General features: G+C 43.5%; 68 protein-coding genes (1 of these 68 only partly in view). 46 read left to right on the top strand and 22 right to left on the bottom strand.

The annotated features are described in order from the left end of the window. From BEP19_RS15460 to BEP19_RS15450, 3 genes are all read left to right on the top strand, one after another. Positions 1-34 carry the final stretch of a YutD family protein gene (locus BEP19_RS15460; protein ID WP_120190839.1) on the top strand. Its footprint begins 278 nt before the window's first position, so only the last 34 of its 312 coding nucleotides appear in the window; its start codon lies beyond the left edge, outside the window; it ends in the stop codon at positions 32-34. 237 nt (positions 35-271) lie between these two features. After that, positions 272-709 carry a DUF86 domain-containing protein gene (locus BEP19_RS15455; protein WP_120190838.1) on the top strand — a complete coding sequence of 146 codons (438 nt, stop codon included), beginning with the start codon at positions 272-274 and terminating at the stop codon, positions 707-709. Positions 710-871: 162 nt separating this feature from the next. Then, positions 872-1,516 carry a helix-turn-helix transcriptional regulator gene (locus tag BEP19_RS15450; RefSeq protein ID WP_120190837.1) on the top strand — a complete coding sequence of 215 codons (645 nt, stop codon included), beginning with the start codon at positions 872-874 and terminating at the stop codon, positions 1,514-1,516. A 116-nt stretch (positions 1,517-1,632) separates the two neighbouring features. Here the strand turns inward: BEP19_RS15450 and BEP19_RS15445 are convergent, their stop codons facing one another. Further along, complete coding sequence (locus BEP19_RS15445; protein WP_211329365.1) at positions 1,633-2,142, bottom strand: phosphatidylglycerophosphatase A family protein; 510 nt, start codon at positions 2,140-2,142, stop codon at positions 1,633-1,635. 48 nt (positions 2,143-2,190) lie between these two features. On the opposite strand from BEP19_RS15445, the gene BEP19_RS15440 reads away from it, so the two are divergent. Together BEP19_RS15440 and BEP19_RS15435 are read left to right on the top strand one after the other, a co-directional pair. After that, entirely contained in the window at positions 2,191-2,673 is a 483-nt protein-coding gene (locus BEP19_RS15440; protein WP_120190836.1) for an NUDIX hydrolase, read from the top strand. A 34-nt stretch (positions 2,674-2,707) separates the two neighbouring features. Next, positions 2,708-3,778 carry a protein kinase family protein gene (locus tag BEP19_RS15435; RefSeq protein ID WP_120190835.1) on the top strand — a complete coding sequence of 357 codons (1,071 nt, stop codon included), beginning with the start codon at positions 2,708-2,710 and terminating at the stop codon, positions 3,776-3,778. Between the two features lie 70 nt (positions 3,779-3,848). Here BEP19_RS15435 and BEP19_RS15430 read toward each other — a convergent pair whose 3' ends face one another. Beyond that, entirely contained in the window at positions 3,849-4,079 is a 231-nt protein-coding gene (locus tag BEP19_RS15430) for a NifU family protein (RefSeq protein ID WP_120190834.1), read from the bottom strand. A 148-nt stretch (positions 4,080-4,227) separates the two neighbouring features. On the opposite strand from BEP19_RS15430, the gene BEP19_RS15425 reads away from it, so the two are divergent. Both BEP19_RS15425 and BEP19_RS15420 read left to right on the top strand, forming a co-directional pair. Further along, a complete protein-coding gene (locus BEP19_RS15425) occupies positions 4,228-4,542 on the top strand; it encodes a DUF1462 family protein (RefSeq protein WP_120190833.1) in 315 nt (104 codons plus the stop codon). A gap of 13 nt (positions 4,543-4,555) precedes the next feature. Continuing rightward, positions 4,556-4,825 carry a YuzB family protein gene (locus BEP19_RS15420; RefSeq protein WP_120190832.1) on the top strand — a complete coding sequence of 90 codons (270 nt, stop codon included), beginning with the start codon at positions 4,556-4,558 and terminating at the stop codon, positions 4,823-4,825. Positions 4,826-5,016: 191 nt separating this feature from the next. Here the strand turns inward: BEP19_RS15420 and mqnE are convergent, their stop codons facing one another. Then, positions 5,017-6,120: an aminofutalosine synthase MqnE gene (mqnE, locus tag BEP19_RS15415; RefSeq protein ID WP_120190831.1), complete on the bottom strand. Its 1,104-nt coding sequence runs from the start codon at positions 6,118-6,120 to the stop codon at positions 5,017-5,019. Between the two features lie 389 nt (positions 6,121-6,509). Here mqnE and erpA point away from each other — a divergent pair, with 389 nt between their 5' ends. The 3 genes from erpA (at position 6,510) to BEP19_RS15400 (ending at position 8,562) form a co-directional block, all read left to right on the top strand. Next, the gene (gene erpA / locus BEP19_RS15410; protein WP_120190830.1) at positions 6,510-6,869 is read left to right on the top strand and encodes an iron-sulfur cluster insertion protein ErpA; all 360 of its coding nucleotides are present in this window, start codon (positions 6,510-6,512) and stop codon (positions 6,867-6,869) included. Positions 6,870-7,111: 242 nt separating this feature from the next. Continuing rightward, on the top strand, positions 7,112-8,302 hold the full coding sequence (locus tag BEP19_RS15405; protein WP_120190829.1) for an NAD(P)/FAD-dependent oxidoreductase: 1,191 nt from the start codon (positions 7,112-7,114) through the stop codon (positions 8,300-8,302). 11 nt (positions 8,303-8,313) lie between these two features. Next, the gene (locus BEP19_RS15400) at positions 8,314-8,562 is read left to right on the top strand and encodes a hypothetical protein (protein ID WP_120190828.1); all 249 of its coding nucleotides are present in this window, start codon (positions 8,314-8,316) and stop codon (positions 8,560-8,562) included. A 42-nt stretch (positions 8,563-8,604) separates the two neighbouring features. Here the strand turns inward: BEP19_RS15400 and BEP19_RS15395 are convergent, their stop codons facing one another. Beyond that, positions 8,605-10,671, bottom strand: a complete 2,067-nt coding sequence (locus BEP19_RS15395; RefSeq protein WP_120190827.1) for a catalase — start codon at positions 10,669-10,671, stop codon at positions 8,605-8,607. Between the two features lie 223 nt (positions 10,672-10,894). Here BEP19_RS15395 and BEP19_RS15390 point away from each other — a divergent pair, with 223 nt between their 5' ends. Then, positions 10,895-11,152, top strand: a complete 258-nt coding sequence (locus BEP19_RS15390) for a YuiB family protein (RefSeq protein ID WP_120190826.1) — start codon at positions 10,895-10,897, stop codon at positions 11,150-11,152. Between the two features lie 94 nt (positions 11,153-11,246). Here BEP19_RS15390 and BEP19_RS15385 read toward each other — a convergent pair whose 3' ends face one another. Further along, positions 11,247-11,726 carry a divergent PAP2 family protein gene (locus tag BEP19_RS15385; RefSeq protein ID WP_120190825.1) on the bottom strand — a complete coding sequence of 160 codons (480 nt, stop codon included), beginning with the start codon at positions 11,724-11,726 and terminating at the stop codon, positions 11,247-11,249. Between the two features lie 172 nt (positions 11,727-11,898). Between BEP19_RS15385 and BEP19_RS15380 the strand changes: the two genes are divergently transcribed. From BEP19_RS15380 to BEP19_RS15360, 5 genes are all read left to right on the top strand, one after another. Then, positions 11,899-13,407 (top strand): leucyl aminopeptidase, encoded by a 1,509-nt coding sequence (locus tag BEP19_RS15380; protein WP_120190824.1) that lies wholly within the window; start codon positions 11,899-11,901, stop codon positions 13,405-13,407. Positions 13,408-13,416: 9 nt separating this feature from the next. Then, the gene (locus tag BEP19_RS15375) at positions 13,417-13,833 is read left to right on the top strand and encodes a CoA-binding protein (RefSeq protein WP_211329375.1); all 417 of its coding nucleotides are present in this window, start codon (positions 13,417-13,419) and stop codon (positions 13,831-13,833) included. A 74-nt stretch (positions 13,834-13,907) separates the two neighbouring features. Beyond that, entirely contained in the window at positions 13,908-14,798 is an 891-nt protein-coding gene (locus tag BEP19_RS15370; RefSeq protein ID WP_120190822.1) for a C40 family peptidase, read from the top strand. 138 nt (positions 14,799-14,936) lie between these two features. After that, positions 14,937-15,509, top strand: coding sequence for a class I SAM-dependent methyltransferase (locus BEP19_RS15365; protein ID WP_120190821.1), 573 nt, complete (start codon positions 14,937-14,939; stop codon positions 15,507-15,509). 3 nt (positions 15,510-15,512) lie between these two features. Next, positions 15,513-16,118, top strand: coding sequence for a DedA family protein (locus tag BEP19_RS15360; protein WP_120190820.1), 606 nt, complete (start codon positions 15,513-15,515; stop codon positions 16,116-16,118). Between the two features lie 69 nt (positions 16,119-16,187). Here the strand turns inward: BEP19_RS15360 and BEP19_RS15355 are convergent, their stop codons facing one another. The 5 genes from BEP19_RS15355 to BEP19_RS15335 are packed head-to-tail and all read right to left on the bottom strand — an operon-like array spanning position 16,188 to position 18,725. Continuing rightward, positions 16,188-16,688, bottom strand: coding sequence for a hypothetical protein (locus BEP19_RS15355; RefSeq protein ID WP_120190819.1), 501 nt, complete (start codon positions 16,686-16,688; stop codon positions 16,188-16,190). A 4-nt stretch (positions 16,689-16,692) separates the two neighbouring features. Further along, on the bottom strand, positions 16,693-16,986 hold the full coding sequence (locus tag BEP19_RS15350) for a metal-sulfur cluster assembly factor (RefSeq protein ID WP_120190818.1): 294 nt from the start codon (positions 16,984-16,986) through the stop codon (positions 16,693-16,695). A gap of 18 nt (positions 16,987-17,004) precedes the next feature. Continuing rightward, positions 17,005-18,243, bottom strand: coding sequence for a hypothetical protein (locus BEP19_RS15345; RefSeq protein WP_120190817.1), 1,239 nt, complete (start codon positions 18,241-18,243; stop codon positions 17,005-17,007). A 15-nt stretch (positions 18,244-18,258) separates the two neighbouring features. Beyond that, positions 18,259-18,465 (bottom strand): DUF2249 domain-containing protein, encoded by a 207-nt coding sequence (locus BEP19_RS15340; protein WP_120190816.1) that lies wholly within the window; start codon positions 18,463-18,465, stop codon positions 18,259-18,261. Between the two features lie 26 nt (positions 18,466-18,491). Further along, positions 18,492-18,725 carry a DUF2249 domain-containing protein gene (locus tag BEP19_RS15335; protein ID WP_120190815.1) on the bottom strand — a complete coding sequence of 78 codons (234 nt, stop codon included), beginning with the start codon at positions 18,723-18,725 and terminating at the stop codon, positions 18,492-18,494. A gap of 158 nt (positions 18,726-18,883) precedes the next feature. Here BEP19_RS15335 and BEP19_RS18200 point away from each other — a divergent pair, with 158 nt between their 5' ends. From BEP19_RS18200 to BEP19_RS15310, 6 genes are all read left to right on the top strand, one after another. Next, positions 18,884-19,009: a hypothetical protein gene (locus BEP19_RS18200; RefSeq protein WP_281269307.1), complete on the top strand. Its 126-nt coding sequence runs from the start codon at positions 18,884-18,886 to the stop codon at positions 19,007-19,009. Between the two features lie 21 nt (positions 19,010-19,030). After that, positions 19,031-19,744 (top strand): YwiC-like family protein, encoded by a 714-nt coding sequence (locus tag BEP19_RS15330; RefSeq protein WP_120190814.1) that lies wholly within the window; start codon positions 19,031-19,033, stop codon positions 19,742-19,744. A gap of 41 nt (positions 19,745-19,785) precedes the next feature. Further along, complete coding sequence (locus BEP19_RS15325) at positions 19,786-21,063, top strand: molybdopterin molybdotransferase MoeA (RefSeq protein ID WP_120190985.1); 1,278 nt, start codon at positions 19,786-19,788, stop codon at positions 21,061-21,063. A 333-nt stretch (positions 21,064-21,396) separates the two neighbouring features. After that, complete coding sequence (locus tag BEP19_RS15320) at positions 21,397-22,731, top strand: MFS transporter (RefSeq protein ID WP_120190813.1); 1,335 nt, start codon at positions 21,397-21,399, stop codon at positions 22,729-22,731. A 182-nt stretch (positions 22,732-22,913) separates the two neighbouring features. Then, positions 22,914-23,687, top strand: a complete 774-nt coding sequence (cobA, locus tag BEP19_RS15315; RefSeq protein ID WP_120190812.1) for a uroporphyrinogen-III C-methyltransferase — start codon at positions 22,914-22,916, stop codon at positions 23,685-23,687. Positions 23,688-23,729: 42 nt separating this feature from the next. After that, entirely contained in the window at positions 23,730-24,515 is a 786-nt protein-coding gene (locus BEP19_RS15310; RefSeq protein ID WP_120190811.1) for an SDR family oxidoreductase, read from the top strand. A gap of 57 nt (positions 24,516-24,572) precedes the next feature. On the opposite strand, the gene BEP19_RS15305 is transcribed toward BEP19_RS15310, so the two are convergent. Continuing rightward, a complete protein-coding gene (locus BEP19_RS15305; RefSeq protein ID WP_120190810.1) occupies positions 24,573-25,145 on the bottom strand; it encodes a beta-class carbonic anhydrase in 573 nt (190 codons plus the stop codon). Between the two features lie 183 nt (positions 25,146-25,328). Between BEP19_RS15305 and BEP19_RS15300 the strand changes: the two genes are divergently transcribed. From BEP19_RS15300 to BEP19_RS17760, 4 genes are all read left to right on the top strand, one after another. Continuing rightward, on the top strand, positions 25,329-26,255 hold the full coding sequence (locus tag BEP19_RS15300; protein ID WP_120190984.1) for an ABC transporter ATP-binding protein: 927 nt from the start codon (positions 25,329-25,331) through the stop codon (positions 26,253-26,255). Positions 26,256-26,277: 22 nt separating this feature from the next. Then, complete coding sequence (locus tag BEP19_RS15295; RefSeq protein WP_120190809.1) at positions 26,278-27,249, top strand: ABC transporter ATP-binding protein; 972 nt, start codon at positions 26,278-26,280, stop codon at positions 27,247-27,249. A gap of 109 nt (positions 27,250-27,358) precedes the next feature. After that, a complete protein-coding gene (locus tag BEP19_RS15290) occupies positions 27,359-27,580 on the top strand; it encodes a hypothetical protein (protein ID WP_120190808.1) in 222 nt (73 codons plus the stop codon). Positions 27,581-27,950: 370 nt separating this feature from the next. Further along, positions 27,951-28,115 (top strand): hypothetical protein, encoded by a 165-nt coding sequence (locus tag BEP19_RS17760; protein ID WP_170145400.1) that lies wholly within the window; start codon positions 27,951-27,953, stop codon positions 28,113-28,115. Between the two features lie 53 nt (positions 28,116-28,168). Here BEP19_RS17760 and BEP19_RS15285 read toward each other — a convergent pair whose 3' ends face one another. Then, positions 28,169-28,360: a hypothetical protein gene (locus BEP19_RS15285; RefSeq protein WP_120190807.1), complete on the bottom strand. Its 192-nt coding sequence runs from the start codon at positions 28,358-28,360 to the stop codon at positions 28,169-28,171. Positions 28,361-28,633: 273 nt separating this feature from the next. Here BEP19_RS15285 and BEP19_RS15280 point away from each other — a divergent pair, with 273 nt between their 5' ends. After that, positions 28,634-29,596 carry an NAD(P)H-dependent flavin oxidoreductase gene (locus BEP19_RS15280; protein WP_211329374.1) on the top strand — a complete coding sequence of 321 codons (963 nt, stop codon included), beginning with the start codon at positions 28,634-28,636 and terminating at the stop codon, positions 29,594-29,596. Between the two features lie 90 nt (positions 29,597-29,686). Here BEP19_RS15280 and BEP19_RS15275 read toward each other — a convergent pair whose 3' ends face one another. Then, a complete protein-coding gene (locus BEP19_RS15275; RefSeq protein WP_120190983.1) occupies positions 29,687-30,598 on the bottom strand; it encodes an acyl-ACP desaturase in 912 nt (303 codons plus the stop codon). A gap of 115 nt (positions 30,599-30,713) precedes the next feature. Here BEP19_RS15275 and BEP19_RS15270 point away from each other — a divergent pair, with 115 nt between their 5' ends. Together BEP19_RS15270 and BEP19_RS15265 are read left to right on the top strand one after the other, a co-directional pair. Beyond that, positions 30,714-31,520, top strand: a complete 807-nt coding sequence (locus tag BEP19_RS15270; RefSeq protein ID WP_170145399.1) for an alpha/beta hydrolase — start codon at positions 30,714-30,716, stop codon at positions 31,518-31,520. Between the two features lie 241 nt (positions 31,521-31,761). Beyond that, a complete protein-coding gene (locus BEP19_RS15265) occupies positions 31,762-33,237 on the top strand; it encodes an LCP family protein (RefSeq protein WP_120190804.1) in 1,476 nt (491 codons plus the stop codon). A gap of 52 nt (positions 33,238-33,289) precedes the next feature. Here BEP19_RS15265 and typA read toward each other — a convergent pair whose 3' ends face one another. Then, positions 33,290-35,122 carry a translational GTPase TypA gene (typA, locus tag BEP19_RS15260; protein ID WP_120190803.1) on the bottom strand — a complete coding sequence of 611 codons (1,833 nt, stop codon included), beginning with the start codon at positions 35,120-35,122 and terminating at the stop codon, positions 33,290-33,292. A 191-nt stretch (positions 35,123-35,313) separates the two neighbouring features. Between typA and BEP19_RS15255 the strand changes: the two genes are divergently transcribed. After that, positions 35,314-35,598, top strand: coding sequence for a hypothetical protein (locus BEP19_RS15255; RefSeq protein ID WP_120190802.1), 285 nt, complete (start codon positions 35,314-35,316; stop codon positions 35,596-35,598). A gap of 78 nt (positions 35,599-35,676) precedes the next feature. On the opposite strand, the gene BEP19_RS15250 is transcribed toward BEP19_RS15255, so the two are convergent. Next, positions 35,677-36,945: a BaiN/RdsA family NAD(P)/FAD-dependent oxidoreductase gene (locus BEP19_RS15250; RefSeq protein ID WP_120190801.1), complete on the bottom strand. Its 1,269-nt coding sequence runs from the start codon at positions 36,943-36,945 to the stop codon at positions 35,677-35,679. Positions 36,946-36,979: 34 nt separating this feature from the next. Beyond that, positions 36,980-37,204, bottom strand: coding sequence for a DUF1128 domain-containing protein (locus BEP19_RS15245; protein ID WP_120190800.1), 225 nt, complete (start codon positions 37,202-37,204; stop codon positions 36,980-36,982). Positions 37,205-37,364: 160 nt separating this feature from the next. Here BEP19_RS15245 and mnmL point away from each other — a divergent pair, with 160 nt between their 5' ends. Beyond that, complete coding sequence (gene mnmL, locus BEP19_RS15240) at positions 37,365-38,330, top strand: tRNA modification radical SAM protein MnmL/YtqA (protein WP_120190799.1); 966 nt, start codon at positions 37,365-37,367, stop codon at positions 38,328-38,330. A gap of 17 nt (positions 38,331-38,347) precedes the next feature. Here the strand turns inward: mnmL and BEP19_RS15235 are convergent, their stop codons facing one another. The 3 genes from BEP19_RS15235 to BEP19_RS15225 form a co-directional block, all read right to left on the bottom strand. After that, on the bottom strand, positions 38,348-38,836 hold the full coding sequence (locus tag BEP19_RS15235; RefSeq protein WP_170145398.1) for a Mov34/MPN/PAD-1 family protein: 489 nt from the start codon (positions 38,834-38,836) through the stop codon (positions 38,348-38,350). 60 nt (positions 38,837-38,896) lie between these two features. After that, complete coding sequence (locus tag BEP19_RS15230) at positions 38,897-39,256, bottom strand: hypothetical protein (RefSeq protein WP_120190797.1); 360 nt, start codon at positions 39,254-39,256, stop codon at positions 38,897-38,899. Between the two features lie 102 nt (positions 39,257-39,358). Beyond that, the gene (locus tag BEP19_RS15225; protein WP_120190796.1) at positions 39,359-40,066 is read right to left on the bottom strand and encodes a Crp/Fnr family transcriptional regulator; all 708 of its coding nucleotides are present in this window, start codon (positions 40,064-40,066) and stop codon (positions 39,359-39,361) included. 148 nt (positions 40,067-40,214) lie between these two features. Here BEP19_RS15225 and tatC point away from each other — a divergent pair, with 148 nt between their 5' ends. From tatC to BEP19_RS15195, 6 genes are all read left to right on the top strand, one after another. Continuing rightward, a complete protein-coding gene (tatC, locus tag BEP19_RS15220; protein ID WP_120190795.1) occupies positions 40,215-40,982 on the top strand; it encodes a twin-arginine translocase subunit TatC in 768 nt (255 codons plus the stop codon). Positions 40,983-41,020: 38 nt separating this feature from the next. Beyond that, a complete protein-coding gene (locus BEP19_RS15215; RefSeq protein WP_120190982.1) occupies positions 41,021-41,233 on the top strand; it encodes a twin-arginine translocase TatA/TatE family subunit in 213 nt (70 codons plus the stop codon). 16 nt (positions 41,234-41,249) lie between these two features. Further along, positions 41,250-41,759: a molybdopterin-guanine dinucleotide biosynthesis protein B gene (mobB, locus tag BEP19_RS15210; protein ID WP_120190794.1), complete on the top strand. Its 510-nt coding sequence runs from the start codon at positions 41,250-41,252 to the stop codon at positions 41,757-41,759. 2 nt (positions 41,760-41,761) lie between these two features. Further along, a complete protein-coding gene (locus BEP19_RS15205; protein WP_147393811.1) occupies positions 41,762-42,226 on the top strand; it encodes a molybdenum cofactor biosynthesis protein MoaE in 465 nt (154 codons plus the stop codon). Positions 42,227-42,236: 10 nt separating this feature from the next. After that, the gene (locus BEP19_RS15200; RefSeq protein ID WP_245983650.1) at positions 42,237-42,473 is read left to right on the top strand and encodes a MoaD/ThiS family protein; all 237 of its coding nucleotides are present in this window, start codon (positions 42,237-42,239) and stop codon (positions 42,471-42,473) included. A 281-nt stretch (positions 42,474-42,754) separates the two neighbouring features. Further along, a complete protein-coding gene (locus tag BEP19_RS15195) occupies positions 42,755-43,657 on the top strand; it encodes a hypothetical protein (RefSeq protein ID WP_120190791.1) in 903 nt (300 codons plus the stop codon). A gap of 36 nt (positions 43,658-43,693) precedes the next feature. Here BEP19_RS15195 and BEP19_RS15190 read toward each other — a convergent pair whose 3' ends face one another. Further along, on the bottom strand, positions 43,694-44,401 hold the full coding sequence (locus BEP19_RS15190; protein ID WP_120190790.1) for an MgtC/SapB family protein: 708 nt from the start codon (positions 44,399-44,401) through the stop codon (positions 43,694-43,696). 145 nt (positions 44,402-44,546) lie between these two features. On the opposite strand from BEP19_RS15190, the gene BEP19_RS15185 reads away from it, so the two are divergent. The 9 genes from BEP19_RS15185 (at position 44,547) to BEP19_RS15145 (ending at position 52,723) form a co-directional block, all read left to right on the top strand. Next, positions 44,547-45,929, top strand: coding sequence for a DEAD/DEAH box helicase (locus BEP19_RS15185; protein ID WP_120190789.1), 1,383 nt, complete (start codon positions 44,547-44,549; stop codon positions 45,927-45,929). Positions 45,930-46,060: 131 nt separating this feature from the next. Then, positions 46,061-46,822, top strand: a complete 762-nt coding sequence (locus tag BEP19_RS15180) for a hypothetical protein (RefSeq protein ID WP_120190788.1) — start codon at positions 46,061-46,063, stop codon at positions 46,820-46,822. 258 nt (positions 46,823-47,080) lie between these two features. Next, complete coding sequence (locus BEP19_RS15175; RefSeq protein ID WP_120190787.1) at positions 47,081-47,875, top strand: inositol monophosphatase family protein; 795 nt, start codon at positions 47,081-47,083, stop codon at positions 47,873-47,875. 117 nt (positions 47,876-47,992) lie between these two features. Further along, the gene (gene queF / locus BEP19_RS15170) at positions 47,993-48,412 is read left to right on the top strand and encodes a preQ(1) synthase (RefSeq protein ID WP_120190786.1); all 420 of its coding nucleotides are present in this window, start codon (positions 47,993-47,995) and stop codon (positions 48,410-48,412) included. A gap of 4 nt (positions 48,413-48,416) precedes the next feature. Beyond that, entirely contained in the window at positions 48,417-48,638 is a 222-nt protein-coding gene (locus BEP19_RS15165; protein WP_245983632.1) for a YqgQ family protein, read from the top strand. Between the two features lie 121 nt (positions 48,639-48,759). Further along, positions 48,760-51,210 carry a transglycosylase domain-containing protein gene (locus tag BEP19_RS15160; protein WP_120190785.1) on the top strand — a complete coding sequence of 817 codons (2,451 nt, stop codon included), beginning with the start codon at positions 48,760-48,762 and terminating at the stop codon, positions 51,208-51,210. A 104-nt stretch (positions 51,211-51,314) separates the two neighbouring features. Then, a complete protein-coding gene (locus BEP19_RS15155) occupies positions 51,315-51,632 on the top strand; it encodes a hypothetical protein (RefSeq protein WP_120190784.1) in 318 nt (105 codons plus the stop codon). An 88-nt stretch (positions 51,633-51,720) separates the two neighbouring features. Continuing rightward, on the top strand, positions 51,721-52,428 hold the full coding sequence (locus BEP19_RS15150) for a pseudouridine synthase (RefSeq protein WP_120190980.1): 708 nt from the start codon (positions 51,721-51,723) through the stop codon (positions 52,426-52,428). A gap of 115 nt (positions 52,429-52,543) precedes the next feature. After that, positions 52,544-52,723 carry a hypothetical protein gene (locus BEP19_RS15145; protein WP_120190783.1) on the top strand — a complete coding sequence of 60 codons (180 nt, stop codon included), beginning with the start codon at positions 52,544-52,546 and terminating at the stop codon, positions 52,721-52,723. A 77-nt stretch (positions 52,724-52,800) separates the two neighbouring features. Here BEP19_RS15145 and ilvD read toward each other — a convergent pair whose 3' ends face one another. Together ilvD and BEP19_RS15135 are read right to left on the bottom strand one after the other, a co-directional pair. Then, the gene (ilvD, locus tag BEP19_RS15140; RefSeq protein WP_120190782.1) at positions 52,801-54,486 is read right to left on the bottom strand and encodes a dihydroxy-acid dehydratase; all 1,686 of its coding nucleotides are present in this window, start codon (positions 54,484-54,486) and stop codon (positions 52,801-52,803) included. 204 nt (positions 54,487-54,690) lie between these two features. Further along, complete coding sequence (locus BEP19_RS15135; protein WP_120190781.1) at positions 54,691-55,074, bottom strand: hypothetical protein; 384 nt, start codon at positions 55,072-55,074, stop codon at positions 54,691-54,693. Between the last annotated feature and the right edge of the window lie 726 nt (positions 55,075-55,800).

Here is a 55,800-nt window from a genome sequence, read left to right as displayed (position 1 = left end):
AGGAGACAAATCAAAAACAAACATCCAAACATGAGGCAATTCAACAGGCGCTGGATTGTCTCATTTTTGTTCCGAACATCTATCGAAATGGAAGGGTTGTACGCGCTTCGCCCTGTTTTGTATACTGTAGATACGGAATACAGGAGGGGGAGATTAGATTGGATGAGAACTCAGGCCATGTGCTCGTTATTTTGCTGGCGGTTGCTCTTACATTCGGGATTGCGATTATATCAGCTAAAATAAAAAAAAGGAAAAAGTAGGTTGATAGGTGATGTATAAGGTTGATACTGAAAAAATCAATAATATTCTAACCTATATGACGGATTGTATCTTTCCAACGATGCGGCAAACGATGTCTACCTCGCAAGAACAATTTTTAGCGGATGAGACGGCGGGGTTTGCGGCGGAGCGATTGTTTCATTTGTTCATCGAAGGGATGACAGATATCGGTAATACGCTTATTGATGGTTTTATTATGCGCGATCCAGGCGGCTACGATGATATCGTGGATATTATGGAAGATGAACGGGTGTATGCGGCTGAAGAAGCGCGGATTTTTAAGCAAATTATTTATTTAAGGAAAAATTTAGTTGTCGAATACATAGACAATCATCGGGAACAACTTTATTCAAGCTATCATCAATCGTTGGCAGTGATTGAGCGTTACCCAGAAATAATCAGAACATACTTGGCAAAGGAATTGTGGTGAAAGGTGACGTAAAAGTTGGACGAGGCAACTTTTACGTCACCTTTCTTTTTTTATCGCTACTTTAGTAACATTAGTGTGTTTATTATATATTTTAGTTTATAAATTTACTTATGTGTATAAATCAAGTAGAATATAGATAAAGGGAAAGGCGGTGGGGATATCATGTCGAGACGAAATTCTACTCGTAATGAAATTCTAAATATGTTGAAGCTCCATGGATCACTTACCGTCAGCGGGATGGCAAGTCAGCTACAGATCACTGAAATGGCGGTGCGACGTCATTTAAATACACTGGAAAGAGATGATCTGATTGCTTCCAAGATGGTCAGGCAAGCAATGGGAAGACCGACAAACGTGTATTCCTTGACAGAAGAAGCGGATCATTTGTTTCCCCGTCATTATTCAGAATTTGCCTTGGATTTTTTGCAAGACCTTGAGGAACTGGAAGGTCAAGAAAAAATCAAACGGTTGTTTGACCGACGCGAAGAGCGTATGTCGGAAAAATATAAGAAGCAAGTAAAAGGGGAAACGTTGAGGGAGAAAGTCAGTCAACTTGCTGAGCTACAAAATGAAAAAGGCTACATGGTTGAAGTAGAAGAGGGACCCGCTGGCGGGAGTTTTATTTTAAAGGAATATAATTGCCCGATTTCGCAAGTGGCCAAGGAATATAACGAGGCCTGTGATTGTGAGCTGTCTCTGTTTGAGAAAGTGCTTGAAGCGCATGTGGAGCGAAACGAGTGCATTGCTCAAGGGGAAGATAAGTGTGTATATGTGATCAAACCGATCAACGAGTCCGAGCTAGAGTAGCCTTTCATTGTAAAGGTTGCTCTTTTTTGTTTTATTAAAAATCAAATGGAGTATGACGTGGCGGCTTGGACAAAATAGGAAAGAAGATGACCAATTGGGGTTGGCCATCTTTCTTTTTAACAAGTCATACTATGCGCAAGTCGGCTTGAAGCCGCAGCGGCAATGGCTCCAACGATATCGTCTAGGAATGTATGGTTTTCTCCGTCTGTTTTATCATTTAACTTTTCTAAAATACCGGGCTTCACCTTATCGATGTACCCATAATTGGTTAGACCGATGCTACCGTAGACGTTCACAATCGATAGCGCTACAATTTCATCAATGCCATATAGTCCTTCATCGCTATAGATGATCGTTTGCAACGGCTCCATTAACTTTTCTTGTTCAGCGAGCATATCAAGTTGGATTCCAGTAATAATTGCGTTATGGACTTCACGCTTAGCTAATACTTTTTGAATATGGTAGATACATGTTTCTCTCGTTAAACCTTCACAATAATCCTTTTGAAGGTAGTACACTAAATCTGCTAAGTCATCCATTTCGACACCTCGAAATTCAAGAAGTTCACGCGCTTTTTCTCCAAGAACTTCATCGGAAACGACTATAATAGGAGATGGATCCGGCATATTTAAGCCTCCTTAATTTGAGTTAGTTACAGAAGGGAAGTAAAAAGAATGGCTGAAAAAATAGTTCAGGAAAATCCCGATCAGCATATTTATCTCACATTTTCGCCTGATTTATTCTCAGAGCGTCCAGATCATGTGCTCGTAATTCCTATTTATGAAGGGAAGTTACTTTTTACCTGCCACAGTGAACGTGGGTGGGAGCTGCCAGGCGGAAAGATTGAACCGGGCGAAACGGCAAGTCAAGCAACGATTCGTGAAACGTGGGAGGAAACAGGGGCCACAATATTGGCTCCAAAACAGATCGGTGAGTATCGGGTTGAATCAAACGAACAAGTCGGATTTATAAAAGCGATTTATCTAGCCAAGGTCGTCTCGATCGGCCCGCGACCGAAGGGGTTTGAAACAGACGATGCGGCTTTATTTGGATTAGATATTAATACGAATCAGCCACAATTTAGTCCTTATATGAAGGATATTGTATTTGCCTCCATTCAAAAAAAGCTAGGCACTGAAATCCAACTGCCCACATAATATATATAAAACGATCAACGGGAGTTGAGTGTTCGTGTCAGGATGGTTATCCTCGCTACAGCGTCAATATGGGATTGTGATTTATCGATATGTGAAGACGCTTCGCGGCATTTGGCTGGAAACGAATCGGGGAGCGATGGTGTTCCAGTCCCTTCCAGTTGCCTTTCTTCCAAAAGCGGAGTTTGTTTATAAAGTGAATCTAAAGTTGCAACGAACGAGTTTAATGTTTCCGATACTTAAAAATTCGGAGGGTGAAATTGTGACGCAAATCGGCGAGCAAGCGTACTTTATGATCGGCTCGCCGATTTCTTCTTCGAGCTGGGTCGATTATGGTAAACTCGGCTCTAGGTTGGCGGAATTTCATAGTATAAGCGTAGAATGTCTTGAAGGGGTCACAGATTCTTTTTCTGAAATCGGCAGATGGCCGCGAGCATGGCAGAGCAAATACGAGCAATTGGAACGATTCGAATCGGTTGCGCAAGCGCGGATAGGGACAGAGGAGCAGGATCCATTTGATGCATTTTTTGTAAACAACGCCGCCTATTTTCGCCAGCTTACGGAACTTTCGCTTATGCGTTTAGAGACATGCGATTATGAGGCGATTTGTGACGATACGTTTCCATTTGGCAGATTAAGCTTCACCAATTTTAGTTATGAAACAATTACCCTCAATCAATTTGGTCAGCCCTTTTTTACCGATCCATTTTCGCTCGTCGAAGATACACGGGTCCGCGATCTCGCCCAGTTTATAAAAGCGGATGTTCGTTTGTACGGCTGGGATCCGAGCCGTATCTACACTTTTTTGGCCGCTTATCATGCCGTTTCCCCGATTACCCCAAATGAATTTCAGTTAATGTATGCCTTAATCTTATTGCCAGGCCGACTTTTAAAAAAGGTTGAAACTCTCTATTATCGCCCTTCATTATTTCGTTCGGAAACGACTCATTTGGAACTGTATAGGGGAGAAACAGAAACAATGACGGCGGAAGTTGCCTATACTGAAATGAGGCGAGCTGAGCTGTTGATCCAAGACTTTCCTCTATTTGCGCGGCGTTATTTCGGAGTGAGCTTGCCGCCACTTGTAGAGATAGGAGAATTAAGTTGAATGGTAAAAAAATAAGAGGACATTCCTAGCTTTCGCATAGGCGTGTCCTCTGTTTATTTCAGATCGTTCTTTAGAATACTTGTTGAACTTCTTTCACTTCTGGAATTTCTTCCATTAGAGCGCGTTCGATACCCGCTTTTAACGTGATTGTGGAGCTTGGGCAACTACCGCAAGCGCCTAAAAGGCGTAGTTTTACAATACCATCTTCTACATCAACTAATTCACAGTCGCCTCCGTCACGTTGTAGGAAGGGACGTAGTTTATCTAGGACTTCTGTTACTTGCGCATTAATTTCAGCCATTTTTCAAACACTCCTTTCATATTACCTATTATAATATCCTTTTAACTATAAATCCATAAATAAAGCACATTGACGATTCGTGAATCCGTTGTAATCATGTTAAAATCAACTTATAAGTGAAGACTAAAAGTGGGAAGGGGTTGTCGTTGTGCTTGAGATTTTAGTTTACGGAGCCGAGGAGCGATGCGCAAGTTGCATCAATGCCCCATCATCAACCGAAACGGCGAGTTGGTTGGAAGCTGCCTTATTAAGAGTATATGATCAAGCGGCTTTTAAGGTTCGCTATGTCGACATTTATGATCCCCAATCGGAACAAGAAAAGGCGTTTTCCACGCGTGTATTTGAGGAAGAGTTATGGTATCCGGTCGTTGTGATTCATGATCAAGTCATAACTGAAGGCAACCCGGATTTAAAACTAATTTATAAAGAATTAAACGAGCTTGGAATTCGTAAAATAGAATAACTAGGAGATTCAGATGATTTTCATTGAGTTTTGCCAAAGTAATATGGCCTTATGGACTAAATCGGTTTTTGAGCAACTTGGGCATGATCCTGAATGGTCTGATGCGGAAGTGATGGAATCAGAGTGCTTGGGAAATTGCGAGCAATGTTTCGCGCAACCGTTTGCGATCGTGGAAGGCGAGGTCGTCGCCGCGGATACACCTGATGCGTTGCTTACAGAAATCAGAGCGTTCATAAAGAAAAAAGAAGAGTTGGACCGTCAATGGCGCGAGTTGGGATTTTAAAGTTGAAATAGGCAGGTATAGCAAAGTAAAAATCGCTACACCTGCCTATTTTATATGAGGGCTGGCTTGAATATTGTTCGATTTTCTGTTTTAACAGGAGAATCTCCGCTTAATTCCTCGCGATCCTAGATTACTCTGAGCATGCCGCTTGAATATCGTTCGATTTTCCGTTTTAACAGGAGAATCTCCGCTTAATATTCTTTAATAATGTTATAAAAAGTGTCTCGTTCAACTGGCTGTTTGCCAGCTCCTTTGATTAACCAGATGAGCTCGTCCCGAGTCAAAGCAGATTGGGTTAGCGCGCCTGCGGAATGGCTTATTCTTTCTTCAACAAGCGTGCCATGAATGTCGGATGAACCAAACGATAACGCCATTTGCGTTAATTGAGTGCCGATGTTAATCCAATAGGCTTTGATATGTTGGAAGTTATCTAGCATGAGACGACTAATTGCGATCGTCTTCATATCGTCGAAAGCGGATGTCCTTCTTTTGATCCCCGCGCTTGCCTGTTTTGGCTGGACCGCTAGCGGAATGAAAACCATGAACCCGTTCGTTTCATCTTGCAAAAGGCGCAGGCGCTCCATATGGATCAGGCGTTCTTCTAGGCTCTCAATCGATCCATACAGCATCGTCGCATGTGTTTTCAACCCGAGCCCGTGAGCGACGCGGTGGGCATTGAGCCATTCATCTGTGCTTGCTTTTTCAGGACTCATCTTCGCTCGATAATTTTCGGTTAAGATTTCAGCTCCGCCGCCTGTCAAAGACTCTGAGCCTGCCTTAATCAATTCTTTTAATACATCTTCTACGGATAGACCAGAGAGTTGACTGAAGAACACAACTTCAGCCCCCGTATATGCCTTAATCGTTGCTTGCGGATAATGTTCTTTCAAGACACGGATCGTGTCTAGGTAATAATCAAACGAAACCGTGTGGTTATGTCCGCCGACAATATGGAATTCTCGAATCGTTGGCTTCCAGTTTTTTTCTACATAATGAAGTAGCTCATCCGTCGACATCGTGTAGGCGCCCTCTTCATCAGGATCGCGACGGAACCCGCAAAATTTGCAGTTTGCTTCACAAACGTTTGTCGGATTGATATACATGTTCTCAATAAAGTAGACGTGGTTGCCATTTTTCTTTAAATTGACGGAATTAGCCAACTGGCCAATCGTTAATAAATCATTCGATTCATAAAGCGTAAGTCCGTCTTCAACGGATAGACGTTGCCCCGCTTGCACTTTTTCAATAATTGGCAGCAATGAACGATCCGTTGGGTTCTCCGTTAATAGTGTCATAGGGTCCTCCTTTTAATACAACGAATAAAATATAAGCAGTAAGGGTTATTTTAGTATGTGTTTGAAAAAAGGAAACCTTTAAGTCGGGTTCAACTTCAACATGTCGTTGAACCTTAGTTAAAGTCTTCGGCGGATTACACAAACTTTTGAGTGTTATTAAGAAAGTCTGAACGTAATTTTTGCCGAATTGTCTCAATTCTATTTATTATAAAATTAAACAGATGAAAGAACAAGATACTTGCATGTTTTGTGACAGGGACATGACTGACACTTTAACCATAATTTGGGTAGTTGTAGTCTTGTGAAATCGACTGACGTTCATTATAATTTAGATATATGGAAATGATGTGATTATGAGTGGGTTAACCCTGCTAAGGAGGGACAAAGCAATGATAGAAATAACGGAAAGCGCTGGAACGAAGATTAAAGAATTATTGGCCGAACAAGAAAACCCGAGTGTGTTTTTGCGTGTTGGAGTGCAGGGTGGAGGTTGTAGCGGCTTTACGTATGGGATGGGTTTTGACGAAGAAGAAACAGAACAGGATGAAACCTTTTCCATCCAAGGCATTAAGGTTGTCATTGACGGAGACAGTTTAAAACTGATCAAAGGCACACAGATTGATTACCAAGAAACGATGATGGGCGGAGGGTTCACGATTGAAAATCCGAACGCGACCGCAACGTGTGGGTGCGGAACAAGTTTCCGAACAGCGGCCGACGCTGGTACGCCAGAAGATTGTGACGAATAGAATATAACAGATAACAATACGGCTGTCCGAATAGGATGGTCTTTTTTCATTGTTTCGTTCTAGTATAGTAAAAACCGTAATCAATTTGTTTTTGTTTGAAAAATAGCCTTGCTAAACCCGTAGCGCGGCTATACAATAAGAATTGTGAATAGTTTGTGAAAAAATTCTCATTATTTAGGTTAAAATTTAAAATTGCGAAAAGCAATTCTCATAAACAAAAATAAGTTACTGGATGTGATGGGATGGGTACAAAAATCGTTATTCTTGGTGCTGGGTATGGTGGGGTAATGACCTCGGTAAAGTTGCAAAAAATTTTGAATTATAATGAAGCTGAGGTCACCGTTGTGAATCAGCATGATTATCATTATTTAACGACCTGGTTACACTTGCCAGCTGCTGGAACGATCCATCACGATAATTGTCGAATTGATATCGAGTCAATTATAGATACGAATCAATTTAACTTTGTCAAAGGGACAGTTGAAAGCATTCAACCGGACAACAAGCAAGTTAGTTTAGCGGACGGTCGCGTTCTTGACTACGACTATCTTGTCGTCGGTCTAGGCAGCGAACCAGAAACGTTTGGGATTTCGGGATTGAAGGAGCATGCGTTCACGATTAGCAATATCAACAGCGTTCGGCTAATCAAAGAGCATATTGACTATATGTTTGCGAAATTTACGCAAGAACCGGATCGCGCCGATTATCTCACGTTTATCGTAGGCGGAGCAGGCTTTACTGGGATGGAGTTCGTTGGTGAATTATGTGATCGTATCCCCGCATTGTGCAAAGAATTCGATGTAGATCCCGCCCATGTCCAAATTTACAATGTTGAAGCGGCTCCAACTGCTTTACCAGGTTTTGATCCTGATTTAATCGATTATGCTGTCGAGCTTTTAAGCAGTAAAGGCGTTACTTTTAAAATCAACACGCCGATTAAAGAATGTACGCCAGACGGTGTCGTATTGGCGGATGGCGAAGAAATTAAAGCAAAGACGGTCGTTTGGACGGGTGGCGTGCGCGGCAATTCGGTCATCGAAAAGTCGGGTTTTGAAGTCATTCGCGGCAGAGTGAAGGTAGATGAGTATTTGCGGGCGCCTGGTTATGATGATGTGTTTGTAATTGGCGATGGTTCTCTTGTCATCGACGAAACGCAAAATCGACCGTTTCCGCCAACCGCGCAGATCGCGATGCAACAAGGAGAAGCGTTGGCCGAAAACCTGGCAAAGTCAATCCGGGGCGGTCAAATAACTAAGTTTCAACCTGATCTAAAAGGGACAGTAGCTTCTCTTGGCAAAGGGGAAGGGATTGGTATCGTCGGAAATAAAAAGGTGTTCGGCTCGACAGCCGCTATGCTCAAAGAAGTGATTGATCATCGTTACCTTTATAAAATTGGCGGCATCGGCCTTGTCATGAAGAAATCTAAGTTTTAGGTGGGGAACGTATGCGACATGCAAGTGTGCAGGTTAGAGCGAAACTAACCTCAGATGAATTAGAACGGTATGAGAACTTGTTTGAAATTGGAAAGTTTCTTGAAAGTCAAAATAAATATGATTTAGCGTACCATGTTCAAAAGGAAATTGAATATTTAATCTCTCCCGCAATCGAACGGTTAAAAGAGGGGAGTAAAGAAAGGGATCGCATGAATCAAGACTTTATCCAACAACTAGATGAGGACACGACAAAATCCTAGAGTGGGCTAGATGCTTCTCTAGGATTTTTCCCTTATAAATCTCTATTTTCTATTCCAAAAGCGCTGTTGAGCAATTGCAGTTGTAAAATCTTGAGGAAAGTTGGGATTGTTAGCGGCAAAAACAACACCAGCTAAGTTGTTGTTTGGCGAGGTTTGAATATACGATTGCCCCGTTGAAGCAAGACCAATCGGTTTGTAGTGTTTATAGGCATCATGCACAAACCCTAAAACGTCTTGCATAAATTTTGCTTGGTACTGTGAATTTCCTCCAACGATGTAAATGGCGTCAACCAAGTAAGGACTAGATGTGAGAAAGGTCTTATTGACTTTAATCTTGATTCCGTCGGCCCCAGTGACGAATCCCAATTTCTCACTGATTATCTCGATGAAAACCCCATTCTTTTGCAGGAACTGGAGCGCGCTTGTTACTTCTTTTCCGTTAAAGCCATCTCCAATCAAAACACCAACTTTTAGTGTATTGGCATAGCGGGGTGTATTTGCCTGGCTAAGGGAAGGATAGCTTGTTGAAACAGAGATATGGGTTCCGCTTGGGCGCTCTACCCCTATATTATCGGCAATAATACAGGCTAATTCCTGATCTACATTAACCAATAGATTAACGTTTTGTTGGCGGACAGATTCACTCTTAACCTTTCCAAGTTGGTAGCTAAACGCTTCAATGGTGTGCTGCTTTTCGACAGGTGTTAAGCTATTCCAAAAAATGCGGGGTTGCGTAAAATAATCTGTGAACGAAGCGCTTCGGTTACGGGTGACGTGTCCTTCTACCTTTTTTGGATAATGCTCGTATCCGCCTTCTTCTGGGGGTGTTGTATAGGGTGTGTTATTTGCTAATGAATTTTTATGATAGTTAACCTGATCGACATCAATTCGAAATCTCATGGGGCCTCGGCGCTGGTTATTATGAAAAGGACAAAGTGATCTATTGATGGGTAACTCTTGGAAATTGGGACCAATTCGGTGTACTTGCGCATTATGATAAGCGATTAATCTTCCTTGCAGGACGGGATCGTTCGAAAAATCAATACCTGGAACGACATTCGCGGGATTAAATGCGACTTGTTCTGATTCTGTATGATAATTATCAATGTTTCGATTTAAAGTCATCTTCCCGATCGAGTGGACAGGGACGAGTTCTTCTGGCCAAAACTTTGTAGGATCGAGCACATCGAAATCGTATTTAAATTCATCTTCCATCGGAATGAGTTGAACGCCGAGTTCATATTCAGGGTAGGCCCCGCAATCAATTGCTTCTCTCAGATCTTTGCGATGGAAATCGGGATCAATACCACCAATTTTTAATGCCTCATCCTGAAGGAAGGAATGGACCCCTAGCATGGGTTTCCAGACAAAACGAACAAAGGTTGCGACTCCTTTTTCGTTTACAAATAAGTACGTGTTAATCGACCACGATTCCATCATTCTGTAACTTCTTATAATGCCGCGATCGGACATGATCCACGTCACCATATGAATCGACTCCGGATTGTTAGCTACATAATCCCAAAATCGGTCATGGGCTCCGCTTGCTGTTGGGATATCGTCATCTGATTTAGCTTGATACGCATGCATCGCATCTGGGAATTTCATCGGGTCGTTATTAATCAAGACGGGCATTGCAATGGTCGTAAGATCGTAATTTCCTTCCTCTGTGTAAAATTTCACACCCTGACAACGTAAATCTCTTGCCGTATCATAAGATCCCCTTGGTCCTTGGACGGTAGAAAAACGGATTGTAAGAGGAGTCTTTTTCCCTGGTTCCTGCAGAAAGCCTGCTTTGGTCACATGTTTCATCGACTGATAGCATTCAAATTCTCCATAGGCGCTATAACCTCTAGCATGAACGACTCTTTCAGGTTCTTCTTCTTGCACAAAGTGTGTCATTTTCTCAAAGTAATGCCAATCCTCAAGTAGGCCAGGACCGCGTTCACCGGCTGTTAAAATTTGCTCATCGTTGGATATTGTTCGGCCTTGATTTGTCGTCATCGGCTTGCCGGTGTTTTGGATACGGTATTGATCTAATTGTTCCTGCTTCGCATCCTGCTGATTCCCGTCGATTCCCTTTTTGTTTCTCGATGAAGAATGATCCATACAAATCACCTATCCTTAAAGTACTATTTCGTATCATTTAAATAAGTATGGCGAAGTGTTCATGATTATTCATTTGTTAGTTAACGAATGTTGATTTAAATGAAATAGGTTTGTCCGAATTGAGTGAATCAAGCGCATTATGATCACTTTACATTCGGGGGCAATGTTTGTTATTGACCAAGCTATAAAAAATAAAGTAAACTGGTTATTGGAGGTGTGTAACGTGAATATCGTTCAACTCATTATATCCGTCCCGCTGTTTCTGTTTCTTGCGTTTGGGATTGGATTTGTTTTAAATATGTTAATCAAGACCACGTGGTTACCGTTAGTGATGTATGCATTATTGATTGTTTACTTATTCATCCGCATGGGCGCTTTAAAAGCGGTTGATTACACGATTTTAACATCTGGACTAACGGGGGCGGCGCTGAGCGGCGTTGTGATTAAGATGCTAAGACAAAGAGGGTACCGAATGTTCTAAGAAGACACGAAAACGTGTCTTTTTTGGTTGTTTAAATTAAAAAAAGGTAGAATATCATGGGTGATGTTCTACCTTTTTTCTCTTTTCGGCACGTTTAAAACTCAAATAGATAGCCGAGTCCAATTGCAAGAATAATTCCAAGCCAGGCTCCGATTAACACTTCAATCGGTTTATGACCGAGCAGTTCTTTTAATTGTTCACGTTTTTCATGTTCTGGTTTGAAACGTAAAAGTTTCAACTCTTCCTTCATCATATTAAAATCTTCGAGCAAAACGTTTAATAGGGCCGCATGTTTTCCCGCGTGTCTACGTACCCCAGCAGCATCAAACATCACGATCACCGCAAAGATCGTTGCGATTGAAAAATAGGAAGAAGCAAACCCTTCTGATAAGCCAATGGATGTGGCTAAACCGGTCACGGCCGCTGAATGGGAACTGGGCATCCCTCCTGTGCTGAATAACAGTCCCCATTTCCAAGCGCGATGAGTGAAGAAATGAATGGGAATTTTTAAAAATTGCGCTAAACCAATGGCTATAAGGGAAGACCATAGCGGGTAGTTGTGAAAAATCGACATGCGCATTCTTCCTTTCTATTATCGAACCTTTAGCTATACTCCATCATAAGGGATTGCAAACTAAATTTGAAGAGAAATGAAACGCTTCTTTTTAAAAATAAGCGCTTGTTGTACAAGCTAGTCATAAATTGGTAAAATAAACATGTTGTTTTAAATCACGGAGGTGCAACAAATGAAAATTTCAACGACGGTTCAAGAGATAGTAGATCTTCAAACAGACTGTCTCGTGTTAGGGGTCTTGGAAGGGGAAAAAAAGCCGGAAGGCGCGCTCAGTCAAATTGATCAAAAATTAGAAGGTCAAATTTCGAGCTTGCTGGCTGAAGGTGATTTTTTAGGAAAGAATAAAGAAACGCTTACATTATATACATTCGGAAAACTGCCAAGTAAACGGATTATGTTAGTTGGACTTGGCAAAGAACCCACCTTTGAATCTGTTCGCGGGGCTGCTGCTACAGCGATCCGCATTGGTTTAAACGATAAAGTGGATCAGCTTGTATTTTGCTTGGAAAGTTATCTGATCGATACAACGCAAGCGCAAGAAATGGCGCATGCGCTTGGGGAAGGCGCGGCTCTAGGCGGGTATCGGTTTAAAGGATATGCTTGGGAGGAGAGAGAATACCATCAAGTCGACAGCGTTGTGATTGCCACGAGTTTGAGCGACCAAGAGGCGGAAGTGAGCCGAGGAGCGCAAATTGCAGAAGCGTTTTCCGCGGGCACAAATTTGGCGAGAGATTTAGTGAATACGCCGGGCAATAAGATGACGCCAGCTCAAATCGCCGACGCCGCTGTTGCGGTAGCGCAACGTTACGGGATGGAATATGAAGTGCTTGAACGAGAGGATATGGAAAAGCTCGGTATGGGCGGGCTGCTTGGGGTCGCCCAAGGGAGCGCTCAGCCACCGAAATTAATTGCGATTAAATATAAAGGCGCCCAAAATTGGGACGATGTGCTTGGTTTTGTTGGAAAAGGTATCAGTTTTGATACGGGAGGCATTTCTTTAAAGCCGGGACTGAAAATGGAAGAGATGATTGGCGATATGGGTGGGGCGGCTGCGGTAATTGGCGCTTTAGAAGCGCTCGGACGTTTAAAACCGTCTGTAAACGTGTTGGCTGTCATTCCAAGCGCAGAAAATATGCCTTCAGGAACAGCCTTAAAACCAGGTGATATCATTACGACGATGAGCGGGCGGACTGTTGAAGTGTTGAATACGGATGCGGAAGGTCGTTTGGTGCTCGCTGATGGCGTCAGTTACGCAAAAAAGCTAGGCGCGGATTACATCGTTGACGTTGCGACGTTAACAGGAGCCGTGTTAGTCGCGCTTGGAACCTGTACGACAGGTGTTGTGACGAATGACGACGATTTTGTGGATGAAGTGTTACATGCTGCGGCTGATGCGGGGGAACTCGTGTGGCAATTGCCTTCCTTTAAGCCATACAAGGAACAAATTAAGAGTCGGGTCGCTGATTTGAAAAATACAGGCGGACGCAATGCCGGCAGTATTACCGGCGGACTATTTATCGGGGCATTCGCTGAAGAAACGCCGTGGGTTCATTTGGACATCGCGGGTACCTCTTGGGCTGATAAACAAGAAGAACTATCCCCGCAAGGCGGGACTGGGGCGATGACAAGGACGTTGGCTGTACTAGCCATGGGGCGTTCCGCAAATCGAACGGAGGAATAAATAATGGCGATGCAAAATCCATCGAAAGAAGAAATTAAACAAATTTTAGTAGACGCGAAAACGATTGCTATTGTCGGCTTGTCTGATAACCCGGATCGAATCAGTTATCAAGTGGCTAAAAGAATGCAAAGCTATGGGTATAAGATCATCCCTGTTAATCCGATGATTAAGGAAGCATTAGGCGAAAAAGCAGTGGCGACCTTGACGGAGATTAAAGAACCTGTCGACATTATTAATGTGTTCCGACGTGTGGATCAAATTATGCCCGTTGCCGAAGAAGCGGTTGAATACGGACAAGGCAAAGTGTTCTGGATGCAGTTAGGGTTGGTTCATGAAGAGGCTGCCGCCTTGTGTAAACAACATGGAATGTCGGTTATCATGGATTATTGTATCAAAGTAGCTTATGCTGAACTGATTCAGTCATAATATTTTTCAATCGGGGATAATCCTTCTGTTTCTAAACAAACTAAGTTTAGAATAATGCTAAGGAGTTGAACCGCTTGGTTTTTTCTATGCAAAAGTTAGCGCGCCGCTGGTTGCCACTGTGTTGTTTGTTTTTAATTGGGGCTTGCCAAGCTACATCTCCTCCCGTTAAACAAATGAGCGCATCGGCCCAGCTAACGATCGATGGCCAAAAAACGAATCGAGTCATCCCGCTCCAAATTGAACATACGGGTAAGAGGTGGGTCGCTGTACAAGAGACAATGAACGCCTTAGATCTCAGAATGCAACAAGCTGGCGAAACCTACCAAATTGGTTATACCGATCCGATTTATACTGTAAAGGCAGGGGACATCTCCGCAACAGTCGGAGATCGGAGAATCATGTTGCCGCGCGCTCCGCGCGCGCAAAATGATCAATTGTTTATGACGGTTGAGGCGTTGTCAGCGTTATTAAATACTGAAATCAAGTGGGATGCTAATAAGAGGAAGTTAAGTCTCGTCGCGCCTACGCTACTCTCGACAGATGAGGGACAAAAGTCAGCCTCGATTCAATCGAGCGGAAACGTGAATGGCGCTGAAGTCATTCGTTTTGCGGAAAGGTTTTTAGGGACGCCGTATGAATTTGGAGCGGATGATTACCGGGAAACAAAAGCTTTTGATTGTTCCTCTTTTGTAAAGTATGTGCTAGAACGATTTGGCGTTGAAGTTCCGCGAAGTTCAATAGAACAGGCAAGTGTCGGACGGCGAATCAGCGCGGATCAGTTCAAGCCGGGCGATTTGCTTTTCTTTTTCACACCCGGTCGCTATGCCAGTAATCGCATGGTTGGGCATGTCGCGATGTACGCTGGAAATGGAGAAATCATCCATACATATGGGGACCCTGGTGTGACGAAAAGCGAACTAGCCGGATATTGGGAACAAAGACTTTTATTTGCCAAACGACCATAGTCTTTTCGTTTTAGCCCACTTTTAGGAGTGGGTTTTTGTTTTGTTAAAAATTTAAGGTTTTCTTAATAAAAATTGTGTAGGCGTTTTAGGATAAAAGGATTATTATATAACTATGAAATGTAGAAGGAGTGAGGGGAATTGATCAGCTTAACGAATCGGCGTTTAACCTTTTTAAATAAATTTATCCAATCCCCGGGACAGGTTGGGAGCATAACCCCTAGTTCCATTTATTTAACCAAAAAGATGTTTGATCATGTAGCTTGGGACGAGGTGGACGCAATTGTTGAGTTGGGCGCCGGAACCGGCGTATTTACAAACTACATCTTTGAACATATGGCGGATGCAACAACGGCTGTCATTATTGAAAAGGATGCGCAGATGAGACAAGCTTTGCAGGAAACGTACCCCTCCTTTTACTTTGGTTCGGATGCGGCAGGGATGGCTAGTTTGCTTAAAAAGTTACATACACCTCAAGTTGATTGTATTATATCTGGGTTGCCGTTCGCTAATTTTTCGCCGCAGCTAAGGAGCGAAATCATGAGCGTTGTCCTAGAGTGTCTAAAACCCGATGGTGTGTTTATTGCGTTTCAATACTCGTTGCAGATGAAGAACATGTTAAAAGAGCATTTTAACCGCGTAGCGATCAACTTTGAAATGCGCAATGTTCCTCCCGCCTTTGTTTATACGTGCTTCGGCAAGAAGGAGGAGTAACTTATGTACCTCGACTTCTTGCTGGGCGGGATAGAGCAATATGGGTACGCCGCCCTCTTTTTCTTCCTGTGGCTTGGGATCGTAGGGTTGCCAATACCAGATGAGGTTATCGTAATGAGCGGCGGGTTTGTGACTTCGCTTGGCATACTTAAACCGCTTCCCGCTTTTGCGCTTACGTATGCGGGTGTTATATCAGGGCTCACGATTGGTTATTGCATTGGCCGAATCATTGGACCGCCCGCTTTACATTATTTGATGCGCAAGCGGAAAACGGCCAAATATATTGAAAAAGCCCACCATTTTATAGATCGTTATGGAGCTTTCTCGCTCGTAATTAGTTACCTCTTTCCAGTTATTCGACATATCGTTCCTTATATCGTTGGCGTTAACAGAATGAGCTTTTTTCGATATGCGCTATTTTCGTACTCCACTGGATTTATTTGGACTTTGGCCCTGTTCATGGTAGGGAAGTACTTTGGTCATTCGATTGAGCTCGTTAGTCAATATGTTACACGTTTTGGTTGGATTTTCGGCTTCGTTTGCCTGATTATCGCTCTGTCTATTTTTATTGTAAGAAAAATGAAAAAGGCGGGCGGGCAAGCTGTGTGAAAGGGAAAGGATAAATAAAAAGGGCGTAATCGTCGGGGTGAATACCCCTGAACAATCACGCCCAACTTTTTAAAAAGGCATAAACAAATGGATAACAAATACAGCAGTGAAGATCATTGCCATCGTCAAATGGAATCTCCTGCGAAAGCCGGTCGCTTTGCGGTGTCTGCGGTATCCGCCAATTAACGTTAATGTTAAAACAACGAGCCCTACGTATCCACTGATCATTTTTGGACCAAAAAATCCGATCAGTGGTCCGAGCTGTGTCAGCATAATAAAGGCGTGGATGAGAATGATCGTCGTTGCTAAGACAGCAATCGTAATATGCCTTTTCATCATCCGCCTCGCGATTTTAGCTAGGGTCACTCTTACATTTCGTTTCGTTGATTTTCTGATGACTAAAAAGATAAAATACATATTCACATTAATCAGAAATAATACAACGGCCACTTGACCGAGTAACGCGCCTGCGCCTATAAAAAGTGTGTCCGGCTTTTGAAATACCCAAATGTAGATCGTGCTCACTAACAAAAACAACACATTTATTGCAATCCAAATTATATGTTTCACTGGTTTATCCGAGGGCTCTCCTTCCTGCTTCGGTCATGTGGTCAGGAGTCCAAGGAGGAGACCAGACAAGTTCAACGTCGACCTGCTCTACTCCTTCAACAGTCGATACCGCATATTTGACGCCATTTACTATGCTGTCATGGAGCGGACAACCAGGTGTCGTTAACGTCATTGCAATTTCAAGTTTGCCTTGATCGAGCTTGACATCATAAATTAACCCTAAATCAACGACATTGATATTTAATTCGGGATCAATTACTTTTCGCAATTGGTCATATACTTGTTCGATTTGAGTCATATTTGGCTCATTCCCCTCTTATTTTTTTAAAACCATAATGATGATGTAACAAAATAATACAGAACCTGCGGTAAAGATTGTCTGGCTGGTCCAAAATAGCGATTGGGAATGGATTGGAAAGCTAATGATCACTCCCGCAAAAGAGACAGGGAGGATGATCAGTAACGGGTGAATCAAGCGATCATCCATCATATCTTTTAAAGCGGGCACATTCTCTTTCCCTACTTGTTGACTGTATCGATGGGTCCACCATAAGAATGGAACAATTTTGATAAGATAACCAATTAGACTGAAAACGATCCATCCGATGATATAGGCGCAAGCCAAAACGATAAACGCAAGGGGTGTTGGCTGGGCAATCGCATAAATAAACGCGAGTAGGTGAATCACAAGTCCAAATCCAATCGCAATCAAAGAGAAGACAAAAGGACGATCCAACTTTTTCTTCACTCGTTTTTGGATCACCTGTCGCATGTGGATGCTAAACAGCAGAAATCCGACGAATAACAGCAGAAATCCTAACGATAACAAAAGGTGGCTAGTGTTAAACAGGGACACGAAGCTGAGGATGAGGCCAGCGGTATAGACACCAAACACAGTTCGACTTAATTCCATCTGAAAACCGTGGGCCAAAGAGAACATCGGCGCCATTTTGTAGGAAAACCCGAAGATTAATAACGTAAACCACCCACATAGCCCGAGTAAAATGTGTCCTTTTAGCAGTCCATCACTAGCGAGTATCGAAAATCCGCTTATGTTCAGAGCGAGCAGAATACCTAGTCCAATTGTAACAAACAAACAAAACAAGGCGGAACCAACGAACAGGGTGATGATACTTTTTTCCGTTTGCTTCTTAAGAGTCATCCACATTTGAAATAAGAAGAGTAAAATGCCAATGAGCGTTAGGATTCCGCCCCAATAAGCGTACAATGGAACCCATGCGAGCGTGATCGAAAATACGGTAATTCCTAATGAGGTGACAGCAAACTGGAAGAATCCAAATTTTTCACTCCAAATCGGCGTTAGAAAAGCGACAGGAACCAGTTGGTACATCGAACCCATCGCCGCCATCAATGCCCAACCGAGTAACAAGAGGTGCGCGGCAGACCAGATGACGGGTTGTCGGAAGGCCCCATCCAACAGATCCGCCCCTCTCCAAATGATCATCACCTGCGAGAGAACAAAGGCGACTAAACTATAAAAAATAAAGGCGAAAGGTAGCTTGATGTTTGTTTCCGTGTTTGTTTGAGCCAACATCCCGCGGCGCCCCCTTTATTTTGTAATATCAATTTGATAGCCCCCATCATCCCGTACGATCGTCTGATGGGAAAATCCGCGTTCTTCTAACTCCTCATATAAAAACATCGGACGGCGATCGTTGATGATACTTAGACGCTGTCCGACCTGTAATTCATCGAGCGCTTTCAATGTTCTCATCATCGGTTCAGGGGGTTGCAACCCTCTATTATCTAAAATCATCCGTCATCTTCCCTTCCGAATTACTATTAATTCTTCGTAAATGTTACTTTCCAATATTTGTTATCCAACTGAACAGCTTTATGCGTAAAACCTTTTGCTTTCATGACAGTGAATAAGGGAAGCGGTTTGAGGGAGACATGCAAGATGAAAATATCCCCCGATTCAAACGATCGTATTGCATCCATAATTTTTTGATAAGGATCAAGCTTATTTTTTAAATCCTCGCGAACGTCCAATTCGATTGTTTTTGGTTCACTCATACCTACAACCTCCTCAATCATCATACTGCTTATATTTATAATGATAATCGTTTTTATTTCGTTGTATGTGACATGTGTCACCAAGTTTGTGATGTCTCTCACTTAACAACGTTGGTAGAACAGTTATAATGTGTTCAACCGAATCAAGATGGCGGTAAGTGGGGTTGTTGAATGAAATAGGCAGTCCATCGTTAGTGTTTACAGGCGGGGAGCCATTCATGCAGGGGAATACTCAGTCGATCGGTTGTAGATCGATGATGCCAAAACGAATCGGAAGTAAGTAAAGTAAAGGGGTGTGTTAAGGAATGAAATTAGTGATACCGAAGCAACATGGAGCATGGGCGATGCTTATTGCCCCGTTTGTGATAGGGGTTGGAGCATGTGGTTTTATTGGCTATCATGTTCCTTTATTCATTGGTTGGACCTTGCTTTATTTAGCGACCTATCCGATTTTGTTAGCGTTTAAAAGAGAAGATCTTCGTTCTTACTTCCGCTCTATTCTCACTTACCTTATTCCTGCTCTGCTCTGTTTAAGTGTTACGCTAGTGTATAGTTGGCGATTGTTGTTGATTGGCTTGCTGATGCTTCCCTTCTTTCTCGTTAATCTGTATTATGCGAAGAAAAATCGAGAACGCTCATTCATTAATGGACTGTGCGCGACGGTTATCTTTTCAATCGGTGGTTTAGCCAGTTATTATTTAGGAACTGGCTATCTTGACAATAAGGCGGCTATCGTTTGGGCCCTTTCTGTGTTGTTTTTTACAGGTAGTCTCTTTTTTGTAAAGTCGATGATTCGGGAAAAAAGGAACATAATGTTTCGAGTCATATCTTCGGGCTATCACGTTCTGCTGCTTGTGATTAGTTGGGCGCTGGGCGTTCCTTGGTTGTTTTTTGCGTTTTTACCAAGTACAATAAGGAGTACAGCATTTTATGGAAAACCTCTTTCCATCAAGGGTGTTGGAATAGTTGAAGTTGTAAACTCAGTTTATTTTATAATCATGTGCCTCGTTTATTTGTGAAATTCTAGTTGACGAGATTATGAGTGGATGGAGTGATGATGTTGCTAGAGAGAAGAACGTCAATTCCAGTTAGCGAAGCCGTTGCGCGAGTGATGAAGTATGCGGGTGAAGCGCAGATCGAGCAAGTGTCAATCAATGACTGCGATGGACGATATTTGGGTGAAGATTTAGTTGCCACTGATGACGTGCCTAACTTTGACCGTTCCGCTTTTGATGGATTTGCGATTCGGACGGAAGATATAGAAGGGGCGACTTCTGAAAATCCGGTGATCCTTGAAGTAGTCGAGGAAATTGGAGCGGGCGATGTGCCGCTGAAAACGGTAGGATTAAACCAAGCGGTGAGAATTATGACAGGAGCCCAAATGCCTGTCGGAGCAACCGCGGTGATCCCGCTTGAATTAACGGAAACGTTTATAGATCAAGGTAAAACAAAGGTCAAAGCGAAACGATTCATAGAACAAGGGGACTATGTCACCTACCGTGGCCAAGATATGAAGGCGGGAACGCCGATCGTGGAAAAGGGGACGTATATTAATCCAGGGGTCAAAGCGTTATTGGCGACATTCGGTTATCATCAAGTGAAAGTAGCTAAGAAGCCGAAGGTCGGCGTATTTGCGACGGGTTCAGAGCTGTTGGATGTGGACGAGCCATTGGTTCCCGGTAAAATTAGAAATAGCAATGCCTATATGATTATTTCTCAAATCATTCGTTCGGGCGCGGAACCTGTCTATTTTGGCAAGTTGGCGGATGATTTAGAAGCATCGTTTGCGGCCATAACAAAAGCGTTGGCTGATGTTGATATACTTGTCACAACAGGCGGGGTGTCTGTTGGAGACTTTGATTACCTCCCGATTATTTATGATAGACTTGGCGCAGATGTTTTGTTTAACAAGATTGCGATGCGTCCTGGCAGTGTCACGACCGTTGCTCACTGGAATGGAAAAATACTGTTTGGCTTGTCCGGCAATCCGTCTGCTTGTTATGTCGGTTACGAACTTTACGCGCGTCCGATTGTTAAAACGTTGCTTTGTTCCAAAAAGCCGCATCTGCAACGGACTAAAGCTATTTTAGCGGAAGATTTCCCAAAGGTGAATCCGTTTACGCGTTTTGTGAGGAGCAAGATTTTTTACGAAGACAGTCAGCTATATGTCGCTCCAAGTGGAGCTGATAAATCGAACATCGTATCTTCACTAGCGTTGTGCAATTCGTTTATCGTGTTGCCTGGCGGAACAAGAGGATTCGCCATAGGAGACATAGTTGATGTGCTCTTGCTCGAAGATCATGACGGGGCGGAATGGCCATGGGACCAAACGAAGTAAAGGATTAGACAATCATAACAATCTTTTTAATAAAGTAGGCAAGATTACGAATTGTAATCTTGCCTTTATTTATGAACAAATCCCCAGCTATTTTTCGCAAAATGGGCCCCATTATTGACTCGTTCAAGGTAGATAGACTAAAAATCCCCTTATCTAGACAAGCGCAAAAATACATATAGCTATATACTTAATGTTATTACGTTTGAAAATATGTGTGATTGGTGACGTGCGGGGATAAGCAAGTGTGGGTCATCTATAATGGCGCGTTACAGCTCAGGGGTATGATTCAAAGCAAAGAGGAAAATATGAACGCGGGAAAGGGAAAGATGGGATATGAAAGCAGGGGTTGAAAGGACAGGATCGACTGTCCGACAGGGGAGGATTGGAGCCGATTGGGATCCAGAAAATGAACATTTTTGGGAAGTGGAAGGAAAAAGACATGCAAGTCGAAATTTGTGGATTTCGATACCCGCTCTATTTTTAGCTTTTGCGGTATGGCAAATCTGGTCAGTGATCGCTGTTAAATTAAATGATGTCGGATTTAGTTTTACCCAGACGGAACTATTTACACTTGCGGCTATACCTGGACTTAGCGGAGCAACATGTCGACTTTTTTTTACCTTTATGCCTGGTTTAGTAGGCGGGAAAAATTGGACAGTGATCAGTACGGCTGCGCTCTTGCTTCCAGCGGTTGGAATTGGCGTTGCCATTCAAAACCCGGAGACTTCGTTTATGACGATGGCGCTTATGGCCGCTTTGTGCGGAATTGGCGGAGGGAATTTTTCATCATCGATGGCTAATATACATTTCTTTTTTCCGCGAAGAGCGAAGGGGACAGCGAATGGGCTGAATGCGGGCCTCGGAAACTTAGGCGTCAGCGCCGTTCAATTTATTACGCCTATCGCGATTGGAGCGGGGATGGTAACGGGAATCGCAGGCGCTTCGCAACAACTGCCGACAGGCGGTGAGGTATGGATTCAAAACGCTGCTTATGTGTGGGTCATACCGATTGTAATTGTAACGATTGCCGCATTTTTTGGAATGGACAATCTGCCAAATGCCAAACAATCCATTTCAGAACAAGCGATGATATTTAAAAATAAGCACACGTGGATTATGACTTGGTTGTATACGATGTGCTTTGGTTCATTCATCGGTTATTCTGCCGCGTTCCCCTTATTGATCAAATCTGAGTTTCCAGAAGTGAATGCTGTTGGATTGGCTTTCTTAGGTCCGTTAGTCGGGGCCAGTTTCAGGCCTGTTGGCGGTTGGATATCAGATAAGCTGGGCGGGGCAATGGTGACGTTTTGGGATACATTGATCATGATTTTGGCTACGATCGGGGTCGTTTTCTTCTTGAATACACACCATTTTATTGGTTTTTTGACGATGTTTATTTTACTGTTTTTTACAACAGGGATTGCCAATGGCTCTACCTTTCGGATGATCCCATTTATTTTTGAGGCGAAACAGGCCGCGCCTGTGCTTGGCTTTACGGGCGCGATTGCCGCTTTTGGGGCATTTCTGATCCCTAAATTATTTGGTTGGTCGATTAGTCAGACCGGTTCCGCCAATGTTGCTCTCTATATTTTTCTTGGTTACTATGGCTTAAGTCTGTTGATCTGCTGGTACTATTATGCGAGAAAGAATGCAGAGGTCAAATGCTAGAAGAGGAAAAGGGCGTTTCCTAAGAGGAGACGCCCTTTTTACATTGCATGGAAATGGACCCTTTTATAATCCACATAGGAAAAGGTGGAATTAAAAATAGATGTGTGATATATTCTAATTAACAAACAGGAATCGAACAACCTCTCAGAAAAAGAACGAGCGGGTTTTAGGGGGAAATAGATGTGGTCAAAGGAAAAGTGTATTTGGTCGGGGCGGGGCCTGGCGATCCAAAATTGATTACTTTACGAGGATTGGAATGTATTCAGGAAGCGGATGTCATTGTGTATGATCGTTTGGCGAATCCAATCTTATTGGAACATCGAAATGAACGGGCTGAGTTAATATACGCGGGAAAATTACCGCATAATCACACGCTTCGTCAAGAGTGTATCAATCAGTTACTTGTCGACCATGCCTTGCAAGGGAAAGTTGTAACCCGTCTCAAAGGGGGAGACCCGTGTGTGTTTGGTCGCGTCGGAGAGGAAGCTGAAGCGTTAGCTTCAAATAGAGTGAAATTTGAAATTGTGCCCGGAATTACTTCGGGGATTGCCGCTCCTGCTTTTGCGGGAATTCCAATTACACATCGGGATTATGGATCAAATTTTGCAATGGTGACCGGACATATGGGCGCAGGGAAAGAAGATTCGGATGTGAAATGGCGGGCTTTGGCGCAAGGAATCGATACGATTGCCTTTTATATGGGGGTTTCCAATTTGCCAGTCATTTGTGAGCAATTGATTACAAATGGGAAATCAGCGCAGACGCCTGTTGCTGCAATTACATGGGGCACAACGGAAAATCAGCGAACGGTTACGGCAACATTGGAAACGATTGAAGAAGAAGTGATCAAGGCTCAGATTTCACACCCGGCGATTATTATCGTTGGTGAAGTCGTGCGTCTTCGAGAAAAGTTAAGCTGGTTTGATGAACTTGAATTGGCTGAACAGATTAATTAAACTTGGGTATGATGATGGACAGATAGGGGGGTAAGTAGCTAGATGAACCTAAATTTAAAAGGGAAGGTTGCGTTGGCGCTCGCTTCGAGTCAGGGGCTTGGCAAGGCGATTGCAGCGGAACTTGTGACGGAAGGCGCATCGGTCATGTTAGCCAGTCGGGACGCAGATAAATTGGCGTCTGTCCAGTCCGAATTAACAGGGTTGGGCAAAGGAAAGGTCCTTTTCCAACAGACAGATATTACGAAGTCTGCTGAACTTGAGCAATTGATGAAAGCAACAATTGAACAATTTGGAAAGATAGATATCCTTGTGAATAATGCGGGTGGACCACCGAGCGGGATGTTTGAAGAAATTACGGATGAACAATGGCAGGACACCTTTGAGCTAAACTTATTAAGCTATATTCGTTCGATTCGCGCTGCTCTACCTGAATTAAAGAAATCAAACGGCAGGATTATTAATATTGCTTCCGCATCGATTAAACAGCCGATTCCTGGATTGATTTTGTCGAATACATTTCGAACAGGGATTGTCGGCTTGACGAAAACATTAGCTGAAGAGTTGGCTCCTTATGGCGTTTTAATCCATACGGTTGCTCCGGGGCGAATTGCAACTGATCGTGTGGCGCAGTTGGATCAATTACAGGCTGATCGATTAGGAGTAAGCAGAGAAGAAGTTGAGCAACTGGTACAAAAGCAAATCCCGCTTGGTAGATATGGAACGCCGCAAGAGTTTGCGAAAGTGGTTGCATTTCTTGTTTCCGACGCTTGTACTTATATGACAGGCAATGCGTTTTTAATCGATGGCGGTATGATTAAATCTATTTAGTCCGAATAAGAAAAAGGGCTGTGTGTAGCTACAGGCCCTTTTTCTAACATCACGTTGTTAAGCGTTTACAGTATTGGCGTAACCGTCAACAACGAGGTCAAGTTTACCTGTGTCTGGATCGATAATCAGGCCGTGTACAGGTGTCCCTTTTGGTAACAAGGGGTGGTTTTGAATCATTTCCACACTGTTTTCCACGCCTTCTTTTACAGATTTAAATCCTTTTAACCAACCTTCTAAATTAATTCCTGAATGCGATAGTACTTCGATCATCTCTTGCGTGATTCCGCGATCTTTCATACTATCGAGCAAAGGCCCACACTCAAGACCTGTCATGCCACATTCGTGGTGTCCAATCACATACACATCTTCGGCTTTCAGGGCGTAGATCGCAACGAGGATACTGCGCATGATACTGCCGAAAGGCTGCTTCACAATCGCTCCCGCGTTTTTAATAATCTTCGCATCTCCGTTTTTCAGTCCCATTGCTTTTGGAAGTAGTTCAATCAACCGTGTGTCCATGCAGCTTAAAATGACCATTTTTTTCGTTGGAAACTTATCTGTATGGTATGTTTCATATTCTTTGCTGGCAACGAACTCCTCATTGTACCTTAGGATCTCAGAAAGTGGCATTGTTATACTCCTCCATTCGTTTCGCTTATTATGGTGCTTAGCGTTGATATTTATTTTAAAGTCATTATGCCACAGACATGAAAATAAAGTAAATACAATAAGAGTGTTTAGATAGAAATAATTTTTGAAAAGGGGGATTTTTTGCAAAAATTACTGGAAGTTAATAACCTCCATGCGCATTTTATGACCGATGAGGGGATCGTTCCAGCGATTGATGGGGTTGATCTTTCGATTAATCGCGGGGAGATTGTCGGTGTTGTCGGTGAATCGGGCTGTGGAAAAAGTGTCACCTCCTTATCGATTATCGGTTTAATTCCTAAACCTGGAAAAATTATGGAGGGGAGCATTCTATTTAACGGAGAAAATTTGTTGCAAGCATCAGTCCGTCGCATGCGGGAGTTACGAGGGAATGAGATTGCGATGATCTTTCAAGAGCCAATGACCTCATTAAATCCCGCCTATACGATCGGAACGCAACTGATTGAAGGGATTCGGTTGCAGCGCAAGGTGTCCAAAAAAAACGCGCGTTTCGAAGCGGTCGGATGGTTAAAGAAGGTTGGGATCGCTCGTCCCGAACAGCTGGTTGATGAATATCCGCATCGCCTTTCCGGCGGGATGCGTCAACGAGTGATGATCGCAATGGCAATGTCTCGTAAACCCCAGCTATTAATCGCCGATGAGCCGACAACGGCGCTTGACGTGACAGTCCAAGCTCAGATTTTAGCGCTAATGAAATCACTGAATCGAGAGGTCGGAACTGCGATTATGCTTATTACGCATGATCTTGGCGTTGTCGCGGAAACGTGCGAGCGAATGGTCGTCATGTATGCGGGTAAAGTCGTTGAAGCGGGTACGGTGAAAACCCTTTTTAAAAATCCGCAACATCCCTATACGAAAGGCTTATTGCGATCGGCGCCACGCTGGGATCAAGATGCTGACCGCCTTTACTCGATTCCTGGAAATGTGCCCGATCCGCGGGCTTGGCCTAACGGTTGTCGCTTTTCTCCGCGCTGTGATAAAGTCCGAAATCAATGTTTTGAGGCAATGCCTGAGATGACGAGGGTCGGTTCAGATCATCTCTGTCGTTGTTGGCTACTTTCATCAACATAGTAAAGATGGAGGGAAAACCGAGATGTATTCCGATGAGTTATTGGCTGTAGAGGGTTTGAAGGTGCGCTTCCCTATAAAGCGGCGGGGCTTTTCCCGTGAACGACAGTTTGTCAAAGCGGTCGACGATCTTTCTTTTCGTATTCGTCGCGGTGTCACGTTTGGACTAGTCGGCGAAAGTGGCTGCGGAAAATCGACAACAGGACGGGCGATTTTACGGTTAATTGAACCGACTGCGGGTCAAATTTTGTTTGAGGGGACAGACATAACGAAGCTGTCTAAAGAGCAATGGAACAAAACGCGTAAAGAGATGCAAATGGTTTTTCAAGACCCGTATGCCTCTTTAAACCCGAGACATACGATCGAGCGAATCATTGAGGAGCCGTTAAAAGTTCATCAAGTCGAAAACGTGGTTGAACGGGCGCAACGAGTTCGCCAATTATTAGAGGTAGTCGGACTTGATCATTACCACGCCAAACGTTATCCGCACCAATTTTCAGGAGGGCAAAGGCAGCGAATCGGGATTGCGCGGGCGCTGGCCGCTCGTCCCAAGTTAGTCATCGCTGATGAGCCTGTTTCTGCCTTAGATGTTTCCATTCAATCGCAGATCATTAATTTGTTGCGTGATTTACAACAATCGTTTGAACTGACTTATCTTTTTATTTCTCATGACCTCAGTGTTGTAAAACACATTTGCGATCAGATTGGTGTGATGTACGCGGGACGCCTTGTTGAAGTTGCTGGTAAGAATGATCTATACAAGCAGCCTCTCCATCCGTATACGCGCGCGTTATTAGCCGCCGCGCCGATCCCAGACCCCGAACGAAGCAAGGAACGGATTTTTTTGCGGGAAGAAGCGGCGGATGTTGCTATGCGAGAACAAGGATGCCCCTTTTATCATCGTTGTCCTTCCGCGTTTGATCGGTGTATCGGGGAACGCCCCGCGCTTGATCTCGTTGCCCCCAATCATACGGTTGCCTGTCATCTTTACACGTAGAAACAGACCTCCTTGCGAAAACCACTTTCTGAGTTGGAAAAAGTATGAAATAAACCAATCCTGTCGATACTATTGCCAAGCATAATATTCGCAAGGAGGCATAAAGTCGATGGGGGCATTATCTCAAGAACAATTGATGGAACGGTGTGTGGCGGGTGAGCGGATTGTGCGCTGTCCAAACTGTCAGCGGGTAAACGTTGGACAAGTCGCTCCTAAATATTTTTACTGTTCGGATTGTTTTATTGAAATGAAATTAGGAAAGACAATTGAATTTTTTGAATTGGATGAAAATGGTGAGTTGGCCTGTTTGAATGATATTTTCTATTCATAGTTAAAAGGAGAGGAAGTCGGGTGATGACGACCTCTTTTTTTTTCGTTATTTTAAACTTCTATCGTTTCCACTATGAAAACAGTTTTTAATCTAGACAAAATAGAGATCGTTACGTAAAATTAGAAAGAAAGTTGCAATAGCTCGCTGTTTGAATGCCATTTTTGCAAGGGCGAGGGAGCAGCGGGGATTCCGCAATTTTCCTGGAACAGGTTAAAGTAGTGGAAAATGAGCAAACAGGGGGTATTTTATGATCCAGGTTCATATAACTGAAACGGCTTTAAATGTAATTCGCGATTCGGTAGCGGCGCAAGAAGATGACATTGACTATCTTGTTCGTCTCTCGACACGAATGAGCTGAGGCGGTCCGCAATTGAATCTGACTCTGGAGGAGTCAGTTGAGTACCGAGATGAAGTTCTAGAGTTTGAAGGAGTTAAATTCTTATTGCATGCCAATGCGATTCCATATTTCCAAAAACATCAGATTGACTACGTTGAAATCGCGGGCAAGGGGAATTTTAGATTGACGAAAATATAAGTGAAAATGATATAAAGAAAAAGGTAGATGACTTGTTCATCTACCTTTTTTAGTTATAAAGTTGGTTGGACCGTTAATGTTAATTGGGTAATTCGTTCATTAATGAGTTGCACTTGTTTATATAAAATCATCCGTTCATCCCAGCGAAGCTGAGGGTGAATGACTTCGTCTTTAATTGATTCTTTTAATGATTGTAATTGCGAGCAGCTTGTGATCGATTCGATTTGCAGCATGAATTCTTTCATTGTGCCACACTCCCTTTTTTGATCTTTAATCATGTCTATCCGCGGAACCATTAAAATATGACAAAAAGAGTCAAAAACAGTGTGGTTTTTTTCTTGCGCGTTGCTCAGAAGGCAGGATTGTCGGTAATTTTTTCAAAAAAATTCTTTTAAAGTGATAGATCTTATTCCTTAATTGAACCATTTTGGTTTATGATAGAATAGAGTTTAGATTCCTGGGGAGGAATTAGACCAATTCCGATTTAATTAGGGGGAAAAAATTTGAATATTCCACAAATGAAAATTGCGCATATGACGCCACGCGTTCCGATCATTCAGGGAGGAATGGGCATAGCGGTGTCGCTTAGCGGTTTGGCCGCGGCTGTTGCCAATGCAGGGGGGATTGGCATTATTTCTGGAACTGGAATTCCGCATGAAGAATTGATCAGACAAATTCGATGCGCCAGGGAATTAAGCGGCGGACAAGGTTATATTGGTGTAAATGTATTGTTTGCGATGAGTGATTTTGCAGAAACTGTAAAAGTGGCCATGCGCGAAAAGGTTGATTTTATTATATCAGGCGCGGGATTTTCACGAGACATGTACCAGTGGGGAAGAGAGTATGACGTTCCGATTATTTCGATTGTCTCTTCTGGTAAATTGGCGAGATTGGCTCAAAGATTGGGAGCAGCGGCAATCGTGGCCGAAGGTTGTGAAGCAGGCGGTCACCTTGGAACGGATCGACCTTTATTTGAAATCCTACCTGAAGTGGTCGAAGCGGTCGATATCCCGGTGATTGCGGCAGGCGGTATTTTAACAGGTGAAGATGTAGCGAAAGCAATGGCAATGGGAGCTGTCGGCGTACAAATGGGAACGCGTTTTGTCGCCAGCGAAGAATGTGATGCCCATCCTTCATTTAAACAGAAGTATGTTGATTGTGGGGAAGGACAAACCGCGCTTGTCAAAACAACGGTCGGATTAGAGGGGCGAGCGATCATTAATCCGTTTATTGAGCGAGTAATAGCTCAAGAGCGAATTAAAATAGATTATTGTGATCAGTGCTTAAAGGTATGTAGTTTCCAATTTTGTACGCTGGATTCTTTAAAGAGAACGGTCGAAGGAGACGTCGACAACGGAATTATTTTTGCGGGTTCGAGGGTTCATGAAATCAAACAAATTCTGCCCGTACAGACGATCATTGATACGATTATGGAAGAATTAGCCGATCACTTAGAACAACAAAAAAATGCGGTATCTTAATATAAAAAAGACAGTCTAGAAGCGTCGCTTGCTAGATTGTCTTTTTTTGTTTCGAGCGCTTAGGACTGGCCGTACAAAAAACCAGGTAGTTTACTCGGTTTGTAAATTGACTTGTCTGCGTGACTGAGAACGATCAATAATTCGTTTCAAGCGGGAATGGTGCTTAAGGATGCTTTGCCGCGCTTTTTCAGCCTCAGGATCTGTCGGTTTTAATTGGTCGATCTCCCAAAACTTCACAAGCACATCTAGCACTTGGTCAAAATATTGCTCTGGACCGTAATTTGCCTCTTGGCCGATGATTTTCATTCGCTCTTCAAAATCAGGCATGTCTTTTCCAGGCATACCAAAATTTAACATCACATAAGCGATGTGATAAATATAGTTAGGCTCTAAATCTAAATGAGCTTTAATGGCATCACGGTAAAATGCGTAGTGCAAGCTTTCATCTTTTGCTAGACGACGCAACAGGGTAGATAGATCGCGGTCGTGCTCTTGAGCCACGCGAGCAACGTTATTGTAGTAGACCATTGTCGCTAACTCTTGCATCGCTGTATAAGCCATTACTTGTGTGGGAGCAGTGAACTCAGACTCAAAACCCAGCTCGACTACCCGATAACGCAATTTGCTCAATTCATGGGGATTCGCGTTTCTGGTTACAATCAAATATGTTTCGAGTAGATTTGAGTGTTGGTCTTCCTCAGCAGTCCAAGTATGCACGAATTCCTTGATTGGTGTTAATGCGCCTTTAAACGTCGCGTGGAGATGTGTTGTGAACCATGGTAAATTCACTTCGGTTAATAAGGCTGTTTCAACCGCTGTATAAACAGCAAAGGGCAGCGTTCGTTGGCTTTCATGCCAAGGCTCTCTTTTGAAACAACGGGCCTTGTCCCACGGAACAAATTCGTGGTAGCTCCAATCGATATTTTTTGCTCTCTCCTTGTGTATATTATATAATTCTGTCAAACGTTCTTCTAATCTCGTATCAACGTTTTCTAGATGGATCACGGAAGATCTCCCCCTTAAAAAGCACTTTAACTCGAATTATACATCTTTTTATGGTGGAAACCAAATAAAAACTTTTAGACAGAAGCTCTCTATTTAACCTGGGGTGACAAATTTGCAAACATATAAAACCTTTTATCCGACATCAGCTCCTAAAGTTGGATCGTTGTTGCTCGTGCATGGAGCTGGCGAACACATTGGCCGATACGCTTGGGCGATCGAACAGTGGAATAGAGCGGGGTATGATGTGCTTGGCGGCGATTTGCCGGGATATGGACGATCAAGCGGCAAACAGAAGGGTCATATCGATCGCTTTGAAGCTTATATCGAGGCCGTTGCTGATTGGTATGAAGAACTCAGGTGTCGCGACTCAGTTCCACCGTATCTGTTTGGTCATAGTTTAGGCGGGCTTGTTATCGCCCGTTTTTTAGAAACGCATCAACCGATCGTTCGCGGCGTTGTTTTATCGTCTCCATGTTTTGGTTTGAGTGTGAAAGTTCCACCGTGGAAACAATCGTTAGCTAAGGCGTTGAATGTTGTGTATCCGAAGTTGACGCTCGGTTCAGAAATTGATTCCCACCTCGTTACGCGTAACGAGCAAATTATAAAACGCGATGAAACGGATCCTTACTTAATCAAAAAAGCGAGTGTGCGTTGGTACAATGAACTCCTGTTGCATATGCAATTAAATTGGCAACAACTTGATCGAATTCCACAGATTCCATTGCTTGTTCATCAAGCGGGAGGGGATCGGATTACGGATAAATCAGAAACAAAAAAGTGGGTGGAGCAGTTACCAATTGGACAGAAATGGTATCGGGAATGGCCTGGGCTTTATCACGAAGTGCTCAATGAACCTGAACGGGCGCAAGTGATTCAGGAGATGATCAACTGGATGGGACGAATAGAAACGACCAAATAAGGATGCCGCAAATTCTCTTCGCGCATCCTTTTTTTTGTTTGAACATTGTTGGGCTTGATTGTCGAAAATGGAGTTAATAGGTGGGTAAAACATCAATCAAGTGGAAGTATTCGGTATAAAGTTTGGTTTTTATCTCACTTTCTGCAACCTTTTGTTGAAAAATGCGTCTAAATCCCTAATGACAACAAAAATTTAACATTACCTTTGAGAAAGTATATTGCGAAAATATGGGGAGTCAAGTATGCTGGAGAAGGCGCTCAAAACAACGGGCGCGCTCAGTAATGTGGAGGTAATAGGATCGATGCAAATACAACCGAATCGTAAGATGAAATATAACAATAAAAAACTGAAAAAGAAAAGAATCTTACTTGGGACAATCTTAATGTTTTTTGTTTTTTGCGCGGTTGCCGCTGGCGCTGCATGGTGGAAGTTGGAAGATACACTAAAGAAAGTGGCCAGCGATACCGAACTTAATTTGACTCAAAACGAGGAACCTGTCGCTTATAATAAAGAACCGATCTCGCTCGTGATTATCGGGACGGATGAACGGGCCGATCTCGGCATGGCAAATACAGACGTGATTATTGTCGCCGCATTAAACCCACAGACTAAACATGTGACGATGATGCCGATCCCGCGCGATACGGGTGTTAAAATTCCTGGATATAATGGTTATCATAAAATAAATTCCGTTTACGCCCGCGGTGAAATTGCGCGGCGCGCCGCAGAAAGAAATAAAAAGCCAGTGACAGAAACAGGCACAACGCTTTTAAAGAAAACGATTGAAGAGGCGCTAGGCATTCCGATTAATTATTATGTGATGACCGATTTCGAAGGATTTGAAAAAGTCGTGGATGAGTTAGGCGGAGTGGAGATCGAGGTTGATAAAAGTATGAAATATGATGATCCGACCGATGGGACCCATATTAACTTGCAAGCGGGTCTGCAACGATTAGACGGGGATCAGGCGCTCGGATTTGTGCGTCATCGTAAGGACAACCGCGGGCCTAAATATTACTCCACCGATTTCGATCGCGGCGTAAGACAACAAACCGTGATCAAATCGCTCGTTGATAAAATGAAGTCGTTTACTGGAATCGCTAGTTTCTTCAATGTGCTAGATGTAGCTGGCGACCACATTCGAACAGACTTATCTAAGGAACAAATTAAAGGTTTAATTATGGATTTTAAATCGATTGGTTCCGACAATATTGCCGGGCTAGAAACCGGCGGGTATTGGGATGTCGCTTCATCGCATACGATCATCCCGAAGGAAAATTTAGAACAAATTCAACTTGCTTTTCAAGAGGAAATGGGAATTGAGCGTAAGACGTTTCGATCGACGATTCGAGTAGAAGCGCCAGGCTCGCAAAGACAAGCTAATGTGACTCCTAAATCGAACACAACACAGAAAGCGGCGGAAGCCGCTCCAAAACAACAAGCTTCTGAAGTTAAAAAACAAACAACGGAAAAACCGAAGTCGTCTGAGAACGAAGTGGACAAGAAGAACTCATCGAGCAGCGGTAAGAAACCATCGGATTCCGTTGATTTCGAAGCGGATGATGCAGCGGCAAAGCCGTCTAAAACACCACCGCGTTCGGACAGCGAATCTCCGCGGACGCCAGCGCCGACACCGAATGAGGATCCAGCTGGCATGCTACAACCGCCAGTCAATTCTGCTCCAGTCGGATCGGAAACATCGCCAGCGCTAGATTAACTGAAATCAAAAAAAGGACCTGATAAAACTATCAGGTCCTTTTTTATTTACATTAGGAGTGGACACTATGCTTTGCATCTTTTTGCGCCCGTTCACGTTCATTTTTCTTAAGATATCTTTTGCGTAAACGAATCGATTTCGGTGTCACTTCGCAATATTCGTCATCGTTTAAATACTGTAATGCTTCTTCAAGCGATAAATCGCGCGGTGTTTTCAATTTAACGGTTTCATCTTTGTTGGCGCTGCGCACGTTTGTCGCGTGCTTTTCTTTGCACACATTGACGACTAGATCATTGTCGCGGTTGTGCTCGCCAACAATCATTCCTTCATACACTGCGGCGCTTGGATGCACAAACATGATCCCGCGATCTTCGACAGACATTAAGCCATACGTCGTTGCTGAGCCAGTTTCATGTGAGACTAACACCCCGGAACGCCGACCGCCCACATCGCCTTGGATCAGCGGAAGATAGCTATCAAAGGAATGATTTAATATGCCGTATCCTTTTGTCAAGCTCATAAACTCCGTTTGATAACCGATCAGTCCGCGCGAAGGAATAATAAATTCAAGACGCACCGAACCGAACCCGTTGTTCACCATATTAACCATTTCAGCCTTTCGGGCGCCTAATGATTCCATGATCGCTCCCGTATGTTCTTCAGGAACATCGATCAAAACGCGCTCGCTTGGCTCCATCTTTTTCCCGTCAATCTCGCGAACGATGACTTCCGGTTTGGAAACAAGAAATTCATAACCTTCTCGTCTCATCGTTTCAATAAGGATTGACAGATGCAATTCCCCCCGCCCCGAAACGACGAAGGAATCTGCGCTTGATTCATCTACCCTTAAGCTAACATCCGTTTCCAACTCTTGAAACAGACGGTCGCGCAGTTTTCTTGAGGTGACGTGCTTGCCTTCTTTGCCGGCAAAGGGTCCATTGTTGACCGAAAAGGTCATTTTTAAAGTAGGCTCATCGATCTTTAATAAAGGAAGAGCTTCTGGGTGATCGAGATCCGCGATTGTTTCACCGACATTAATTTCATCTAAACCAGGTACGGCAACAAGATCGCCCGCCTTGGCTTGCTCGATCTCAACTCGTTTCAACCCAGCGAATCCGAATAATTTAGCGATTCTTACCTGTTTGATCGATCCGTCCCGTTTCATATGGGCAACCATCTGGCCTCTTTTTATGATCCCGCGATGCACTCGTCCGATTCCGATTCTACCGAGGTAATCATTGTAGTCCAAAATGGCGGCCTGCATTTGCAAAGGTCCTGCAGGATCTGCTTCAGGAGCGGGGATGTGCGCGATGATCGCATCATATAGACATTCCATATTTTCGTCTTGGCGCGAAGATTCAACGCTTGCTGTTCCATTCATCGCGGACGCGTATATAACCGGGAATTCAATCTGTTCTTCCGTTGCGTCCAAATCGATAAATAGATCATACACATCATTGACGACTTGCTCAGGTCTCGCGTTTTCACGATCAATTTTATTAATGACGAGAATCGGCGTTAAATTTTGCTCCAACGCTTTTTTCAAAACAAAGCGTGTTTGCGGCATACAGCCTTCAAACGCGTCAACAACAAGCAGCACACCATCAACCATATTCAAAATCCGTTCAACCTCACCGCCAAAGTCGGCGTGTCCAGGGGTATCGAGGATGTTGATCGTATGATCTTTATAGGTTACTGCCGTGTTTTTAGCAAGAATGGTAATGCCGCGTTCTCTTTCCAAATCACTGGAATCCATCACCCGATCTTCTACATGTTCGTGTGAGCGGAAAATCCCAGATTGTTGCAACAATTTATCAACCAGCGTTGTTTTTCCGTGATCAACGTGGGCAATGATCGCAATATTACGAATGTCTTCTCTTCTCAATGTTTTATAAACTCCTTTTTAATCAGAACGCAGCTGATCATAACAAATTTAGAACCTTATTATTATACACGTTATTATTGCAGTCCGTAAAGAAAAATAATGTCCAACGATGAAACTGGCAACCTGTAAATGTTGCCAAGGATAGCGAAACGAGTTCTTTTCATACTAAAGTAGAAAGGAGGGATGCAATCATGCAAAGGGGACGCTTAATGATATTGCTCGGCGGGGCATTTACGTTATTAGGCCTTTTTGCGATGCCGATGAAGCGGGTAAATCCACGCCAAAACTTAGTGGACAATCCATTTGGATGGGGTTTATTCGGCTTCGGCTTAGCGAGCTTATTAATGGGAATTAGCGCCATTTCAAATATGAAAACTCAAGATTACGAAGACGAGGAAGAGGATGGACCTGCTATTGATCACCCGTCAAAGCGAATTGAGGTTAAACAAGGAGTCATGAAGCGACTCGAACATTAAGCATAGCATAGAGAGCGCCGTCTTCTCAAATAAGATAAGAAGACGGCGTTTTTTATCTATCATATTTCATGTCAAATATCATATGCTTTGACAGTGGGCTGCGGAAGACCTGCCGGCGCTGTATCCCGTCGTAAAGGCGGCGGTAATGTTAAACCCTCCCGTATAACCGTGGATGTCAAGCACTTCGCCGCAGAAGAACAGTCCAGGCATGAGGCGCGATTGCATCGTCTTCGGATCAACTTCTTTCAATGAAATGCCGCCGCCTGTTACAAAAGCTTCTTCGATCGATAAAGTTCCATCGACTTCGAGTGGAAAACGTTTGATTAGTTCAGCTAAATTATCTAAAGGAACACGCGGTAAATGCGCCGAGGTCGTATCCTCATCCAAGTTCGCCTTCGTTAATAACAACGGAATCAATCTTTCCGGCAAATAGCCTCTTAACACATTTTTGATTGCTCGCTTTGCTTCTTGTTCCGCTCGCTGTTTAATATCCGCAATAACGGCTTCCTTTGTTTTAGTTGGGAAAAGATCAATCGTCATCAACGCTGCTTTGTGTCCCTTTTTCAGTGTCTTAACGACAAATTGACTGCAGCGCAAAGCGATGGGGCCTGAGATGCCAAAATGGGTAAAGATAAGATCGCCATCATGCTCGATTACCTGTCGATTCCTCTTTGGATCCATTACCGCGAGTCGAACATCGCGCAATGATAACCCTTGCAGCGTTTTGTCGCGAATGAACGGTTCGCTGGATGTGATCGGGACCTCAGTCGGAAATAAATCGGTAATCGTGTGCCCGGCCTTTTCAGCCCAACGATATCCGTCTCCCGTCGATCCGGTATAAGGCACAGATTTTCCACCGACAGCGACGATGACACAGTTCGTTTCGATCGTTTCACCTGTGGCGAGTTGGACGCCTGTAATGCGTTGATCATCGTACACAATTTGTTTGACTGGCGCGTTTGTTTTGATGGTCACGCCCAATTCGGCGATTTTGTCGAGCAATGCCTGCACAACGTCTTTCGCTTTGTCACTAACCGGGAACATGCGACCGCGGTCTTCTTCTTTCAGCGGAATGCCGAGACTTTCAAAGAACTGAATGATGTTTTGGTTGCTAAATTGGGCAAGGGAGCTGTAGAGAAACTTACCATTACCTGGAATGTTGCGAATGATCAAGTCGATTGGACCCGCATTCGTTACATTGCAACGTCCCCCGCCCGAGATAGCCAGTTTTCGTCCAAGCTTGTCCCCTTTATCCACGAGCAACACTTTGCAACCTTCCAATCCCGCCGCGTAAGCGGCCATTAGACCAGCAGGCCCCCCGCCAATGATCACGATCTCTGCCTTCATGAAATTCCTTCTTTCTAAAGAAACGTTTCTATGTCTACTTTTTGCGCAAGCTGCCTAATTCGCTCACAATCGCTTCCATCTCACTAATGCTGACCTTGTCCATCCGATTTACTACTTGGTAAAGGTAGAGCAAATCTTCGTAAACATTTAATTCGAACGAGTCTGGATTCATTACAGAGGCATTGGCCATGGTCAGCTTTTTTTGCAATTCATTTAAAATATACACGATGTTTTCTTTGCTAGGTTTTTCTAAATTCATGTTTTCCACATCCTCACTAAACTATGTATCCTGCTATTTTTTCTTATTTTACCGTATCTACATGAAGAAGTCACTTAACCGAAAGTTGAAACCACTCGCGCAGACTAGGAAACAAGCAGCGCGGAGAGTATGATAATGATAGGGAAGGGGGAAGCGACGAATGGATCAACAAGCGCAAGCAACGCCATTATTATGGGGCGATAAACGATACCATACATTGAATTATCATCTACGCCAAAAGTTTGGAGAGAAAGTGTTTAAGGTGATGTTAGACGCGGGGTTTACGTGTCCCAATCGGGATGGCTCTATAGCGACAGGAGGTTGTACTTTTTGCAGCGCAAGAGGATCGGGCGATTTCGCTGGTTTTCGCAGAGATGATCTCAAAAAGCAGTTTCGCGATGTCGCGCAACGAATGCACAAAAAGTGGCCAAAAGCGAAATATATCGGTTTCTTTCAGGCGTATACCAATACGTATGCCCCAGTTGAACAGTTGCGGGCCTGCTATGAGACGATTCTCGAAGAGGATGTGGTCGGTTTGTCGATCGCCACGAGACCCGACTGTCTGCCTGATGATGTTGTCGCATACTTGGCTGAATTGAATCAAAGGACGGACCTGTTGCTGGAACTCGGTTTGCAGACGATTCACGAATCGACGGCTGAGGTAATCAACAGGGCTCATGATTATCAAACGTTTGTGGATGGGGTTGAAAAACTAAGAGCGCATGATATTTCCGTGTGCGCCCATATTATTCTTGGTTTGCCCGGCGAGACAATAGAGATGATGATGGAAACAGCGAGAGCGGTTGCTCAATTGCCTGTACAAGGAATTAAAATTCACTTGTTGCACTTGTTGAAGAAGACGCCGCTTGTTCGTTTGTGGGAAGAAGGCGGTTTGGAATTTTTAAGCCAGGAGACGTACATTCAATTGGTAGTAGATATCTTGGAGATCTTACCGCCCGAAATGGTTGTTCACCGTTTAACGGGAGATGGCCCCCGCGAGCTGTTGATTGGGCCGATGTGGAGTTTGAGAAAGTGGGACGTGCTCAATGGCATTGACAAAGAGTTAAAGAGCAGGAATTCGTGGCAAGGAAGGTTGTGGAAACCTGCTGTCGTAACGCATAGTTAAGCAAAGCCATCTCTGCCTTACGTGGAGATGGCTTTCGTTTTATATTGGCGTAGCGTCGCCTGGTCGATTAAAGTGGGAGGAACATTGATGATCTTGTTTGTCAAAATAAAGGCCTGCAATGGAATCAATGGACCTGGACCTGCAATGATCATCAGTGGTGTCGGCGTGCGATAATGGTTCATTGCTTTGAAGCTAAAAGACTGCTTATCAACTTTACTCGGCTTTAACTTCGAGAAAGGATGGCTGTGCCAGTCGCCGATATAGCGCAAGTGTTTTCCGCGACGCTCCAATTGCCGCGCTTTCCGCTCGCAATATTTTTCATCAAACCGAATTGAAAACGGCTGATGAATCGCATCGGGGCCTGGACCCGATACGTCAGTGACGATCAACGCGTCAGGCGCCCGTAAGCCCACCATGATCCCGCCTGTTTCCGCATCAGGATGACGATTCACTTCACGTTGAATTTGGCGATAGGCTTTATCTAATATAAGAACTTGCAATCTCAAGCCCTCACTCCTTTGGATTCAGAGTCTCTTACCTATCATACGCAAAAGTGAGGAGGAGGGTTATAAGATGCGTTTTTTAAAATCTTCCCACTCCGCTTCGGTCTCCAAATTGGACACTTCATCGTACAGTTCATCCAATACGTCTTCATCTGTAAAAGAGATCGGAGTGGTATCTCCTGAAAGCAGCTGTTCCATTTTTGCAGTTTGTTCCATGATCTTTTTGTAAACGGGAAGCAGTGGAGCCGAGTACGTTTCCATGAGTGTTCGTTCTTTGGCTGGATCCCGCTCTAGTTGCTGTTCATAGGCAAGCACGTATTGTTCCTGGGTCAGAAGCGCCTCCACTTCGCCCGGTCTTCTTCCCATAAAAACAGCAAATCGAAACTGTTCAAGGGCTTCATGAATGGAATGGTGAGATGACATGCCTGTAACTCCCTTCTTATATATATTGAAGCTTGACGGGTTACGCCAAGACGGATTAAAAAGTAAGAAAGACCCCTTGTCTTCTAAGGAACTTTCGGCTCATCAGATGTGACAAATATCTTCGGGACAACCGTCACATTCTAAAAACTGTTTTAGAAATGTGATATTATAGATAGTAATAAATCCATTGTCGATGTCAATGACTTTGTTTTTTCTTAACTCGTTTAACATGCGGTTAACACTTTCGCGTGTCGCTCCGATAAAACTAGCTAGATCTTTATTGGTTAAGGCAAGGTCGATTTGAACACCGTTATCAACAGGAATCCCGTATGTGTTCGTCATGCGAATCAATGTGGAATAGAGCGCGCCTTGCTTTCCTAGCAGTACTAAATCTCGGAATTTGGATTGGTTTCTACGATAAGCGATCCCCATCCATTTCATAAATTCGACGGCAAATCGTCCATTGTTGGAAAGTAACTCCTCGAGCGCAATTCGTTCGATCACGCCAATGGTCCCAGCTTCAAGCAGCATAGCTGTGGTTGTGTAGGTGAGGTCGGATTGAAACAAGGCAAGCTCGCCGATCAATTCTCCCGGCTTGCAAATATATAGGGTGAGTTCTTTTCCTTCCAAGGTTGTTTTGCTGATCTTGACACTTCCGGTTCGGATAAAATAGAGGTGTTTTGCCTGATCCCCATCCAGATAGAGTATGCTTTCTTGGGCGTAGTATGTATCCGCCGCGATGGAGTCAATCTCTCGTTTAAACTCATCAGGGATCAATTGGAAGAAGGTTTTGTCTGCTAAGGGTTCCAAAGGCTTACCTCCTTTTAGTTACATAATAACAATATTACCATAGTATTAACCATATTTAAAAGGCGCTTTATAGGTGATTCCTCTTAATTTTGTGCGTCATAACGTCAGGTCTGATTTGATTATACTTTAAATGGAGAAGGTGGCTCTTATGAGTGCTGTGGCAAGGGATGAACAACAGCAGCCGTTAACTGAACATCTTGGCGAATTGAGGAAAAGAATCATTTACAGCCTGGTTTATTTTGCTGCGGCCGTTATTATCGGCTTCGTGTTTGCGGGACGGGTTGTCGATGAATTAAAAAGGACGGCTGTCGCCCAGCAAATTGAATTGCACGTGTTTGCTATGCCTGACGCGCTTGCTGTTTATATGAAAGTCGCTCTCGCCCTCGGTGTTATTTTATCGGTTCCATTTATCCTTTATCAAGTATGGGCATTTGCAAAACCCGGTTTGCGGGAAAGAGAGCAAAAAATCGCTCTGCGGTTTATTCCCGCGGCAACCGTCTTATTTGTAATCGGGCTCGGTTTTGCCTACTTTATTTTATTTCCAATGATTACGCGGTTTATGTTGGTCATGACGAAAACATTGCAAGTTCAAGAAATGATCGGGCTGACGCAATACTTTAATTTTATGTTTTCGATCGTGTTCCCTTTTGGCGTTTTGTTTGAATTGCCTGTGATTGTTGTCTTTCTGACAAAAATCAGGGCGCTCAATCCGGTGCGACTAGCCAAGATGCGCAAGCTCGCATACTTTACGCTGATTGTGACCGCGGTCATCCTTACCCCGCCAGAAATTATTTCCGATATATTGGTGGCGGGACCACTATTGTTGTTATATGAATTGAGCATTATACTATCGAAGAGAGTCTATAAGAAACAGCAGCGTGAAGATGAGAAAAATCATCTGGATCAGTCAGAATAAGTATAGAATAATAAAATGGAAGAGAGGAAATGAAGGGGATGTTTCAAAATATTGGTTTTCCTGGACTTATTTTAATTTTAGTGATTGCTTTAATCGTATTTGGCCCCCATAAATTGCCAGAAATCGGACGAGCATTTGGTTCCTCGTTGAGAGAATTTAAACGTTCCTCTAAAGGGCTGATGGATGATGAAGGCGTAGAGAAAAAGGAAGAGACCGAGCCCGTTTTAAGGACTTCTGAAAGAACTAACTAAATACGGAGTGATTAGCATGGATAATAAGAAAGCAATCATTCAGGTAGTCGGTTACAAAAACAGCGGGAAGACAACGACATGCTGTAAAATTATTGAACGATTTGTAGAGCAGGGTTGGAAAGTCGGAAGCATTAAAAATGACGCCCATAATTTTGAAGTTGATCACCCCGGCAAAGACACTTGGTTGCATCGGGAAGCGGGAGCCTCAGTTGTCGCGATTACTTCGAAGCATAAAACGGCGATTATGGAACAGCGACCGACCCGTTTGGAACATTTAATTGAGCGGATGGATGGGATCGAACTTGTCGTGATTGAAGGATATAAATTTGAGAATTATCCGAAGGTTGTCCTCTTGCGAAATGAATCGGATCTGTCTCTGGTTGAGGAAACAACAGAAATCATGGCGATTGCTAGTTGGTTTCCCTACGAACATCCTTCCATTCCTGTTGTTCACATAGATCAATTTCCTGAATTGTTTACGATTATTTATGATTATGTTCAAAATGAGATGGGGGGAAACAAATAAACATGAAAAGTTATGCGATTACGGACAAACCAATCGAGATCCAGCCTTTAATTGATCATGTCACACATCCGCATGCAGGGGCTGTCTCTACTTTTATCGGAATGGTGCGCGAATTTACGCGAGGTAAAAAGACTCTTTATTTAGAGTACCAAGCGTATGCCGCGATGGCGGAAAAAAAGTTAAAACAGATCGGCGATGAAATCATTGAAAAACATCCAGAGGCTCGCGTTGCGATTCATCATCGTGTTGGTCATCTAGATATTTCCGATGTCGCTGTTGCGATTGCGGTGTCTACTCCACATCGGGACGCGGCCTTTGAGGCCAGTCGTTATGCAATTGAGCGCATTAAAGAAATTGTTCCGATTTGGAAAAAGGAAAACTGGGAAGACGGACAATCCTGGATCGGCGATCAAAAGGAACAAGTGGCCTATCCAACGGGGCAACCCGAATTGAAAGGAGAGAAATAAGTTGATTCGTGTGATGCTGTTTGCCGGTCTGTCGGAAGTTGCTGGTTCTCCAAGCGTTTTGATTGAGACCGATCAACAATCGTTGTCCATCGAACAAGTAAGAGCGATCCTTATCGAAAAGTATCCCGCGATGGAGCCGCTGCTAAAAAATAGTTTAGCAGCTGTAAATCAAGAATACGCGGATGGACAACAACTCGTGAGCGAGTCAGATGAGGTGGCATTTATACCTCCGGTAAGTGGGGGATAACACGGTTCGCTTAGTGTAAATTTACTGAAAAACTAGATATGCGAATTGCCGACGAGGTCGCGTTGCGCCTGTGAACGGGTGTTACTTTTGGCGCGAATTCCTTGTCGGCGTTTTTATTTTCTATTTCAATTAGATCATGCAGGCTCAATCGTTTCCCGCTTTATTTGCAAGCGGCTTTTTAATTCTAATTTGCGATGTTTGTCGCGCCGCTTATTCTTTAGTATATCTGGCTCCTCATTATCCCAAAATAGAGAAGAGAACGTATGCGAAGGAGTGGGATGATGGGTACAATTGAATTGCAACCTGAATTGCGGGGACCTGGCGGAGAAACGTTGTCGATACATAGAGATGGCGATTGGATCGGCGATCTCTATCTAATTTATCGGGAACAGGATCAATTGTTGGGGACGGTGCAGTTGGACGAAGAATATGTAAGTCCAGAGCAGGTCGGGGAGATTGTAGAACAGCTGGAATCCTATGTAACCAGTCTTGTGTTTGCGCTTGGTGTTCAAGATCATCATGTCCACGTTTTTTACGGGTCTTATTCAATGCTAGATGATTATATGGATTATGCGGATGATGTTGAGTTAGGCGAGGACGAGGGATTAGAATACGAGCGCTGGATTGTTGGGCAAAGCGAACAAGGCATCGAATATCAAATCTATGATCAGGCGGGGGAGCTTGTCGCGGAAGCGATCGTCGATATAAAGGGAACGGACGTTGTCGGTGAAATTCATTTTACGTTTGAGCCTTCGCCGCGAGAGATGGAAGACATTGAAGCGATCTTATTGAAGGATTATGATCACGATCTGATTGATCAGTATCAATTTACCTTGTTTGTTGATGGGACCCATATGGGACAGTTGGAACACGATGAGCCTGAGAGTTCGGAACGAGATGAAGTTATTGTCGATCAAATGGAAGCAGATGCGATTTATGATTTAGTGGACAATGAAAACCGTCCCTTGGCCAAAGCGAGTTGTTACTATGAGGATGACGGCGCGGATATTACAGTGGAGTTAAAGGTTAAGCCGAATGAAGATACGACGCATCATGTGATGCAGACTGTTTTTCAAGAAGTGTTATCGGAGTCGTTTGAATGGATTAATATTCGCATGCTTTTTAAAGGGAAACAGGTGGATGGGTTTCACTTTGAAAGAGGGAAAAATCAGCAATATGTATAAATGTGAAGAGGGTGCGGGCGCACCCCTTTGTATTTCTTATAATAATGTTTCAATTTGAACACTGACGATGTAAGGGATTTGCTTGATTTCATGGTAAATGTCGGCATTGTACCGTTCACCATCAACGTGCACGATTAAGTTAACTTGATGGGTTTCGCCTCGTTCTGAACTGGCTGAGACATCCCGTATTTTAATATACTTAATTTTTATGTGACGCTCTTTAAGCGCTTCCATTACCTCTAATACCCGATTATCTTCTTTGCTCAAGGTGAGTTCGAGCTTTATTTCCTGCTCACGCAAAGATTTGGGGCCGATCCGTTTTATAATCGGGGGAAGTAACTCTACAGAAACAATGATTAAGAATACAGCGACAAAAGCTTCTAAGTAAAATCCTGCGCCGGCGGCGATACCGAGCCCAGAAGCGGCCCAAATCATCGCGGCGGTTGTCAGTCCAATGATCACATCGTTTTGTTTGTGCAAAATGACGCCTGCCCCGAGGAATCCGATACCGGATACAATCTGAGCGGCAAGACGAAGGGGATCCATCGGTTTTTGGTAGGGAACAGCATAGTGGTTGGACGCCTCAATGGAGACAATCGTCAGGATGCAGCTACTCACACAAATGACGAGTGAGGTTTTTAATCCTAACGGTTTCTTTTGGAGTTCCCGTTCTAACCCAATCACTAGTCCTAAAATTGTCGACGCGCCTAACTTCAGTAATATGGAAGTATCAACAAAGAACATGGGAATCCCCTCTCTTGTTTATTTCCTTATTATACTATATGACTGAAATGATTAACCATGTTTGAGACAATGGATTCGGAAAAAGTTGTCATCCACGCTAGATGATGTAAAATTAAGATAGTTTGAAAGAGAAAGGAGTCTAATAATGTCAGGATTTGAAAAGTTTGGACTTCGCGCAGAAATAATAAGAGGAATTAAAGATCTTTATTTTCAGGAACCGACACCGATTCAAGCAAAGGCGATCCCACTCGCTTTAGAGGGCAAAGATTTAATTGGACAAGCTCAGACAGGAACGGGTAAAACCGCGGCTTTCGTGATTCCGATGTTACAGAAAATAAATGAAGACAACCGATCTATTCAAGGGTTGATTATGACTCCGACACGTGAATTGGCCATTCAAATTGGACAAGACGCAGCGGATTTAGCAAAGCATTTAGATGTCAATGTATTGACGTTGCATGGAGGTCGCGATATTGGGGCGCAGATGAACAAGCTACAACAGCCTGTTCAGATTGTCGTCGGTACGCCAGGTCGAATTTTGGATCACATGCAAAGGGGAACACTCCATTTTGGACGATTAAAAATGTTGGTGCTCGATGAAGCCGATAAAATGTTGGAAATGGGTTTCCAAGAAGACGTAGAAACAATTATCGCTCAGACGGCTCATCAAAAACAAACTTTGTTATTTTCGGCGACGATGCCAGATCGGGTTCGTCAACTGGCGCATCGTTTTATGTTTCAGCCGCCGCATATTAAAGTCGATATGAAACAAGCCACAGCGGAAACAACAGATCAATATTTTTATGTTGTTAATCAAAGTGAAAAGTTGGAAGCGCTGAAGACATTGTTAGGCGAGCTTAATCCGTTTCTAGCCATTATCTTTGTTAATACGCAAAATCGGGTGGACTCTGTTACAGAACAATTACAACAAGAAGGTTTTGAGGCGGAGGCGTTGCATGGCGGGTTGTCTCAAAATAAGAGAGAGCGTTTGATGGACGCGTTTCGTCAAGTGAAGTTTCAATATTTGGTCTGCACTGATATTGCTTCGCGCGGGGTCGATGTCGAAGGGGTCACCCATGTGTTTAATTTTGACCTCCCATCCGATCCAGAAAGCTATATTCATCGTGTTGGCAGAACGGGCAGAGCGGGGCAAAGCGGGACGGCGATTACATTCGTGTCCCCTCGCCAAAAGATAATTATGTCTAAAATTGAAAGCGCGATTCATCAAAAAATTGAGGAGCGCGTCTTGTTCGGAACAAAAGGTTTTGTTGAGGTCCCTAAATCAAAAGGGAGCAACAGGCGCCGCCGTCCAAGGGGCGGAACATCCGCGCGGCCAGAGCCGAAGCAATTGGTCGTTAACTCTCCAAAAAGGAAAAACAACGAGAAGGTAAAACCAGGCTATAAGAAAAAGGCGAAATTAGAGCAAGCGCGGCTTGAACAGCAAGAGAAGAGAAAGCGGATTCGTCAATCGATCAATCAAACGATTCGTTCCAAAAAGAAGCAGGAGGCTAGAGAGAGGAGTCGCTAACCTCTCTCTTTTTTTTAACGCAACATTACAATCCCATTATTTAAAGCTTGCCAGCAGAGTCGGGGAAGGTCCAAAATAAGAGTCAAACGTTGAAGTGAATCTGTAGGTTTTGTTGGGAGGGTGGTGAAAAAGTGGAATTGATCTCCAGAACGGAAAAGCACAAGGTGGAGAAAAGAAAAGTTACAGATGTAAGTTGGTTGTTAGGTATTTTACTATTTGGTTGTCTTGCCTATCCGATCAGCTCATTTGTCCAAATTCCAGATGATCTTGCGTATAAACAAACGATGCAAATTTTGTTGTTTATGACGAGCTTGCTTTTTTTGATTTTATACTTGTTAGCTTTTATTGTTGCTTCCACGAAGACATTTGTCCAAATTGAACATAAAGTGATTCGCGTTAATTACATGATAATGTCGTTTTGGGTGTTATCATTACTTTATCATTTTACAGGCTGGTTAATGAGTTACGCTTCCTGGTCCCCCCTTTATTATAAACTCGGGGTCGCTTTCACACTGACGGTTTTAATCTTGACCCTCTTACACTTTGCGGCCTATTTTAGTTTCACTCGCAGTGATCGGATCGCGCGGTCGCGTAAACAGGCATTAGAGTATCGACAACAAGCTTTCGAATCAATTCAACGAATTTTGCATACGCGTCAGATTATGTTAGAAGTGATGGATAGCAACCCGGAAGTGCTTCAAATGATGAAGTGGAATGGCTTTGATCGTCAAATGGAAAGCTGGGTAGCCGAGATGGAGCGCTTTATGAATATGACGTCCTTTACCGACCAAGAATTAAGGAATATACTTGGGGTGAAAGCATGGATGGAGAATTTAATGTTGATTGTTGAACAACATCCGATGCATCGCGGCTTGCGGAAAAAATTAAACTAGCCCTTTTCGCGTCGATCGGTTGGTATTCGATCTATGGATGATAAATTGATAAAATGAGGGGTGACTGAAGGTGAAAGGTCACTCTTTTTTTTGATCATGCTGGAAAAAGCTTGAATAGGTCATTTTAGGGAAAAGGAGAATACTATTAAGACAAGGGCCATTATGAACTGAATTCAGTCGAATCCAGTTAAAGCCTCTTGCGGATGTCACAGATTTATAAGAGGCGTAATTGATGACAGACAAGGGTGTGTTAACAACATGGACTACAATAAAATGTTAAAGCAAGCTAAAGAATGGGTGATCCAGGCTGGGGAGATGAGCTTTGAAAAATCGAAACAGAGCTTGGATATTACATATAAGACATCGCATTCAGACTTGGTAACAAAGGTGGATAAAGAGGTCGAGAAATTTTTGATAGAAAAGATTCTTGCTCATTATCCAGATCATGGGATCGTTGGTGAAGAGGGAACATTTGAAAAAGATCCTGACGAATTTGATACATTATGGATTATTGATCCGATCGATGGCACCATTAATTTTGTGCACCAACAGGTCAACTATGTGATCAGCGTCGCGGTCACGCATAAGGAGAAAGGCGTGTTTGGAATCATTTATGATCCATCTCGCGATGAATTGTTCTGGGCAGCGCGTGGCGAAGGGGCCTATCTAAACGAACAACGCCTGCAAAATACGCGGTTAGAACGTCTTGAAGAGTCGTTGATTTGCACGGGATTGTTCTGGAATGAACGGATAGAAAAAAGTAAGTTGTTAGAGATGATCTATCAGCTACCGAAACACTGCAGGGGAATTCGCGTTTATGGTTGCGCCGCTTTGGAATTGGCTTACGTCGCTGCTGGACGGTTAGACGCTTACATTAGTTTATATTTAAACCCGTGGGACTTTGCCGCGGGGAAAATGATTGTCGAAGAGGCGGGCGGTGTCATCACGACATGGGAAGACGCTCCGTTGTCCTACCTTGAAGCGGGTCCGTTGATCGCTTCAAATCCGGGACTGCATAAGCAACTGCTCTCATTTATCCAGCGTGATCTGTGAACATTTGTTGCTTTTTGAAAAGAAATCACCGATAATTAAAGATAAAATGGGTTAGTATGCGTTGTTTTGCGGGCCAATAAGGGCCCCATTCATCGTGGAATTGAGGAGGAGTAGAAGATGGCGCGCGTTGAACACGATTATGATAAATATCAAGGCATTCGTTTTGACACCCAAGATGAATCGGTCATTTTGGTCAATATTTTAGAAACGATCCCTTATGAATATGTAGGAAAACGGACAGAAGTAAATATCCCGACAAATGAGTTTACATCTGTTTGTCCTTGGTCTGGATTACCTGATTTTGCGGATATAAAGATTATGTTTGTCCCAAATAAAGAATTAATCGAAATGAAATCTTTAAAGTATTACTTGACTTCTTACCGTAACGTGGGGATTTATCAAGAGCATGCGACTAACCGTATTTTGAATGATCTTGTGGCCTGTTGCGATCCGCTCTATATGAAAATTGAAGCAGATTGGAACAAGCGCGGCGGATTGGGCACGACCGTTGTTGTAGAGTATACAAGAGAGGACTAGGGCAATGGAGCGGATGTCCTTTTTAGATGTAAAGGACCTTTTGAGAACATTCGGGATCTTCATTTATACAGGTGATGCGATTGCTGATTGTGAGTTAATGGAAGATGAACTTAAAGAGCTCCATCAGGCTGGCTTGATTCCTGACCAAGACCTTTATCGTTTTGCGTTGCTGACAATCCGAAAGCGGATTTCTGATATAAAACAAAATCGCAGATTTACACGGTAGAAGACGCGGAACTTGCGTCTTCTACTGCTTTTATTGCAATTTTTTGAAACTTTCGTTTCGGTTGGAAGTATAACTAAACAGACAAAGTAGAAACAACTTTTTTCTATGAGAGGAAGAAGCCATGCGTAAGAAGCGTAAGAAAAACAATTGGTTGAGATGGTTTGTCGGTTTGGCGGGATTGTTCACGCTCCTCGTTTTGGGCGGCTGCGCCGCATTGATGTCTGTCGGCAATGTGATTATGGATAAAGACAAAGTATTACAGCAGAGCCAGACTTCAGTCCTTCTTGATATTAATAAAAATGAATTTTACAAGTTGTATGTTGATCAGAATCGGGAGTATGTAGAATACCCTGACATCCCGCCGCTTGTCGTTAAGGCATTTGTGAATGTGGAGGATGAGCGCTTTTTCACTCACACAGGGGTGGACGTCATCGCGATTGGGCGCGCGATCTATAAAGATATTAAGGCGCGGGGCGCGGTAGAGGGCGCCAGTACGATTACACAACAGTTAGCGAAGAACGTATACTTAACGAATGAAAAATCTATTTGGCGAAAAACAAAAGAAGCGGTCATCGCTTTAAATTTAGAGCGAAATTATTCAAAAGAGCAGATTCTAGAGTTTTATCTCAATGAAATATTGTTTGGGGACGCTGTATACGGGATTAAAGCCGCATCTGAATATTATTTTGGGATTACCGACTTGAATGAACTTAGTTTGGCCCAAGTCGCGACGCTTGCAGGTCTACCAAAGGCGCCCAATGCGTACTCACCATTTAATAATTATGAAAGATCCGCAGAACGGCGTAAAGTTGTGCTGAGTGTCATGCATCGCAATGGCTCCATTACAAAGGAAGAAATGGAGCAGGCGAGCGCTGAGGAATTGGAACTTAATCCAAATCGTGAGAAACGCGGGAAACCGGAATATCGCGCTTACGTCGATTATGTCATTAAAGAAGCGCAGGAAAAATACAATTTAACAGAAAATGATTTATACCGAGGCGGCTACCGTATTTATACCCAGCTCGATCCGCAAGCGCAACGAGCGATGTTTAACGCCTTTAATAACGACAAATTGTTTCCTAGAGGGAGTTCGAAGGAAAATAAACCACAGGCAGCAATGGTCATCTTAGATCACAAAACGGGTGGAGTCGCGGCGATGATGGGGCGTAGGGAATATAACACGGGGGACAGAAACCTCGCCACACAAGCAGAGAGAAGTCCGGGATCAACGTTTAAACCTGTTGCCGTTTATACGGCCGCATTGGAAAATGGGTGGGGACCGTATGATACCTTAAAAGATGAAAAGATGACGTTTGCCGGCGGATACAGTCCAAGTAACTGGGCTGGCGACGGCTATTGGGGCAGAGTTACGATGATCGATGCGGTAAAACGATCAAAGAACGTCTCTGCGGTCTGGCTGTTGAATGAACTGGGCATCGACACAAGTTTCCGCTACTTAGATCGTTTTGGTTTTGAATATGATAAACAAAAGAATCGAAAATTAGGTATCGCATTGGGTGACTTTACGCCAGGCGTATCCGCAATGGATATGGCTCAAGCCTATAGCGCATTCGCGAATCGCGGTGTCATTATTGAACCGCACGCAATTACACGGGTTGAAGATAATAGCGGTGTCGTTGTTGCCAATGCGGATATATCCACTTCCACGGTTATGTCCGAACAAAATGCGTATTATATGACCCAAATGCTAAAATCAGCGGTTGATGAAGGAACGGGCAGAAGCGCCCGCATGAATCGACCTGTTGCGGGAAAAACAGGAACCACTCAGATGGAAGGCACGAGAGGAAATCGAGATGCTTGGTTTGTCGGGTATACGCCTGAATATGTCGGTTCGATCTGGATGGGATATGAACGATCATCCGATGGGTACTTGGTTGATGGAAGCGGCGTTACCGCAAAATTCTTTAGTACTGTCATGAGCGAAGCGTTAAAAGGAAAGAAAGTAAAGCAATTTGATAAACCGTCCAATGTGAAGGAATTACGAAAGCCGATAGAAGTGCCTTCGATTTCAGATTTGAAGGCCCAACAAATCGCGGATTCGGTCCATCTTACCTGGTCAGCCCAGGAGGAAGGGATGATTTATCGCATTTACCGTTATTTTGATGATCCAGGTCAGACAGAGTTCCTGGGAGAAGTAGATTACAATGAATGGGTTGACTTAGAGGTTCCGTCAGATCGGGCGATTCATTATCTGGTCATTCCGTTTAGCACGAAGCTGGATAAGGAAGGGGCTCAATCTAATACGGTGAAGATCTCCCCGAAAGAAATCGATCCTAGTTTGTTGCCACCAGAGGAAGGAGATGACGAACTTGATGAAGAGGAGTCTGATGAGGAGGATTTAACGCGACCTAACCCATCGCAACAAGATCAAGAAAGGCCGAGACCCGGCAATTCAGGGAGGCCCAACAATTCCGATTCAAAACCAGAACCAGATGCTGAGCCACAGGTTCCGCCTCATACGGACGGGGGGACAGGGTCCCCAGATCCAGGTATGTTGGAAGCGCCAGCTCAACAACCTACGGGCGATGGACGGGGCAGAGGGAACCCGTGATGATGGTTTTAATTTCATCCCTTGAATGCGCGAAATCGTTCGATTTTGCTTATGCTTTTGTACTATAATATGAGATAGATAAGAAGCATGGGAGGGGAAGCGCGATGTCCATCCAAATGGATCAAGAAGTTACCAACTACTTCCGAGAAAGAATTGAAAAAGCAAAGGTTACTTTTGAGCGGGCCGTTGATTGTAAGCATACAGAATTTGATGACCTATATCCCTACATGAGTGAGCATCCACAATTCTTCTGGTATAAAAGGTACGTTGCCTGGCAGGAATTACTGACTGTCTCGCAGATGGCAGGGGAACTGGGGCTTGATTGGACACCACAATTTACAGCGCAACAAGTTGAGTTTGTGAAGGATAAAGTCCTTGAAGCGAAAGTGCTTGATAACTGGTATCCCGAACAGGATAAGTGAGAACATCTAGGGTAATTCCGATCGGAATTACCCTTTTCTTTATATAGCAAATGCTTGTTTAGGAAAGGAAGAAATGGCGATGGCTAAAATGAGATTAGATAAAATGTTATCCAATATGGGGTTTGGGACGCGCAAAGAAATCAAAAAGTTTTCAAAAATGGGCATCATTTGCGTCGATGGAAAAACAGTTAAGGATACGAGTCAACACATTAATCCAGAAAAACAGCAGATTGAATTTGACGGGGAACGTGTTGAATATCGTGAGCATGTTTATTTAATAATGAACAAACCGCAAGGCGTCATTTCCGCTACCGAAGACCTTGTTGAAAAAACGGTCGTTGATCTACTTGAATACGACTACCGCCATTTTCATGTCTTTCCAGTAGGAAGATTGGACAAGGATACAGAAGGATTATTACTTTTAACCAACGATGGTAAATTAGCGCACGAACTTCTTTCCCCGCGGAAACAAGTTGCGAAAACGTATTATGCTGAAATTGAGGGCTTCGTAACGGAAGAAGACGCTCGTCGCTTTGAACAAGGTGTTACATTAGATGATGGATATGAAACACTTCCCGCGCAATTAAACATTAAAGAGTCTGGCCCGCGTTCAAAAATAGAGTTGACCATCTATGAAGGTAAATTCCATCAAGTAAAAAGAATGTTTCAAGCGGTGGGAAAACAAGTTGTGTTTTTGAAACGAATTCAAATGGGTCCGTTAGAGCTTGATCCCGCTTTAACGCTGGGAGAGTACAGGGAGTTGAGTGAACAAGAACTGCTTCTATTAAAGGGTTAATGTTAAATACTAAAATGGCTCGTGTGTTAATTTACATAAAATGGTAGACTGAATCAGCTAGATCTGATACTATTTTAGTGGGCGAGGAAGAAATAGTATATAGGGGGTTCTATTCTTGATTGGATTTTCAGCCGAAATTAAAGCGACGACGGATGTAGGTTCTTTGCTAAGAGAGAAAACAAAAATCAAAGATTCAGTCACAAATCCGCAACTGAATTGGAATTCAAGAATGGAAATGTACAAAAAAGTTCAAATGATTAATCGTCGTATTGCTGAGTTAAAATCACATAAGTAGTAAAGCCGATAAAAAAAGTCTTGCCAATTGACAAGACTTTTTTTATTTTATTAAATTTTATACGCATAAGCAATCCGTTAAATTTTCATGATTCCGCCTGTGCTCGCCGAGGTTACAAGTTTAGAGTATCTTGCAAGGTACCCTCTCTTCACCTTCGGTTCAAAGCCAGTCCAAGCTTGCTTTCTCTTTTCCATTTCTTCTTCAGAGATGTTTAATTCTAAAATGTTCTTTTCCATATCAATTAAGATCGTATCCCCGTCTTCAACGAAAGCAATCGGCCCGCCTTCAGCAGCTTCTGGGGAGATGTGTCCGATACTAATGCCGCGAGAGGCTCCTGAAAAGCGACCATCCGTAATGAGGGCTACCTTGGTGCCGAGGCCCATTCCCATGATTTGAGAGGTTGGGGCCAACATTTCAGGCATTCCCGGTCCGCCTTTAGGTCCTTCATAGCGAATCACGACAACATGTCCTTCTTTAACTTCACCATTAGCAATTCCTTCTAATGCGGCTTCCTGAGATTCGAATACGATCGCAGGTCCTTCATGTCGGGTAATGCCAGGTTCGACGGCGCCTGTTTTGATCACAGCCCCTTCAGGCGCAATGTTTCCAAATAGAATGGATAGGCCGCCTGTTTCAGAATGGGGATTGTCTAACGGACGGATAACTTCGTTGTTCTTCACATCATAACCCGCAATGTTTTCACCTAAAGTTTTGCCTGTTACGGACAATGTGTCAAGATGAAGGGCTCCTTCTTTTTTACTCAATTCATTTAAGATTGCTGTAACGCCACCCGCGTCATGGACATCTTCCATATGGTGATCGGATGCTGGCGCAATTTTGGATAGATGCGGCACGCGCTTTGCTACTTCGTTAATTCTTTCTAGTGAATAAGAGAGGCCCGCCTCATTTGCGATGGCCAGTGTATGCAGCACCGTGTTTGTGGAACCGCCCATCGCCATATCTAACGCAAAAGCATTGTCGATAGCTTTTTCTGTAATGATGTCGCGAGGCTTTAGATCTTCATCGATTAAACGAATAATTTGACTTGCCGCGCGCTTTACTAATTCACGACGCTCTTCAGTAACCGCCAGTGTTGTGCCTGTGCCAGGCAAAGCAATTCCTAACACTTCGCAAATACAGTTCATTGAGTTTGCGGTAAACATGCCTGAGCAGGAGCCGCAAGTTGGGCAGCCGTACATTTCAAGTTCTTTCAAACTTTCTTCGTTAATCTTTCCTGATTGGAAAGCGCCGACACCTTCGAATACGGAGGATAATGAAATCGAACGCCCATCCGATGTTTTACCGGCCTTCATTGGACCGCCAGTAACAAGAATTGTAGGAATGTTCACGCGTAAAGCCGCCATGATCATGCCTGGTGTAATCTTGTCGCAGTTAGGGATACAAATCAGTCCGTCGAAAGCGTGCGCGTCAACAACAGTTTCAATCGAGTCGGCAATAATCTCGCGACTTGGCAGCGAATACCGCATACCAATGTGTCCCATCGCAATTCCATCATCCACACCGATTGTATTGAATTCAAACGGCACACCGCCCGCTTCACGGACAGCTTCTTTTACTATCTTTCCAAATTCCTGAAGGTGAACATGACCAGGAATGATGTCGATGTATGAATTCGCAATCGCAATAAATGGCTTGTCCCAATCGGATTCATCTTGAATAACTCCTGTAGCTCGCAAAAGACTACGGTGAGGAGCGCGATCAAATCCTCTTTTAATAATGTCACTTCTTAGTTCTCTCTTCATGATTTACACCTCACACGTTTAGATATCATCTTATTTTAACACTTTTTTTGAATAAAGAGTGAAAGTTTTATAAAAGTAAACGACTTTGCCTAAGTTGTTTATCAAGTATATTTGCTACTAGCGCAAAAGACAATCCGTTGTTAATTGGTAACTGGCGATCAAACAAAAAAGCCCCCAGCAAAGGGGACTCGATTTAGCGCTGTTTTAAAAGACGGTTAAATTACTGTAACAGGCAATATGTTCCAGTATCTTTTGGCTCAACGGCGCAATGACTTGGGTTTGGCCCTTTTCAAAGACACCGTTTCGATTATAGATTGTCACTTTTTCCGCAGAGATTAAGTAATAATTCTTTTCAAATGTTGCAATGACCGGTTCTTGTCGCGGCGTATGAACAGCAAATGCAATGTCTCTTGCCTCAAGATGGTGCGGTTTCATACTAATGATATCTGACAACTGTATTTGATATGATTGATGGGGTTTTTGAAAAACAAGCTCTTTTGTCGTAATTGAACAACCGAAACGGCTTTTCACTTGCGACAACTTCAGCTCACCTTCCAAGGCCTTCACACGAATAAAATCAGAACTCAACGATTCTTCACCTCCGTCATTTACGGCGTCTCTCGTATATCGCGTATCGTATTATGAGTATTGTATCATATGAGTATAACGAGAAGTTGCTCATAAATAAAAAGGAAATAACTATGTAAACATTCGAATCAAGTCAGAGAACTATGAATAAGCCTATCTATTCGATAAATTGAGAAAATCAGGCGGCTTTTTTTGGGGGGCCATCTGGAATTGTTACCGCTACGTGAGATTATTTGCTATACAAAACAATTTGGTTCAATTAAATACGGAATTTGCCGCCATCTGGAGATGGCGTAACAATTGCCAGCGACGGTTGTGTTATTCATCTATCCAAATGATTAGAATGCCTTCAACCTCAACAACAAAATACTAAGATAAGAAGGCATAGGAAGGCCCCCCATTAAATTTATGTAGATTTTTAGTGAGGAAGAATGTAGCAAACGACTGCGCTTGAAAATTGAGCGCGGGAATGGTAGCCTATTACATGTTGCCTGTATGCTTTGCTAATACGTGAGGCGGGATTGAGTTTGGTTTAAAACTGAAACTCGTAAACTTTTTAAAAAAAGGTCTTGCATTCGCAAGGCATACGTGTTATATTATTACTTGTCGCTACGAACAAGATGTTCGATCGACATAAACCTATACAAGAGAGTGTTAAATTAATTATACAGTTCTTCTATTGTTATTTAAGTTTGGCAATCGAGTAATTGGTCGCTCTCATGAATG

Source organism: Ammoniphilus oxalaticus (assembly GCF_003609605.1).
Lineage (GTDB): Bacteria > Bacillota > Bacilli > Aneurinibacillales > RAOX-1 > Ammoniphilus > Ammoniphilus oxalaticus.
Note: the sequence above shows the minus strand (reverse complement) of the source record. Positions and strands in the feature narration are given on the sequence as shown.

Coding starts and splice junctions, on each gene's coding strand:
- mobB (WP_120190794.1), top strand. CDS start 41,250: ATGGATAATAAGAAAGCAATCATTCAGGTAGTCGGTTACAAAAACAGC.
- BEP19_RS15305 (WP_120190810.1), bottom strand. CDS start 25,145: ATGCCACTTTCTGAGATCCTAAGGTACAATGAGGAGTTCGTTGCCAGC.
- BEP19_RS15205 (WP_147393811.1), top strand. CDS start 41,762: ATGAAAAGTTATGCGATTACGGACAAACCAATCGAGATCCAGCCTTTA.
- mqnE (WP_120190831.1), bottom strand. CDS start 6,120: ATGACACTATTAACGGAGAACCCAACGGATCGTTCATTGCTGCCAATT.
- BEP19_RS15375 (WP_211329375.1), top strand. CDS start 13,417: ATGCAAAATCCATCGAAAGAAGAAATTAAACAAATTTTAGTAGACGCG.
- BEP19_RS15340 (WP_120190816.1), bottom strand. CDS start 18,465: ATGATTTTAGATAATAGAGGGTTGCAACCCCCTGAACCGATGATGAGA.
- mnmL (WP_120190799.1), top strand. CDS start 37,365: ATGGATCAACAAGCGCAAGCAACGCCATTATTATGGGGCGATAAACGA.
- BEP19_RS15335 (WP_120190815.1), bottom strand. CDS start 18,725: ATGAGTGAACCAAAAACAATCGAATTGGACGTTCGCGAGGATTTAAAA.
- BEP19_RS15215 (WP_120190982.1), top strand. CDS start 41,021: ATGTTTCAAAATATTGGTTTTCCTGGACTTATTTTAATTTTAGTGATT.
- BEP19_RS15245 (WP_120190800.1), bottom strand. CDS start 37,204: ATGAATTTAGAAAAACCTAGCAAAGAAAACATCGTGTATATTTTAAAT.
- tatC (WP_120190795.1), top strand. CDS start 40,215: ATGAGTGCTGTGGCAAGGGATGAACAACAGCAGCCGTTAACTGAACAT.
- BEP19_RS15385 (WP_120190825.1), bottom strand. CDS start 11,726: ATGTCGATTTTTCACAACTACCCGCTATGGTCTTCCCTTATAGCCATT.
- BEP19_RS15445 (WP_211329365.1), bottom strand. CDS start 2,142: ATGCCGGATCCATCTCCTATTATAGTCGTTTCCGATGAAGTTCTTGGA.
- BEP19_RS15165 (WP_245983632.1), top strand. CDS start 48,417: ATGGAGCGGATGTCCTTTTTAGATGTAAAGGACCTTTTGAGAACATTC.
- BEP19_RS15280 (WP_211329374.1), top strand. CDS start 28,634: ATGAAAATTGCGCATATGACGCCACGCGTTCCGATCATTCAGGGAGGA.
- BEP19_RS15310 (WP_120190811.1), top strand. CDS start 23,730: ATGAACCTAAATTTAAAAGGGAAGGTTGCGTTGGCGCTCGCTTCGAGT.
- BEP19_RS15295 (WP_120190809.1), top strand. CDS start 26,278: ATGTATTCCGATGAGTTATTGGCTGTAGAGGGTTTGAAGGTGCGCTTC.
- BEP19_RS15155 (WP_120190784.1), top strand. CDS start 51,315: ATGTCCATCCAAATGGATCAAGAAGTTACCAACTACTTCCGAGAAAGA.
- BEP19_RS15330 (WP_120190814.1), top strand. CDS start 19,031: ATGAAATTAGTGATACCGAAGCAACATGGAGCATGGGCGATGCTTATT.
- ilvD (WP_120190782.1), bottom strand. CDS start 54,486: ATGAAGAGAGAACTAAGAAGTGACATTATTAAAAGAGGATTTGATCGC.
- BEP19_RS15185 (WP_120190789.1), top strand. CDS start 44,547: ATGTCAGGATTTGAAAAGTTTGGACTTCGCGCAGAAATAATAAGAGGA.
- BEP19_RS15190 (WP_120190790.1), bottom strand. CDS start 44,401: ATGTTCTTTGTTGATACTTCCATATTACTGAAGTTAGGCGCGTCGACA.
- BEP19_RS15150 (WP_120190980.1), top strand. CDS start 51,721: ATGAGATTAGATAAAATGTTATCCAATATGGGGTTTGGGACGCGCAAA.
- queF (WP_120190786.1), top strand. CDS start 47,993: ATGGCGCGCGTTGAACACGATTATGATAAATATCAAGGCATTCGTTTT.
- BEP19_RS15175 (WP_120190787.1), top strand. CDS start 47,081: ATGGACTACAATAAAATGTTAAAGCAAGCTAAAGAATGGGTGATCCAG.
- BEP19_RS15290 (WP_120190808.1), top strand. CDS start 27,359: ATGGGGGCATTATCTCAAGAACAATTGATGGAACGGTGTGTGGCGGGT.
- BEP19_RS15350 (WP_120190818.1), bottom strand. CDS start 16,986: ATGACTCAAATCGAACAAGTATATGACCAATTGCGAAAAGTAATTGAT.
- BEP19_RS15420 (WP_120190832.1), top strand. CDS start 4,556: ATGATTTTCATTGAGTTTTGCCAAAGTAATATGGCCTTATGGACTAAA.
- BEP19_RS15160 (WP_120190785.1), top strand. CDS start 48,760: ATGCGTAAGAAGCGTAAGAAAAACAATTGGTTGAGATGGTTTGTCGGT.
- BEP19_RS15265 (WP_120190804.1), top strand. CDS start 31,762: ATGCTGGAGAAGGCGCTCAAAACAACGGGCGCGCTCAGTAATGTGGAG.
- BEP19_RS15430 (WP_120190834.1), bottom strand. CDS start 4,079: ATGGCTGAAATTAATGCGCAAGTAACAGAAGTCCTAGATAAACTACGT.
- BEP19_RS15360 (WP_120190820.1), top strand. CDS start 15,513: ATGTACCTCGACTTCTTGCTGGGCGGGATAGAGCAATATGGGTACGCC.
- BEP19_RS15285 (WP_120190807.1), bottom strand. CDS start 28,360: ATGAAAGAATTCATGCTGCAAATCGAATCGATCACAAGCTGCTCGCAA.
- BEP19_RS15300 (WP_120190984.1), top strand. CDS start 25,329: ATGACCGATGAGGGGATCGTTCCAGCGATTGATGGGGTTGATCTTTCG.
- BEP19_RS15405 (WP_120190829.1), top strand. CDS start 7,112: ATGGGTACAAAAATCGTTATTCTTGGTGCTGGGTATGGTGGGGTAATG.
- BEP19_RS15320 (WP_120190813.1), top strand. CDS start 21,397: ATGAAAGCAGGGGTTGAAAGGACAGGATCGACTGTCCGACAGGGGAGG.
- BEP19_RS15230 (WP_120190797.1), bottom strand. CDS start 39,256: ATGTCATCTCACCATTCCATTCATGAAGCCCTTGAACAGTTTCGATTT.
- erpA (WP_120190830.1), top strand. CDS start 6,510: ATGATAGAAATAACGGAAAGCGCTGGAACGAAGATTAAAGAATTATTG.
- BEP19_RS15455 (WP_120190838.1), top strand. CDS start 272: ATGTATAAGGTTGATACTGAAAAAATCAATAATATTCTAACCTATATG.
- BEP19_RS15250 (WP_120190801.1), bottom strand. CDS start 36,945: ATGAAGGCAGAGATCGTGATCATTGGCGGGGGGCCTGCTGGTCTAATG.
- BEP19_RS15255 (WP_120190802.1), top strand. CDS start 35,314: ATGCAAAGGGGACGCTTAATGATATTGCTCGGCGGGGCATTTACGTTA.
- BEP19_RS15195 (WP_120190791.1), top strand. CDS start 42,755: ATGGGTACAATTGAATTGCAACCTGAATTGCGGGGACCTGGCGGAGAA.
- BEP19_RS15380 (WP_120190824.1), top strand. CDS start 11,899: ATGAAAATTTCAACGACGGTTCAAGAGATAGTAGATCTTCAAACAGAC.
- BEP19_RS15440 (WP_120190836.1), top strand. CDS start 2,191: ATGGCTGAAAAAATAGTTCAGGAAAATCCCGATCAGCATATTTATCTC.
- BEP19_RS15345 (WP_120190817.1), bottom strand. CDS start 18,243: ATGTTGGCTCAAACAAACACGGAAACAAACATCAAGCTACCTTTCGCC.
- BEP19_RS15450 (WP_120190837.1), top strand. CDS start 872: ATGTCGAGACGAAATTCTACTCGTAATGAAATTCTAAATATGTTGAAG.
- BEP19_RS15395 (WP_120190827.1), bottom strand. CDS start 10,671: ATGGATCATTCTTCATCGAGAAACAAAAAGGGAATCGACGGGAATCAG.
- BEP19_RS15400 (WP_120190828.1), top strand. CDS start 8,314: ATGCGACATGCAAGTGTGCAGGTTAGAGCGAAACTAACCTCAGATGAA.